Here is a 57,671-nt window from a genome sequence, read left to right as displayed (position 1 = left end):
CGCGTACGCTGGTGGCATCCCCCGAAGCTCACCCGGCAATCTCGCGCGCCGGCGATCTCGGCGCGCTCACACATGCAAGGACGCAGATGAACGATTCCGCTGCACGCGACGACGACTGGACGGCGAGAGAAGAGCTGGCCGAGCGGATGATCCCGCTCATCGGCTCACTCAAGCGCGAGCATGATGTGGTGACCTCCCTCCACGGTCACCGGCTGCTCGGCCTCTCCGCGACCGGACTGGTCGAAGTCCACGAGCGCGTCGCACAGCTCGGACACGAGCAGCTCGCCCTCGACGACACCCTCGCCGTGCTCGACGCGATCCACCAGCTCGCACCCGGAGCGTCCTCCCTCGACGTCGCACGACTCGTCGCCGGTCACGCCGAGAGCACGCAGCCCCTGGACGCCTACCTCGCCGAGGCACTCGCACCCGCGATCGGCGCGGTCGCCGCCGACCCGACCGACGTCGTCCTCTACGGATTCGGACGCATCGGCCGCCTGCTCGCTCGCATCCTCATCGCCCACACCGGCGGTGGCAGCGGACTCCGCCTGCGCGCGATCGTCGTCCGTCGCGGCTCGGCGAACGACCTCGTGAAGCGCGCCTCCCTCCTTCTGCGCGACTCGGTGCACGGCCGCTTCCCCGGCTCGGTCACCGTCGACGAAGAGGCCGAGCAGATCATCGCCAACGGCACCCGCATCCAGGTGATCTACTCGGGCGACCCGGCATCCGTCGATTACACGGCCTACGGCATCCACGACGCGATCGTCGTCGACAACACCGGCCGCTGGCGCGACGAAGAAGGTCTCAGCCGCCACCTCGAGGCGAAGGGCGTCGCGCGCGTGCTGCTCACCGCCCCCGGCAAGGGTGCGCTGAAGAACATCGTGCACGGCATCAACGACGACACCATCACGCCGGACGACCGCATCATCACCGCCGCATCCTGCACGACCAACGCGATCACTCCCGTGCTCAAGGCGATCGACGAGGCGTACGGCATCGTCCGTGGGCACGTCGAGACCGTGCACTCGTTCACGAACGATCAGAACCTCATCGACAACTTCCACAGCGGTGACCGCCGCGGGCGCTCCGCCGTGCTGAACATGGTCATCACCGAGACCGGCGCCGCGAAGGCCGTCGCCCGCGCCCTCCCCGAGCTCGAAGGCAAGCTCACCGGTTCCGCGATCCGCGTCCCCACCCCCGACGTCTCGCTCGCCGTGCTCCACCTGAGCCTCGAGCGCCCCGCCGAGAAGGACCAGCTCAACGACTACCTGCGCCGCGTCTCGCTGCACTCGAAGCTGCGCCAGCAGATCGACTACGTCGAGTCGCCCGAGGTCGTCTCGACGGACTTCGTCGGCTCCCACCGCGCCGGCATCGTCGACGGCCTCGCCACCATCGCGAACGACCGCGACGTCGTGCTCTACGTCTGGTACGACAACGAGTACGGCTACTCCTGCCAGGTCATCCGGGTGCTCGAGGTGATGGCCGGATCGCACCCCGTGGTCCTGCCCGCACGCCGTGAGGTCACGCTGCACGCCTGACCGCGTCGCAGATGCGCGACGTCGCCGGCCCCCGGCATGATGGGGTCATGAAGACCGCGACCCTGCTGGCCGAGCGTCTCCGATCGCACCGTCTCACCGCCCCGGCACTGACGGTGACGGATGCCGCGACGCACATGCTCGCGGTGCAGAGCCAGGACTTCACCGCCGGTCGATGGGCGCTCGCGCTGCGCACCCGCGGCGAGGTGCGACTGCGCGACGTCGACCGTGCCTTCGACCGCGGCGACCTGGTGCGCGCGTGGCCGATGCGCGGCACCCTGCACACGATCCCGGCGCGCGACCTCGGCTGGGTGCTGTCCGTCACATCGGCGCGGCAGCGGCAGCAGGCGGCTTCACGGCACCGCGATCTCGGCATCGACGACGACATGGTCGCGCTCACCGTGCGGGCGCTGACCCCGGCGCTGCGCGATGGCGGCCGCACGCGCGCCGAGATCTTCGAGATCCTCGAGGGCGTGGGCATCGACCCCACCGGCCAGCGGGGGCTGCACCTGCTCTTCGAACTCACCATCGACGGGCTGATCTGCCAGGGGCCCGTCGTCGCCCGCGATGGGGTGACGCGCGAGCAGCGCTTCGTCCTGGTGGAAGACCACATCCGCGAGCACGCCCACCCCGACGACCCGCTCGCCGAGCTCTTCGTGCGCTACATCGCGGGGCACGGACCCGCGGGCGTCGCGGACTTCGCCTGGTGGTCGGGCCTGACGCTCGGCCAGTCCCGTGAGGCCAGGGACAGGGCAGCAGGCCGCGTGACCGAGGTGGCCGAGGGGCTCTTCGCCGCGACGGAGCGTCCGCGGCGCGCGTCGGGCACGGCATCCGTCCTCGCACTCGGAGCCTTCGACGAGTACTACCTCTCCTACGCCGACCGCACGACCGTCTGCGCGCCCGAGCACCTCGCCGCCGTCGGCCCGGGGAAGAACGGCATGGTCCGCGCGACCCTCGTCGAGCACGGTCAGGTCATCGGATGCTGGATGCACGCGACCGCCAGCAAGGGAGTCCCGCCGGAGTTCTTCGTCGCTCCCACCGATCCCGACGGGGTGACCGCGGCGCTCGCCCGCTTCGAGCGATTCACCGCGGGCTGAGCCGCCTCACTCGTCGGCGTGCCGCCCGAGGAAGTTGTACACCTCGTTGTCGTCCACGCCGGGGAACGCGCCGCGGGGGAGCGGCGAGAACATGTGCGTGTGCACGCGTGCACTGGGCCAGGCCTTCCCGTTCCAGCGCTCCGCGAGGTCGCTCGAGGGCCGTCGGCAGCAGGCCTCATCCGGGCAGGTCGACACAGCGCGGTCGACGGTCTCGCGACCGCGCCACCAGCGCGCATCGTCGAACGGCACGCCGACCGTGATCGAGAACTCGCCGTCGCTCGATGAACCGGTCTGGGTCGAGCACCAGAACGTGCCCGACGGAGTGTCCGTGTACTGGTGGTGCTCCGTCGTGCGGTTCTGCTGCGTGAAGGCGGCACGCGCCTGGAACTTGCGGCAGACGCGCTGCCCCTCGACGGCACCGGTCACATCCATCGGCAGCGGCAGATCGTCGTTCTCGTAGACGCGGGTGATCGCCCCGGTCGCATCGACGCGGAGGAAGTGCAGCGGCATCCCGAGGTGATGCGTCACCAGGTTCGTCATCCGCATCCCCGCCGCCTCGTGCGTCACGCCGAACGCGTCGCGGAAATCCTCGACGGCGAGGTTGCGGTCCTTCTTCGCCTGCTGCAGGAAGGCGACGGATGCCGTCTCCGGCATCAGACACGACGCCGCGAAGTAGTTGATCTCCAGTCGCTGCTGCAGGAAGTCCGCGTAGTCGGTCGGCGGCGTGTGCCCGAGCAGCCGGTGCGCCATGGCCTGCAGCGCCATCGAACGCAGCCCGTGGCCGCCGGGGATGGATGCCGGCGGCAGGTAGATGCGCCCGTTCTCCAGGTCGGTGACCGACCGGGTCGAATGCGGGAGGTCGTTCACGTAGATCAGCTCGAAGCCGAGCTTCTCGGCCATGATGCTCACGGTGCGGTGCGTGACCGCGCCCTGCACGTGACCGGCGGACTTGAGGTGCTTCTCGGCGAGCTTGTCGATCTCGGGCAGGTAGTTGTTGTGCGCGCGCATCCGCAGCCGGAGCTCGGTGTTTCCGCGCCGGGCCTCCTCGGGAGTCGCGATCGCCTCGCGCTCGCGCCGCTGCAGCTCGCGATGCAGGCCGAGGATCGACTCGATGGTCTCGTCGCTCGTGCCCTTGGTGACGCGGACGGGCGCGACGCCGAGCTGCCGGAAGACCGGGCTCTCCTGCGCGCGTTCGAGCTCGATCTCGAGCGCCGCACGCCGGTTCGGCGGCTCGCCGGAGATGAGGTCGGTGACCTGCGTGCTGGTGGCCTGGGCGATCGCCTGGAGCAGCGAGAGCTTCGGCTCGCGCTTGCCGTTCTCGATCAGGCTGAGCTGGGACCCGGCCACGCCGACGAGCGCGCCGAGTTCGTCGAGGGTGAACCCGTTCTCCAGTCGGTGATGACGGATGCGGTGGCCGAGAGTCGTGAGATGGATGCCGGAGGACGCCATTCCTTGAGTCTAGCGAAAGAATTCAAATTCTTACCGCCTGTTTCGTCCGAAAATACCCCTCGAGTCGGAAGAAGATGGGTGCAACGCCCCACACTTCAAAGGAGCAGTCATGGCCATGGCCGAAGTCATCACCCCTCGCACGTCCCCCGTCACCACGGAGCGCACGTTCGGTGCGGCACCGACGTATGACACTCCTGCGATGGCCGAGCTGGCCGCCTGGGTCGAGGAGATCCGCGCGCTGACCCAGCCCGGCTCCGTGCACTGGGTCGACGGCTCGCGGGCCGAGAACGACTGGCTCCTGCGCGGCCTCGTCAGCGAGGGCAAGCTCATCAAGCTCAACCCCGAATGGCGCCCCGGCTCCTACCTCGCCCGCTCGCACCCGAGCGACGTCGCCCGCACCGAGGGCCGCACCTACATCGCGTCCGAGAAGGAAGAGGATGCCGGCCCGACGAACAACTGGGCCGCCCCCGCCGACATGCACGCGAAGATGGACGAGATCTTCGAGGGATCGATGCGCGGACGCACGATGTACGTCGTTCCGTTCTCGATGGGCCCCGTCGGCGGACCGCTCTCGCACATCGGCGTGCAGGTCACCGACAGCGCCTACGCCGTCGCTTCCATCGGCATCATGACCCGCGTCGGCGAGGCCGTCACGAGCCGGATCGCCGAGGGCGCACCGTGGGTGAAGACCGTGCACACGGTCGGCGCCCCGCTCGCCCCGGGGCAGCAGGACGTCGAGTGGCCCTGCAACGACGAGAAGTACATCGTGCACTTCCCCGAGACCCTCGAGGTCTACTCGTACGGCTCCGGATACGGCGGCAACGCGATCCTCGCGAAGAAGTGCTTCGCGCTGCGCATCGCCTCGGTGATCGCCCGCGACGAGGGCTGGCTCGCCGAGCACATGCTGCTCATCCGCGTGATCGACCCGCAGGGCAAGGCGTACCACGTCGCAGCCGCGTTCCCCTCGGCGTGCGGCAAGACGAATCTCGCCATGCTGCGTCCCACGATTCCCGGATGGCGGGTCGAGACCCTCGGCGACGACATCGCCTGGATCCGTCCCGGCGAAGACGGTCGCATGTGGGCGATCAACCCCGAGGCCGGCTTCTTCGGCGTCGCTCCCGGCACCGGCGAGTCGACCAACGTCACCGCGGTCGAGACGCTGTGGGGCAACACGATCTTCACGAACGTCGCGCTGCGCCCGGACGGCGACGTCTGGTGGGAGGGCCTGACCGATCACGCGCCCGCACACCTGATCGACTGGGAGGGCAACGACTGGACGCCGGACTCCGACCGTCCCGCCGCGCACCCGAACTCCCGTTTCACGGTCTCGGCCGCGCAGTGCCCGCAGATCTCCGAGGACTGGGAGCAGGCCGTGCCGCTCGACGTCATCCTCTTCGGCGGACGCCGCGCGAGCAACGTGCCGCTCGTGGTGGAGGCCACCGACTGGACGCACGGGGTCTTCCTCGGCTCGAACATCTCCTCCGAGCGCACGGCTGCGGCCGAGGGCAAGGTCGGGGAGCTCCGCCGCGACCCGTTCGCGATGCTGCCGTTCTGCGGCTACAACATGGCGGACTACTTCGGGCACTGGCTCAAGGTCGGTCGCAGCCTGCGCTTCGACCGTGCGCCGCGCATCTTCCAGGTGAACTGGTTCCGCCGCGGCGACGACGGCCGTTTCCTGTGGCCCGGCTTCGGCGACAACTCGCGCGTCGTCGACTGGATCATCCGCCGCATCGCCGGTGACGTGCCTGCGGTAGACAGCCCGATCGGTCGCCTGCCGCGCCCGGAGGACCTCAACCTCGACGGACTCGACATCCCCGCCGCCGACCTCGACGAGCTCTTCTCCGTCGACGCCGAGGCATGGAAGACCGAGGCCGACCTCACCGAGGCGTTCTACGACACCTTCGGCGACAAGGTTCCGGCGGCGCTGCGCGCCGAGCTCTCCTCGCTCCGCTACCGCCTGGCCAAGGCGTAGCCCCAGACCGGTGCCGACTCGGGGGAGTCGGCACCTCCCCTTCCGGCCTCCGCGGCCGGTGGAACCCGCGAAGGCGGGATGTCAGAGACGAACCCATGGCTGAGTGGTCTCCGGCGTCTCGCCTTCGCGTATGCCGCGGAACGCTCAGGCCAGGAGCTGATGCCGGGCGAGATCGCGGTACAGCGGCGTGGACTCCACGAGCTCGGAATGCGTTCCCTGCCCGACGACGACGCCGTTCTCCAGCACCACGATGAGGTCGCTGTCGACGACCGTCGACAGGCGGTGGGCGATCACGACGAGCGTGCGGTCGGTCGAGACGGCATCGATCGCCTCACGCATCTTCTGCTCGTTGACGCCGTCGAGCGATGACGTCGACTCGTCGAGCAACAGGATCGGCGCATTCGTCAGCAACGCCCGCGCGATGGCGAGACGCTGACGCTCGCCGCCGGAGAGCATGACCCCGTCTTCACCGACCGGCGCCTGCAGCCCGAGCGGGTTCCGTTCGAGGACGTCGCCGAGGTTCACCGCGCGCAGCACCCTCTCGCAGTCGGCGTCGGAAGCATCGGGGGCCGCAAGACGCAGGTTCTCCGCCAGTGTGCCGGCGAGCGTGGGAGCATCCTGCTCGACGTAACCGAACTGCGCGCGGAGCTCGTCGCGCGGGTAGGTGCGGGCGTCGTGGCCGTGCAGGCGGATCGAACCACCGGTGGGGTCGTAGAACCGCTCGACCAGCGACAGGATCGTGCTCTTGCCGGCACCGCTCGGACCGACGAGGGCGACCCGGGTGCCGCGCGGCACCGAGAAGGACACGCCCCGCAGCACCTCGTGGTCGGGGATCGCCGTGGTCTCGGCATCCGCCCGTTCGACGTGCGCGTCGGCGAGCAAGTTCCGCGCCTCTTTCGCTGCGGCCTGACGGGCGGCGACGACGTTGGCCGGGTAGTGGAACCGCACGTCGCGGAACTCGATCGCCGGCGCGGAGAGGGTGGGCTCCTCAACAGTGGATCCCTGAGCCTGCCGAAGGTCGGCCGCGATCCTCTCGTCGTCCTGCGTCTCGGTCGGCAGGTCGAGCACTTCCTGGATGCGTCCGAGAGCGCCGAGCGCCTGGTTCACCGAGGTGATCGCGCCGAAGGTCGTGGCGAGCGGCATGACCAGCAGGAACAGGAACATGATGAACGCGATCAGCGAGGCGATCGAGATCGCGCCGGCCGCGACGCGGAAGCCGCCGACACCCAGCACGACGAGGAGCGACAGCTGCAGCGCGATGCCGGAGACCGGCACGACGAGTGAGGAGATCTTCGCGATCCGCACGCCGATGCCGTACGCGTCGGACGCGAGCTCCGAGACGGCGGCGGTCTCGCGCTCGGTCGCACCCGACGCGCGGACCGTGCGGATCGAGCCGATCGCCCGCTCCACGCCCGAGGCCAGCGCCCCGACTTTCTCCTGCTGCTGGGTCGAGGCGGTGCGGATGCGACCGCTCAGCAGCACGACTGTGACGACGGAGATGCCGATGACGATGACGATGAGCAGCAGCAGGATGGGGTCGATCACCAGCATCGCGATGAGCGCTCCGAGGAACAGCACGGCGCTGCCCACGGCATCCGCCAGTCCCTGCGTGAGCACGGCGTAAAGGAGCGTCGTGTCGGTGCCGACCCGCGACACGAGGTCGCCGGTGCGGCGGGCGTCGAACTCGGAGACCGGCAGGTGCAGGATGCGGGCGATGAGCTTGCGCCGACTCGAATACACGACCGCGGTACCGGTGCGCTGCAGCAGGTAGTGCTGGAAGCCGGAGATGATCGACGACACGATCACGAAGCCGACCAGCAGCCAGACCAGGATGCCGAGGGCGCCGTCGGACTGCACCGCCTCGATGACCTGACCGACGAGCAGCGGCTGCACGAGTGATGTCGCGGCGCCGACGACGCTGAGCACGGCGACCACGATCAGCGTGCGCTTGTGCTCGAACAGGAAGGGGAGGAGCTGACGGAACGTGGCGCGGGGGCCCTCGGGCTGCGCGCCGCGTCCGCGGCGGCGTGGTGTCGCCGTGCTGGACATGCGGGACCTCGATCTAAGAAGGGTAATTAGACCGTACTTCGTGCGCGTCCGGATTCTGTGGATGGGCTGTGTGCCGAGGTCAGCGGCGACCGAATCTCCGGTGCGCGGCCTGCTTGCTCACGCCCAGGGCGCTGGCGATCGCCTGCCACGAGTAGCCGGCGTTGCGCGCGCGGCGCACCTGGGTCTCCTCGGCGCGGGCGACCTCCTGGCGGATGCCGGCGAGCCGGTGCAGTGCGGCCAGCGGCTCGCCTCCGTCGTCTTCCGCGATCGCGGTCGGTATCGTCATCATGACCTCCTGCGTCAATCTTCATTGACGCAGTGCCCTTTGTCAACATTCATTGACCCGCGCCCCCGGTTCCTGTCGCGATATGTCAGCGATTCGGTCCCGTAGGCGTGTGATTCTGCGACGGGAGCGGGGTGCGACGTCAGACTGGGCGGATGCTGTCCGCACCGAAGCTCCTCCCCGGCGACCGCGTCGCCGTGCTCTCACCCGCGTTCGCGGCTCCGGCGGTCGCGCCGGCGCTGCACGAGCAGGCCATGGAGCGGTTGCGCGAGCTGACCGGACTCGTGCCCGTGGAGTATCCGACCACGCGCGAACTCGATGCGACGCCGGAGGCGCGGGCGGCCGACGTGAACGCGGCCTTCGCCGACCCCGGCATCCGAGCGATCCTCGCCACGATCGGCGGCGACGACCAGGTGCTCGTCGTGCCGCACCTCGATCCTGCGCTCCCGGTGGCCGACCCGAAGCCCTTCGTCGGCTACAGCGACAACACCAACATCCTGAACTGGCTGTGGGGACTCGGCGTCCGCGGATACTACGGAGGGTCCACGGCCGTGCACATCGGTCCGGGCCCCTCGGTCGACGACATCCACCTCAGCTCTCTGCGGGCTCTGCTTCTCGACGGAGGGGTGCTCGACATCACCGATCCGGGGGAGTCGGAGGATGTCGGGCGCCGCTGGGCCGACCCGCTCGCGCTGAGCGAATTCGGTGACCGTGTCGCGACGGAGGAGTGGACGTGGGCAGGTCCTGCCGCGCGCGTCAGCGGCCGCACCTGGGGCGGCTGCCTCGAGGTCATCGACGGGCTCGCGCTCGCGGACCGTCTGCCGGATGTCGAAGCCCTCGTCGGCGGCATCCTCCTGCTCGAGACCAGTGAGGAGCGCCCGCCCGCGAGCTGGGTGGCCCGGTGGCTGCGAGGGCTCGGAGAGCGGGGGGTCCTCGGTGCGGTGGCGGGCGTGGTGGTCGCGCGGCCTCCCGTCAGCGACTTCGAGTTCCACCCGTCGCCTACCGAAGTCGCCGCGCTCCGTGCGGCGCAGCGGGATGCCGTGCTCGACCAGGTCGGGCGCTACAACCCGGATGCTGTGGTCTGCGTCGGTCCGCCGTTCGGGCATACCCGACCGCAGTGGATCCTGCCATACGGCGGCGTCATGGCACTCGATGGTGCCGCCCGCACGATCACGGCCGAGTACTGACTTCCAGACCGCTGTTCTAGGGTGTCCGGATGGCTGACGCGACCTGGGTCCTGTTCGACATCGGCGGTGTGCTGGAGGTCGTCGACGACGACACCTGGCAGGAGCAGTGGTGGCAGCGCTGGTCCGATCGCGCCGGCCTCGCTCGCGCCGAGGTCGATGCCCGGGTCGACGCGGCCGACCTGCCCCGGATCGATGTGACGTCCGGTCGCGCCGAGGAGTTCTGGTCGGGACTCGCGTCGGCGCTCGAACTCGATCCCGATCAGCTCGAAGCAATGCGCGCGGACTTCTGGGACGAATACTGCGGCACCGGCAACACCGAGCTGATCGAGTACGCCCGATCCCTCCGCGGACGTGCGCGCACCGCCATACTCTCGAACTCCGCCGACGGCGCCCGCGAGGAGGAGGAGCGACGATTCGGACTCTCCGAGATCTTCGATCCGATCTGCTACAGCCACGAGCAGGGCGTGAACAAGCCCGAGCCCCCGGCGTATCTCCGCGCGCTGGAGCGGCTCGGCGCCGCATCGGACGAGGTCTTCTTCATCGACGATCACGCCGAAGCGATCGCGGGTGCCGCCGCCGTCGGCATCCGCGGCGTCCGGCATCGTGACAATGCCGAGACGATCGCGGCGATCGAGGACTTCCTGTCCGGCGGCGTGCCGGCCACCGGACAGGATGCGGGGATCCGGGGCTAGAGCTCCGCGCCGGCCGCGAGTCCGAGGTCGTCCTCGTAGTCGTGGTCCTTCGTCTCCGGAGAGAGCACCAGCGCGATGAAGGTCAGCACGCCCATCGCCGAGAGGTACAGACCGACGAGCCACGGAGCACCATCGCCCAGCTCCCACAGCCACACCGCGATGAGGGGCGCGACCGCGGCGCCGAGGATCGACGACACGTTGTACGAGATCGCCGAGCCCGTGTAGCGCACGTTGGTCGGGAACAGTTCGGGGAGCAGCGCACCCATCGGCCCGAACGTCGCGCCCATGAGCAGGAACCCGAACACGAGGAACGCCTGCACGAGCGCTCCCGAGAACTTCGGGTCGACCGTCGGGAGCAGGAACGTGTTGAAGCTCAGGCCGAACACGATGATGAGCCCGGTCACCCAGAGCAGCAGCTTGCGGCGTCCGATCCGGTCGGCGATCGGGCCGGAGAGCAGCGTGAACAGACCGAAGAACACGACGCCGATGATCTGCATCAGCACGAAGTCGGTGTAGCCGAAGCCGAGCCCCGGATAGAACTGGGCCGCGAACGCCGAGGCGTCGAAGTCCTTGCCGGCCGCCTCTGCAGCCGCCTGGGCAGCCGCGGATGCCGTCTCGAGCGAGGCGGCCTTCGTGCCGTAGGCGAGGGTGAAGTTCGTCATCAGGTAGAACAGCACGTAGGTCGCCAGCATGATGAACGTGCCGAGGATCAGGTGCTTCCAGTGGTGACGGAACACCGTGGCGAGCGGCAGCTTGCGGATGGCGCCCTTGGTCTCGGCCCGCTTGAAGGTGTCGGACTCGACGAGCCGGAGCCGCACCCACAGACCGACGATCACCATGACCGCGGAGAACAGGAACGGGATGCGCCAGCCCCAGGCGAGGAACGCCTCGGACTTGAGGATCGGGTTGTCCTCGTGCGGCAGCAGCCAGTTGATGCCGAGGAAGAGGAAGTTGGCGATGATGAAGCCGAGCGGTGCGCCGAGCTGCGGGAACGTACCGTACCAGGCGCGCTTGCCCTTCGGCGCGTTCTCGGTCGCGACCAGTGCGGCGCCCGACCACTCGCCGCCGAGCGCGAAGCCCTGCGCGAGGCGGAGGATCAGCAGCAGCAGGGCGGCCCACCAGCCGATCTGCTGGAACGTGGGGAGCAGTCCGATCACGAACGTCGCGATGCCCATCGTGAGCAGCGATGCCACGAGCGTCGCCTTGCGGCCGAACTTGTCGCCGAAGTGACCGAACACGACAGCGCCGATCGGGCGGGCCACCATCGCCGCGCCGAACACGGCGAACGACGAGAGCAGCGACGTGGTGTCGTTCCCGGTGGGGAAGAACAGTGCAGGGAAGACGAGCACGGCCGCCGTCGCATACGCGTAGAAGTCGTAGAACTCGATCGTCGTGCCGACGAGACTCGCGGTGATGACGCGCGAGCGCGGGTTCGCGGGCGCGGTTGCAGTACTCAAGATGCTCCTCCGATCAGTCCTCGGTGTGCCGGGGACTCGGGCGAGTTTACGCCTCCCTGAGTGTTTGCTGTGTGCGGGCGCGCGTCGGATAGCGTGTCGAGCATGACCACGCGGATGCTGCTGCTCGCCGACACCCATGTGCCGAAGCGGGCGAGACACCTGCCCGATGCCGTGCTGCGCGCGGTCGCCGAGGCCGACATCGTCGTGCACGCGGGGGACTGGGTGGACCTGCCGACCCTCGAACTGCTCGAGTCGAGGTCACGCAGCTTCGCCGGTGTGTACGGCAACAACGACGGACCCGAGCTGCGCGCCCGCCTGCCCGAGATCGCGCGGCTCACGGTCGAGGATGTCGAGATCGCCGTCGTCCATGAGACCGGCGCGGCGTCGCGCCGCGAAGAGCGGATGGACGCGGCCTTTCCCGGCGTCGACCTGCTCGTCTTCGGCCACTCCCACATCCCATGGGACACGGTGTCTCCCGCCGGCATGCGGCTGCTGAACCCCGGGTCTCCGACGGATCGACGCCGGCAGCCGGTCTGCACCATGGTGCAGGTCACCGTCGACGGTTCGGAGATCGAGGCGACGCTGGTGCCGATCCGATGAGCGGCGTTCCCGTCTACCGCGCGCCGATGCGCTCGCGTGATGACGCGGTGCCGCGCGGCGTGGGGCCGGAGCGGGCGCTCGAGCTCGGCATCTGCGGCATCGGCGGCAGGCTGGAGCCTGCTCCCGGCTCACTGGCCGAGGCGTTGGTCACGGCAGACGCGCAGTTCGGCATCCGGTTGGCGTGGCGTATCGAACGGTTCGCGAAGGCGCCGATCGGTGCGTTCGTGTGGACGAGGGATGTCGACGGCCTGATCTATCTCGGATGCATCGTCGGCCCCTGGACGTACGACGCCGGAGAGGACGCCGCCGCGGCGGACCTCGTACACGTCCGCCGCTGCGAGTGGCTCGCGGAACCGATCGACCAGCCGGAGGTGCCGGCCGGTGTACGGGCGACCTTCGCCCGTAACGGTCGGAACTGGCAGCGCATCCACGACGACGATGCCGAGCGGCTGTCCGCCGTGCTCTGGCACACGCATCGCGACTGAGAGCCTGCTCACTCCTCCGTATCGCCGAGCGAGAGCGCGCCGACGAACGTCGCCCTCTCGGCGATGAGGTGCTCCAGCTCGAGCACGATCAGGCGGTTCGCGCCGGCCCGCGTCGCCGGCGCCGGCACGTACAGCGTGCGCTGCGGTCCGTTGCGCCAGTAGCGGCCGAGGAAGAATCCGTTCACGAAGGCGTAGCCCTTGCTCCATGACGCGGTGTCGAGGAAGAGGTCGGACGCCGACTCCAGCGTGAAATCGGCGCCCCAGGCGAGCGGTCCCGTCCCGACGCTGTCGGAGCCTCGTTCGCCGACCGCCTCCGCGATCGAGGCGACGTCGAGCGCGGTCGAACGCCAGCCGGTCAGAACGACGCCGTCGAGGGTCACGTCCCCGATCAGCCCTTTCTGCTCGCCGAGGCGCTGGTCGTAGTTCACGCGACCCTGGTCTTCGACGAGGATGCTGAGGGTGCGACCGGAGGGGATGCGGATCGCGCGATCGTGCCGCGTGCGAGACAGTGTTCCGACCGGCTGCCCGTCGACGCTGACCCACGCGAGGTCGCGGACGTCGTCGACGCCGAGGATGCCGCCGCCGTCGGGCAGCTCCACGTCGTAGCGCACCAGAGCGCTGAGGTGACCGAGTTCGTCGAACGTCAGGGGGTGTTCGGTGATGGGACCGGATGCCGCGGCATCCGTCCATGCGCCCCGGGGGGTCAGCGCGACGTCGAAGACCGGCGCAGACGCGCCCCGCGCGGGAAGCTCGTCGGGAACCGGCGCGTACCGCGCGATCACCTCGCGGAACGCGAAGAACTTCTCTCTCGCCTCGCCCGCTTCATCGAGCGGCGCGTCGTAGTCGTAGGAGGTGACGAGCGGCAGGTAGCGGCCCTTGTCGTTGGCGCCGTTGGTGAGGCCGAAGTTCGTGCCGCCGTGGAACATGTAGATGTTGACCGACGCTCCCGCGGCGAGAAGCGCATCGAGTTCGGATGCCGCCGCTGCGACATCCGTCGTGTGATGCACTCCGCCCCACCAGTCGAACCACCCGTCCCAGAACTCCGAGCACATCAGGGGTCCGGTGGGCTGGTGCGCGCGGAGCGTGGCGAGCCGCTCGACGCTGCGCGATCCGAAAGACCCGGTCCTGTGGAGCCCGGGAAGACTGCCGTCCTCCAGCATCCGATCGACGGGCTGGTCCACGGTGGTGAGCGGCACGGTGATGCCGGCGTCCCGGGTGACGGCGACGAGGTGCTCGAGATACGCCTTGTCGGCGCCGTATGCGCCGTACTCGTTCTCGATCTGGACGAGCACGACGGATCCGCCGCGATCGATCTGCCGGGGTTCGACGATCTCGTAGACGCGGCGGAGGTAGCCCGTCACCTCGGCGAGGTACGCGGGCTCCGAGGATCGCAGCCCGCCGTTCGCGCCCGTGAGCCAGACGGGGAGGCCGCCGTTGTGCCACTCGGCGCAGATGTACGGGCCGGGGCGCACGATGGCATCCAGGCCCTCCGCGTGCACGAGATCGAGGAAGCGTCCGAGGTCGTTCCATCCGCTCGCGTCCCACTCGCTGCGTCGGGGCTCGTGGGCGTTCCAGGCGACGTAGGTCTCGATGGTGTTCAGGCCCATGAGCCGCGCCTTGTGGATGCGGTCCTGCCACTGGTCGGGGTGCACCCGGAAGTAGTGGATGGAGCCTGCGATCACCTGGTGCGGCGCGCCGTCGCGGAGGAAGTCGGTGTCGCCGATGGAGAAGGATGTCACGATTTCGCGGTGCTTTCGATGGAGGGGGTCGGCTGCGCCGGGCCCCAGGGACCCGGCGCAGCCGGCGTACTACTTGTTGACGGTGAAGCCCTGCTCGTCGCCGTATTCGACCAGCGCGTCCTGCCAGGCGGTGAGGCCCGTGTTCAGGTCGCTGTTGTTCTGGTAGGACTGGCCGACGGTGTCGCCGAAGATGCTGTTCGCGTACACCTGGTAGGGGAGGTAGCTCCAGCCCTCGACGACGTCGCCGGCGGCACCGGCGAGGACCTCGTTGATCTTCTGACCACCGAAGTACTCCGGTGCGTCAGCGAGGAACTCGTCACTCGACAGCTCCGCGTTCGTCGACGGGAAGCCGCCCGACTCGAGGAAGATCGAGATGCTGTCCTCGGAGTTGTTCAGCCACCACAGGAAGCCCGCGGCGAGCTCCGGGTTCTTGCTCTGCTTCGTCACGGCCTGACCGCCGCCGCCGTTCTCGGCGCTGGCCGGCTTGCCGTCGTAGGTCGGCATCGGCGCGACGCGCCAGTCGCCGGCGCCGTCGGGTGCGCCCGAGATCAGGTTGCCCGGCATCCAGGCGCCGATCACGAGCGTGGCGATGCTGCCATCGCCGAGCCCGCGGAACCACTCGTCGCTCCAGCTGCTGGTCTGCGCGACGAGGTCTTCCTCGACGAGGCGGTTCCAGTTCTCGGTCCACTTCTTCGTGCCGGCGTCCTCGAGGTCGAGGGTGACGTCGGTTCCCGAGGTCGCGAACGGCTTGCCGCCGGCCTGCCAGATCATCGAGGTCGCGAAGCCCGCGTCGCCGGTGTCGTTGGTGATGTACGCGTCGGGGTTCGCCGCGTGGATCGCCTTGGCGGCCTCGTAGTACTCGTCCCAGGTGGTCGGCACGGCGATGCCGGCCGCATCGAACACGGCCTTGTTGTAGAAGAGCGCCATGGGGCCGGAGTCCTGGGGGAGGCCGTAGATCGCGTCGCCGTCGGTGACGGAGTTCCACGTCGAGGCGGTGTAGTCGTCTTCGAAGTCGGCGAAGCCGTACTGCGAGAGGTCGACGAAGGCATCGGTCAGCGCGAACTGCGGGAGCGCGTAGTACTCGACCTGCACGACGTCCGGAGCGCCGGAGCCCGCCTTGATGGCGTTCTGCAGCTTCGTGTACTCCTCGTTGTTGGTGCCCGCGTTGACGAGGTTGACCTTGACGTTCGGGTACTCCTTCTCGAACGCCGCGACCTGGTCCTCGGCGGAGGGGGTCCACGACCAGTACGTGATCTCGCCGCCCTTCTCGAGGGCCGCCTCCACGGAGTCGAACGAGCCGTCGCCGGAGCCGCCGCCGGTATCGCCGCTGCCACCGGTGCTGCAGCCGGCCAGCGCCAGCGCTGCCACGGTTCCTGCGGCGAGCACTGCGAGGGTGCGCCGCGTCGGTGAGGGAAGGTGCTTCATTGCTGTGTCCTTTCGGGGGGTGCGATCCGGCATCGGATCGCGGAGGTGGTGCACGGGGTACGGGGAGCTACTGCTTGACGCTTCCCGCGGTGAGACCTGACTGCCAGAAACGCTGCAGCAGCAGGAAGGCGATGACGATCGGGATGATCGTGAGCAGGGAGCCCATGATCACGAGGTTGTAGATGGGTTGGGATCCGGCGCCGATCGCCTGCGAGCTCCACTGGTTGAGGCCCACGGTGAGCGGGTACCAGGCGGGGTCGGACAGCATGATCAGCGGCAGGAAGTAGTTGTTCCAGGTGGCGACGACCGTGAACAGCGCGACCGTGACGATGCCCGGAGCGAGCAGCCGCATCGAGATCGTGAAGAACGTGCGGAACTCCCCGGCGCCGTCGATGCGCGCGGCCTCCAGCAGCTCGGTCGGCACGGACTCGGAGGCGAACACCCAGATCAGGTACAGGCCGAACGGGCTGATGAGGGACGGGATGATCACGGCCCATGGGGTGTTCGTCAGCCCGAGCTCGCTGAAGAGCAGGAACGTCGGGACAGCGAGCGCCGTTCCGGGCACCGCGACCGCGCCGAGCACGACGGCGAACACCGCGCGCCGGCCGGGGAAGCGGTACTTCGCCAGGCCGTAGCCCGCCATGGTGGCGAGCAGCGTCGCGCCGCCGGCGCCCACCACGACGTAGAGGAGTGTGTTGCCCAGCCAGCGCAGGAAGATGCCGTCACGGTACGCGAACGTCGCCGTGAGGTTGTCGAAGAACGCGAAGTCGTCGGCGAACCAGAGTCCGAACGAGCTGAACAGTCCCGACTGGGTCTTCGTCGAGCTGAAGAGCAGCCAGACGAGCGGCACGAGCGTGTACAGCGCGTACACGATCATGACGATCAGCAGGGTGTTGGACTTGCGCGGATTCATCAGGTCGTGGCGCTTGCGGGACGGGCGGGTGAGGGGGAGTGCCATGTCAGCGCACCTCCGACTTCGAGCCGCGCAGCTGCACGACGTAGGCGATGACCGCGGTGATGACGCCCATGATGATGGCGATCGTCGCGGCGTAGTTGAACTGCTGACCCGCGAACGAGAGGTTGTAGGCGTACATGTTCGGCGTGAAGAACGTCGTGATCACGTTGGGCGCCAGCGGGCGCAGGATGTTCGGCTCGTTGAAGAGCTGGAAGCTGCCGATGATCGAGAAGATCGTGGCGATGACCAGCGCTCCGCGCACGGAGGGGATCTTGATCGAGAAGATCGTGCGCCACGCTCCCGCGCCGTCGAGCGATGCGGCCTCGTACATGTCGGTGGGGATGGTCTTCAGCGAGGAGTAGAAGATCAGCATGTTGTAGCCGACGAACTCCCAGGTCACGATGTTGCCGATCGAGATCAGCATCCACTCCTTGGCGAACGGCGTGACCGCGTCGAAGCCGAGGAAGTCGTTGACGTTGCTCGCGAGGCCGAACTGGTCGCCGTAGATGTAGCCCCACATCAGCACCGCGACGACGGCGGGAACCGCGTACGGGAGGAAGATCAGGATGCGGAAGAACGAGGCTCCGCGCAGGCGCGCACTGTCGAGGGCGAGGGCCGCACCGAGCGCCAGGACCAGCATGATCGGCACCTGCACGACCAGGAAGATCACGACGCGGCCGAACGCCTCCCAGAACTGCGGGTCGGTCAGCGCGCGGACGTAGTTGTCCACGCCGACGAAGGCGGTTCCGCCGATGAGCCGCTCCTGGAAGAAGCTCAGGTACAGCGCGTAGGCGAGCGGTGTCAGGAACACCAGGGCGAACACGACCATGAACGGGCCGACGAAGGCCCATCCCTTCCAGTCGCGCTTGTCGCGGCGTCGGATGCCGGAGGCTCCGAGTGCAGCGGGGTAATCAGTCGTCATCGACGAGACCTTCTTCGAGTGAGAGCGCTCGATGCGCAATGTGTCAACGTCAACATATGCGATCGACTGCTAGTGTGTCAACGTCAACATATGAATGGATGGGTGATCGTGTCGTCCGAGCATTCCGTAGAGCCCGCGCAGCGTCGCCGCGAGCCGTCGATGGAGGATGTGGCACGCGAGGCCGGCGTCTCCGGACAGACCGTCTCGCGCGTGGTGAACGCCCGTGGCTACGTCGGCGCCGCGACCCGGGAGCGCGTCGAAGCGGCCATGCAGAGCCTCGGCTACCGCCCGAACAGCGCCGCCAGAGCCCTCCGATCAGGGCGCTTCCGCACCATCGGCGTGGTCATGTTCTCGTTCAGCTCCTACGGCAACCAGCGCACTCTCGACGCGATCGCCGTGCGCGCCGCGCAGCTCGGCTACGCCCTCACCCTCATCCCGGTGGAATCGAGTGCGGGCGAGACCGTCGCCGGAGCCTTCCGACGCCTCGAGGAGCATGCCGTCGACGGCATCATCATCGTGATCGAGGCGCACCAGCTCGACGAAGCCGACATCGAGATCCCGCAGGGTCTGCCCGTCGTCTTCGTCGACTCGAACCGCGGTGACCTGCATCCGTTCGTCGACACGGACCAGGCGCAGGGCGCGCGGCTCGCCACGGAGCATCTGCTCGACCTCGGGCACGACACGGTCTGGCATGTCGCCGGGCCCGCGAAGTCCTACTCCGCCGAGCGGCGGCGCGAAGCCTGGCGCGCGACCCTCGATGCGCGCGACCGGACGGTTCCCGACGTGCTGCAGGGGGACTGGTCCGCCGCTTCCGGCTACGAGGCGGGCGTACGGCTGCGCGAGATCGACGGCGTCACGGCGGTCTTCGCCGCGAACGACCAGATGGCCATCGGTGTGCTGCGCGCATTCCGCGAGGCCGGTCGCGAGGTGCCGGGCGATGTCAGCATCGTCGGATTCGACGGACTGCCGGATGCCGCCCAGCTGTGGCCTCCGCTGACGACGGTGCAGCAACATCCGGAGCGCGTCGGCGCGCTCGCCGTGGACGCTCTGCTCGCCGAGCTCGACGGAGAGGAACGCGTGCACACGCCCCTCGTCGGAACCGAGCTCGTCGTGCGCGCGAGCACCGCGCCGCCGCGGGCGCGCTGAGCGCCCGACGCGACAGATGGGCGGCGAAGGCCGGCCTCAGCCGCGCAGCTCCCGCACGACCAGGGCGGTGCGCAGCGCGGCATCCGCGGCCTCGGCGCCCTTGTCCTCCTTGGAGCCCTCGAGACCGGCACGGTCGAGACCCTGCTGCTCGTCGTCGAGGGTGAGCACGCCGAAACCGACCGGCTTGCCCGCATCGAGTGCCACGCGCGTGAGGCCGTCGGTCGTGGCCGCCGACACGTACTCGAAGTGCGGGGTGCCGCCGCGGATGATGACGCCGAGGGCGACCACGGCATCCGCTCCGCCCGCGAAGGCCGCCTGCGCCGCGATCGCCAGTTCGAAGGAACCCGGCACGCGCACCACGCGGTATGCGGCGTCGGCCTCGTTCAGGACGCGCTCCGCTCCGGCGATCAGGCCGTTCGAGATCGTGTCGTGCCAGGTGCCGGCGATCACGACGACCTTCAGGCCGCTTCCGTCGATCTTGTCCGTCTTCGGTGCTCCTGCGCCGCTCATTCGTGGTCCTCTCCGTGGGCGAGAGCTTCTGCGAGCTCGTCCGCGCCGATGATGTGACCCATGCGGTCACGCTTCGTCTCCAGGTACTGGTGGTTGTTCGGGCCGACGCCGACGATCAGCGGCACCTGCTCGATGATGTCGAGGCCGAGTTCGCGCAGCTGCTTCACCTTGTCGGTGTTGTTGGTCAGCAGGCGCACCTTCGATACTCCGAGGTCGTTCAGGATGCCGGCTGCCGCGGCGTACTCGCGTGCGTCGGCGGGCAGACCGAGGGCGAGGTTGGCGTCGACGGTGTCGAGGCCCTCCTCCTGCAGGCTGTAAGCCCGCAGCTTGTTGATGAGGCCGATCCCGCGACCCTCGTGCCCGCGCATGTAGACGACCACGCCGCCCTCCTGCTCGATCGCGTCGAGAGCGGCGTCCAGCTGCGGACCGCACTCGCACTTGAGCGAGCCGAACGCCTCACCCGTCAGGCACTCCGAGTGCACACGCACGAGTGCAGTGTCGGTGAGCTCGCCGGAGACGACCGCGAGGTGATCGGTACCGGTGACGCGGTCCTTGTAGGCGAGGAAGCGGAACGTGCCGTGGGTGGTGGGCACCGTGGCATCGGCACGCAGGCTGACCCGGCGACCACGGACCGCCTTGGGCGTCGAGCCCTGCGGGTCGATCTCGTTGAGATACGCGATCAGCTGCTCGATCGTGATCACGGGAACGCCGTCGCGAGCGCCGAGTTCGAGCAGGCCGGGCAGGCGCATCATGCTGCCGTCCTCGGCCACCACCTCGGCGATGCCGCCGACCGGCTGGAGACCGGCGAGCTTCATCAGCTCGACCGCAGCCTCGGTGTGACCGCTGCGTTCGCGCACGCCGCCATCGACGGCGCGGAGGGGGAGCACGTGTCCGGGGCGGATGATGCTCGTCGCGGTCGACGCCGGATTCGCCAGCACGTTGAGCGTGTGGGCGCGGTCGTGTGCGCTGATGCCCGTGGTCACGCCTTCTGCGGCATCCACACTCACGGTGTAGGCGGTCGAACGGGCATCCTCGCTCACCGCGACCATCGGCTGCAGGTTCAGGCTGTCGGCGAGGTCGGCGGGCATCGGGGCGCAGATGAAGCCCGACGACCAGCGCACGGTCCAGGCGACCCATTCGGGGGTGGCGAGTTCCGCGGAGATGATGACATCGCCCTCGTTCTCGCGGTTCTCGTCGTCCGCGACGAGGACGGGGCGTCCGGCGCGCAGTGCGTCGAGGGCCTCGGGGATGGTGGAAAGGCTCATCGCGAGCCTCCTTCCGGTGCGACGGTGGGTGCCGCTCTGAACGCGAGCAGGCGCTCGACGTGACGGGCGAGGATGTCGGTCTCCAGGTTGACGCGATCTCCGACGACACGAGTGCCGAGGGTGGTCGCGGCGAGGGTCTCAGGGATCAGCGAGATCTCGAACCAGTGCCCCTCTTCGGTCCCTGAGACTGACGAAGGGCTGACGGCGCTCACCGTGAGCGAGGTGCCGTCGACCGAGATCGAGCCCTTGTCGACGACGAGCGGTGCGAGGTCGGCGGGAAGGCTCACGCGCAGCACGCTCCACTGGGCTCCGGGGCGCACCTCGATGACTTCGCCCACCCCGTCGACGTGGCCTTGGACGATGTGTCCGCCGAGACGCGCGCCGACCGGCATCGCCTTCTCGATGTTCACGCGCGTGCCCACGGTCGCTCCGCCGATCGCGGCGACGTCGAGGGTCTGCTTCATCACGTCGGTGTCGAACGTGTCGGCAGTCGAGCCCACGACGGTGAGGCACACGCCCGAGACGGCGATCGACTCTCCGTGCACGGCGTCCGACGCGGCCTTGGGCGCGCGCACCGTCAGACGCCAGCCGTCGCCGGCAGGCGTGATGGCGGTGATCTCGCCGATCTCCTCGATGATTCCGGTGAACATCAGGCGGCTCCTTCATTCTGAGAGCGGGTATTCGGAGAGCGGGGGGCGTCCGCCGGGTGGGCGATCACGAGCAGGTCGGCGCCGAGGGGCACCCACTCGTCCACGGTGAGGCGCAGCGCCTCACCGATCGAGCCGACGCCGATGTCGGTCAGGGCCAGACGATCGCCGCCGAGCAGCACCGGGGCGATGTAGGCGAGCACCCGGTCGGCGAGGCCGGCCGCGATGAACGCGCTGGCCAGTGTCGGACCGCCCTCGATGAAGATGCTCTGGATGCCGCGCTGGTGCAGATCCGCGGTGACGGCGGCCGGATCGTGCGTGTCGTAGAAGAGGGGAGCGTGCGGATGCCGGTGCACCGCCGCATCCGCCGGGGTGGGTCGCGAGCCGATGACGACCGGGATGGGCTGGTGCGGCAGCAGCGCATCCCCGTCGCGCGCGGTGAGCGCCGGGTCGTCGGCCAGCACGGTGCCGGTGCCGACGACGATCGCGTCGGCCTCGGCGCGGCGGCGGTGCACGTCGGCGCGCGCGGCGGGTCCGGTGATCCACTGGCTCGAACCGTCGGCGGCGGCGGCACGACCGTCGAGGCTCTGCGCCCACTTCACGGTGATGTGCGGGCGTCCGAGACGCTGCGCGGTGAGCCATCCGTCGATCAGCGCGTGCGCGGCATCCGCCTGTTCGCCGGCTTCGACGCTCACGCCGGCGCCGCGCAGCCGCTCCGCTCCACCGCCCGAGGCGACGCCCGGGTCGTCCAGCGCGTAGACCACTCTCGAGACCCCGGCCTCGATGAGGGCGACGGCGCAGGGGCCGGTGCGTCCGGTGTGGTTGCAGGGCTCGAGGGTCACGACGGCGGTCGCGCCCTTCGCTGCTCCGGGTGCGAGCTTCGACAGCGCGTCGACCTCGGCGTGCGGCGTGCCGGCTCCGTGGTGCCAGCCTTCGGCGAGCACTTCTCCGTCGGGGGAGAGGATGACGGCGCCGACCTGCGGGTTCACTCCGCGCGGGCCGCGGGCGGCGAGCTCGAGCGCATGGGTCATCGCCTCACGCTCTGTCCCGTTGACTGCCATCCGTCGTCCTCCTGTGAGGCTCCGGAGCTTCTCCTGATCGGAGAGGGAGAGACAGAAGGCACGCACAGCGCCGCCTCGTGCTGCCTCCCTTCCGGACTAGCGAGGTTGCCCTCACATCACCGTCGGTCCCGGAATTCCACCGGATCGGCATCTCGGCTGGACCGAGACGCTCGCGGACTGTCACCGCCGGTTCGGATTCTCACCGACCCCGGAGCACGTTCAATGCTCTGAGTGTACTCAACGCGCCTGAGCACATTTCATTCCGCGTCAGATGGGGCGGGGCAGGGCGCTATTTGAGCAGCCTCGAGAGGCGACGGTCGGCGAGGATCTTGCCGCCCGTCTGGCACGTCGGGCAGTACTCCAGCGACCTGTCGGCGAAGAACACGCTGCGCACGGTGTCGCCGCACACCGGGCACGTCTCGCCACGCCGGGCGTGCACCTGCATGCCGCGGCGCTTGGCGTCTTTGAGGTCGGCGGGAGGCTTGCCCGACGCCTCGGCCACCGCATCGGTCAGAGTCGCCTGCATCGCGGCGAACAGCCGATCGATCTCGGCGTCGTCGAGCTTTCCGGCGATCGCATACGGCGACATGCGGGCAGCGTGCAGGATCTCGTCGGAGTAGGCGTTGCCGATCCCGGCGATCACCCCCTGATCACGCAGCAGGCCCTTGATCTGCATGCGTCGGTCGTCGAGGAGCGCTGCGAACGCCTCTCGGGTGAAATCGGCGTCGAGCGGGTCGGGCCCGAGGCGGGCGATGCCCGGCACCTCGTGCACGTCGCGGACGACGTACACGGCGAGCGACTTCTTCGTTCCGGCTTCCGTCAGGTCGAACCCGCTGCCGTCGTCGAGCGCGATGCGCAGGGCGATGGGCGACTTGCCCGGCCGGATGAGCGTGGCGGGAAGCGCCTCGTACCAGCGCAGCCAGCCGGCCTTGGCCAGGTGGAAGACGAGGTGCAGGTCGTCGCCGCAGGAGAGCACGACGAACTTCCCGAGCCGAGCGGATGCCGTGATCTCGGCGCCCTGGAGCGCGGAGATCGGCGGGTCGTAGGTCTTCAGCGCGGCGATCGCGGCGACGCTCGCACGCGTGATGGTGCGGCCGACCGCTCGCCCGCCGAGGAAGGCGGTGAGCCCTTGGACCTCCGGCATCTCGGGCATGGTGTCATCCTGCCATCGGCATCCGACACTGCCTAGGGACTGTCGTGCTCAGACGGCGCCGGTGAGCAGGCGGATGCTGGCGAGACGCACGCGATCCACGGCCTCGAGGTCGCCGCGGAGGTAGGCGATGAGCGAATTGAGGAAGACGCCGTCGAACAGGGCGTAGGCCGACAGCGGGTCGACCACCGGAGGGCGGTTCTCGAGCTCCGCGTAGCGTTCGACCACGGCCCACACCATGTCGCGCAGCAGCGCGTCGATCGCGATGATCGTGTCGCGGAACCCGGCGTCGAACAGGGCCTGGTTGCGCAGGTCGTACCAGAGCCGGTGCATGTCGGCCTCGTCGCGGAGGGTGGCCGCCATCTCGGTGCCGAACCGCTCGGCGAGCTCCGCGCCGGTCTGCGAGGTCTCGACGATGGGGTCGTATCGGCGGGCGCACTCCGATTTGTACTGCCAGATCGCCTGGCCGATGAGGTCGTCCTTGTCCTCGAAGTAGTAGTGCAGCAGCCCGTGCGAGAGCTCGCTGTGCGAGGCGACGTCGCGGAGACCGGTGTGGGCGAAACCACGGGCGGCGATGGCCGCAAGGGCGGCGTCGGCGAGCTCACGTCGGCGGAGCGCGAACTTGTCGGTTCCCGCCTTCTCCGCGCGCAGCGCTGCATCGCCCATCGCTCCTCCTCCGGTCTGGATGAAGCGATCATACGCCCCGGTGAACCCGGATGACGACTGATTTGGGCAGTTGTCCAGATTTTCCTTGTCAAGTGTCCAAGAATCTGATCTGCTGTCCCCATCGCTTTCAACGACGAAAGGAACAGATCGACATGACCACTGATCTCACGGGGACTCGCGTCCTGATCACAGGAGGCGCGAGAGGCCTGGGTCTTCGCACCGCACAGGTGCTGGCCGAACGAGGAGCGGCGGTCGTGCTGGCCGACGTCGATGAGGCCGCCGGAGCCGCGGCGGCCGACGCGCTGACCGCAGACGGGCGCACCGCCTCGTTCGTGGCGCTCGACGTGACCGACGACTCGTCCTGGACACGCGCGATGGAGCAGGCGACGGCGGCGCTCGGCGGTCTCGACGGGCTGGTGAACAACGCCGGCATCGAGATCTCCGATCTCTTCGTCGACCTCGACGCCGACAACGTGCGGCGGATCCTCGACGTCAACGTGGTCGGCACCGCACTCGGCGTCAAGCACGCCTTCCGCAGCATGCGCAAGGACGACGGCACCGGCACGGGCGGAGCGATCGTCAACATCGCCTCCGTGGCGGCCGCGATCGCCTTCCCCGGGATCGCGGCGTACTCCGCGTCGAAGTCCGCGGTCGAGCGCCTGAGCAAGGTGGCCGCGGCGGAGTCGGGCCGCCTCGGCTACGGCGTGCGCGTGAACACGGTCTGCCCAGGACTCGTCCCCAACGCGATGGGCGCACAGCTCGCGGGAGACATGGAGCGGCTCGGGCTGTTCCCGTCGGCACAGGAGGCGGTCGTGGCCGTCGTCGGACTCACGCCCTCCGGACGCCTCGCGACCGAGGACGACATCGCGCACGGCATCGCATTCCTGCTGTCGTCCGACTCCGAGTTCGTCAACGGCACGACGCTGTCCATCGACGGCGCGATGGGGATGTGAGGACATCATGAGCACAGACAAGCCCGTCGTCGTCTACGGCGTCAGCGGATACACCGGCCGACTCATCTGCGAGTACCTGCGCGAACTCGGCGTGCCGTTCGTGGCCGCGGGCCGCGACGCCGATCGCGTGCGCGAGGTCGTGGAGAAGATCCCCGGGATCGAGACCGCCGACTACGAGATCATCCAGGTCGAGCACACCGCCGACGCGCTCGCCGAGGCGTTCGACGGCGCCCAGGTGATCTGCAACACGGTCGGTCCGTTCATCAAGCACGGCCCGGAGGTGGTCGAGGCGGCACTGCGCATCGGTGCCGACTACACCGACACCACGGGCGAGCAGGACTGGGTCCTCGCCGCGCGCGACAACTGGGGTGCGCAGTTCGCCGCGAAGAACATCCTGCTGTCGCCGGGAATCGCCCACATGTACACGACGAGCGAGATCGCGGCGAACATCGCGCTCGAACCCGGCGGCTACGACACGCTCGACATCCTCGTGTTCTGGAAGGGTCTTCCGACCTTCGCGTCGACGCAGACGATCTTCACCATCCTCAAGGCGGACTGGTTCCACCTGGAGCAGAACAAGCTCGTCGAATGGGATCACCTGTCGGCGTTCGACGTGACCGTGCCCGGCTATCACGAGCAGGCCGTCGCCGTGCCGTGGGGCGGGATGTCGCATCCGATCTGGTTCCAGAACGATCCGCGCGTCTCGACCGTGCGAGCGATCGGAGGCGTGCTCAACCGCGCCATCATGGAGAACGTCGGCGCGACGGTCCAGATGTTCGAGGAGCAGATCCGCCCGCTCGAGCCCGAGGCGCAGGAGAAGGCGCTCGGCGACATCGCGGCCGGTCTGCAGGCGAGCATGCCGCCGCGCGAGAACCCGCGGGTCAACCGCTCGGTCGACTCGGTCCACGCGTCCGGACCTCTGGGGCGCTCGCACGTGGTGATCCACGGCAACAGCAACTACAAGCAGACCGGACTCCTGCAGGCGTTCGCCGCGTTCTCGCTGATCCAGCAGCGCCCCCATCGGGTGGGATTCGCGTCGGCGTGCCAGGCCTTCGGTCACCGCGAGCTGCTCGGACAGCTGCGCGCGTTCGGCCTCGTGGCCGAACCGGTGGTCAGCCGCATCTGACCGTCCCCAGGGGGTGCCGCGTTCCCCAGCGCGGCACCCCGCCCCTCGCGCTCGGAGACCGCCATGCATCTCGCCACCCTGCCCGCGTCGCGCGCGGCCGAATCGCCCGACGGAGCATCGCTGCGCGATGACGCCGTCGCGCTCAGCAACGCCGACATGCTCGCCCGTGTCGAGCAGGCCGCCGCCGCTCTTCACGCGCGCGGCATCCGCCCGGGGAGCGTGATCGCGCTGGCCCTGCCGAATCGGGCCGAGCTGATCATCGCCCTGTTCGCCGCGTGGCGCCTCGGGGCTGCCGTCACGCCGATCAATCCGGTCCTCGGGCCGGCCGAGGCGGCGTATCAGGTGGCGGATGCCGGTGCCGTGCTCGTCGTGGCCGAAGACGGCGAGCGCGACCTCGGCGTCCCGAACATGGTCATCGCCGAACTCGAGTCAGCGGATGCCGACGTGCCGCCGATGGGGGAGTACTCCACCGACGACCTCGCCCTCCTGATCTACACCAGCGGCACGACCGGCAGCCCCAAGGGCGTCATGCTCACCCACGCCAATCTCGATGCGATGACCGCGTCCTTCGTGGAGTGGTTCGAGCTCGACGCGAACGATCACAGCCTCCTCGTGCTGCCGCTGTTCCACGCCAACGGGATCGTGCTCGGCACCCTCTCGCCCCTCCGTGCCGGCGGCCGGGTGAGCATCACCGGCAGATTCTCGCGCGACCGGTTCTTCTCGGATGTGGAGCGGCTGCGGCCGACGTACTTCTCCGCGGTGCCGGCCATATACGCACTGCTCGCGTCGCTCCCCGATGACGTGCAGCCGGACACGTCGTCGCTGCGTTTCGCGGTCTGCGGAGCGGCTCCGATGCCGGCCGAATCGATCGAGCGCTTCGAGCGCCGGTTCGGGGTCACGATCGTGGAGGGCTACGGCCTCTCCGAGACGACCTGCGCCTCCACGATCAATCCTCTCCGCGGCGTGCGCAAGCCGGGCACCGTCGGACTACCACTGCCGGGGCAGCAGCTCGCCGTCGTCGGCGACGACGGCGAGACGCTTCCGCAGGGCGAGGTCGGCGAGGTCGTCATCGCCGGACCCGTCGTGATGGCCGGATACCTGGGGAAGCCGGAGGAGACCGCACGGACCATCGTCGACGGCTGGCTGCGCACGGGCGACCTCGGGAGGTTCGACGAGGACGGCTACCTCCAGATCGTCGACCGGATCAAGGACATGATCATCCGCGGCGGGGAGAACCTCTACCCGAAGGAGATCGAGAACGCCCTCTACGCGCACGACGAGGTGCAGGAGGCGGCCGTCGTCGGCGCCCCGGACCCGGTGCTGGGCGAGATCCCGGTCGCTTTCGTGTCGTTGCGGCCGGGGGCGACCGTGTCGATCGAGGAGCTGGGCGCGCACGCCCGCAGCATCCTCGCCGGGTTCAAGTGCCCCGCCACCATCACGATCCTCGACGAGCTGCCGAAGAATCCGGTGGGGAAGATCGACAAGCCGACTCTGCGGCGCGGCCTGGTCGCCGGCGCCTAGCCGTCACACCGCGAGCACCGGCCAGTCCACCGGCGCGCGGTCGTCGTCCACCAACAGCCCGGCGAACCAGCCGTCGTCGCGTCCTCGGGGACTCGTGAGCGCCTGACGCTGCATGCCCTCGTAGTGGAAGCCGAGGGCTCGGGCGGCGCTGGCGGACGGGACGTTCCCGGCGACCGCACGCCAGGCGATCCTCACCAGACCGAGCTCGGAGAAGCCCCAATCGACCACGGCCCGCGCCGCCTCCGCGAGGTACCCCTGGCCACGCGCGTCCGCGGTCATCCAGAAGCCGATCTCGGCGTGCCCACCCGTGTGATGCTGCTCGATGTCGTGCAGCCCGATCATTCCGGACAGTCGATCGTCGACGAAGATCGCCCACACCGTCTCCTTGTCCTCGGCCCACCAGCCGGCGACGAGCCGCACGAAGTCCACCGCGTTCTCGCGCGTGTATGGGCTCGGCACCGTCGTCCAGCGCGGGATCTCCGGATCCTGGCACGCGGCCTCGATCGCCTCGATGTCGGCCTCGCTCGGCGCGCGGAGCACGAGTCGTTCGGTGGTGAGGGTGACCGTTTCCATCCCGACAGCGTAGTGAACGCCACCGCGCGCCGCAGTGTCGGTGGGCGCGACTAGTCTTGTCCGGTGACTGTTCCGGGGATTCTGCGCGCCTTGGAAGAGGCGTCTCTGTACCGTGACGCCCTCGGCTGGGCGCACACCGACGCCGACCTCGGACTGGTCGACGGCCTCGATGCGCCGGTGCTCGCCGGCCTGCTCGAGAAGCGCACCGCCGCGGGCCATCCGTCGGCACTGCTCGCCGTCGCTCCGACCGGGCGCCGCGCGGAGAGCCTCGCGCTCGCGCTCGCGGCCTTCCTCCCGACCGCCGAGATCCTCACGTTCCCCGCGTGGGAGACGCTTCCGCATGAGCGGCTGAGCCCGAGCCCCGACACGGTCGGGCAGCGCCTGCAGACGCTGCGTCGCATCGCGGACTGGTCGGGCGACCATCCGCTCGTCGTCGTCGCCTCGGTGCGTGCGGCACTGCAGCCGATCGCCGGCAACCTCGGCGAGATCGCGCCCCTCGAGCTCGTCACGGGCAGCCGGGGCAACGAGCTCGACCACGTCGGCGAGCAGCTCGTCGAACGCGCCTACTCGCGCGTCGACATGGTGTCGCGTCGCGGCGAGTTCGCCGTGCGCGGCGGCATCCTCGACGTCTTCCCGCCGACATCCGAGCATCCGTACCGCGTCGAGTTCTTCGGTGACGAGATCGATCAGATCCGCGCCTTCTCCGTCGCCGATCAGCGCTCGCTGCCCGGCGACATCCCCGGTGTCGACCTGCCGCCGAGCCGCGAGCTGCTGCTCACCCCCGACGTGCGGGAGCGGGCACGCGCCCTCATCGGCGGCTTCCCGGCGATCGCGGGCATGCTCGAGAAGATGGCCGAGGGTATCCCGGTCGAGGGCATGGAGTCGCTGCTGCCCGCTGTGTCGGGCCCGCTCAAGTCGCTGGCCGAGTATCTGCCCGCCGGCAGTGCCACGGCCGTCGTCGACCCCGAGCGCTCCACCGCCCGCGCCATCACCCTCGGCGAGACGAACAGAGAGTTCCTCGACGCCGCCTGGAGCGCGGCCACATCGGGCGCCTCGGCGCCGATCGATCTGGGAGCCGGCGACTTCCGCACCATCGCGCAGCTGCGCGAGGTCGTGCGCGACCGCGGCGGCGTCTGGTGGCGGCTGAGCCCGTTCGGCGCCGGACTCGGCGAGGGCGATGCCGACGCGACGAACCTCGACGCCACCGTCATCCCCTCGTTCCACGGTAACGTCGACGGCGCGATCTCGTTCGTCGAGGCCAAGGTCGCCGACGGCTGGCGCGTCGTCGTCATCTCCGCCGGCAGCGGGCTCGTCGACCGGGCGCGCGACGTGCTCGCCGATCGCGGCATCGCCGCCCGCGTCGTCGAATCCCTGCCGGATGCTCCGGATGCCGGTATCGCGACCCTCGTCACCGGATCGGTGGAGGCCGGGTTCCAGATCGTCGAGGCGAAGCTCGCGGTCCTCACCGACAACGAGTTCTACGGCCGCACGATCGGCGGCGACCAGCGGGTGGTCAAGAAGCTCGCGTCGCGGCGGAAGAACGTCGTCGACCCGCTGCAGCTCAAGCCCGGCGATCACGTGGTGCATGCCACGCACGGAATCGGCCGCTTCGTCGAGATGACCAAGCGCGAGGTTTCGACCGGCGGACGCAACGCCACCAAGTCGATCCGCGACTACCTCGTGCTGGAGTACGCGCCGTCGAAGCGCGGGTATCCGGGCGACAAGCTGTACGTGCCGACGGATCAGCTCGATCTGCTGTCGAAGTACGTCGGCGGCGAGGCTCCCACGCTCTCCAAGATGGGCGGCAGCGACTGGTCGCAGGCGAAGGGCAAGGCCCGCAAGGCCGTGCGCGACATCGCCGTCGAGCTCGTCAAGCTGTACTCCGCGCGGATGAGTGCGAAGGGGCACGCCTTCGGTCCGGACACGCCCTGGCAGCGCGAGCTCGAAGAGGCGTTCCCGTTCGCCGAGACCCCCGACCAGCTGCAGACCATCGATGAGATCAAGGCCGACATGGAGCGGCCGATCCCGATGGACCGCCTGCTCTCCGGAGACGTGGGCTTCGGCAAGACCGAGGTCGCGGTGCGCGCCGCGTTCAAGGCGATCCAGGACGGCAAGCAGGTCGCCATGCTCGTGCCGACGACCCTGCTCGTGAAGCAGCACATGGAGACCTTCACCGAGCGCTTCGCCGGATTCCCGGTCAAGGTGCGGGCCCTGTCACGGTTCCAGAGCGACAAGGAGGTGCGTCTCACGCTGCAGGGCCTGCTCGAGGGCTCCGTCGACATGGTCATCGGCACGCACCGCATCCTCACCGAGGGCATCGTGTTCAAAGACCTCGGCCTGATGATCATCGACGAGGAGCAGCGGTTCGGCGTCGAGCACAAGGACACGCTCAAGAAGCTGAAGACGAACGTCGACATCCTCGCGATGAGCGCGACGCCGATCCCGCGCACGCTCGAGATGGCCGTCACCGGCATCCGCGAGATGTCGACGCTCGCGACGCCGCCGGAGGACCGGCATCCGATCCTCTCGTTCGTGGGGCCCCGCAGCGACAAGCAGATGGCCGCGGCGATCCGCCGCGAGATCCTGCGCGAAGGTCAGATCTTCTTCGTGCACAACCGGGTGCAGTCGATCCAGCGGGTGGCCGCCGAGCTCGCCGAACTCGTTCCCGAAGCCCGCATCGCCGTCGCGCACGGGCAGATGGGGGAGCACCAGCTCGAGCAGGTCGTCGACGATTTCTGGGAGCGCAAGTTCGACGTGCTCGTCTCGACGACCATCATCGAGACCGGGCTCGACATCTCCAACGCGAACACGATCATCATCGATCGCGCCGACAAGTACGGCCTCAGCCAGCTGCACCAGCTGCGCGGCCGCGTCGGTCGCGGGCGCGAGCGGGCCTACGCCTACTTCCTCTACGACGAGATGAAGCCGCTGTCCGAGACCGCCGCCGACCGCCTGCAGACCATCGCGGTGAACAACGACCTCGGCTCGGGCATGCAGGTCGCGCTGAAGGATCTCGAGCTGCGCGGCGCGGGCAACATGCTGGGCGCCGAGCAGGCCGGACACATCGCCGGCGTCGGCTTCGACCTGTATCTGCGCATGATCGGCGAGGCCGTCGCGACGTTCCGCGGCGACGAGGTCGAGAGCGGGCAGGAGCTGCGACTGGAGCTGCCGCTCGACGCGCGCATCCCCGAGTACTACATCGACAGCGAGCGGCTGCGCCTCGAGGCGTACCAGAAGCTCTCGGCGGCATCCGCGGCCACGGCGAAGGACGAGGCGATCGATCAGGTGATCGAGGAGCTCGTCGACCGGTACGGCACGCCGCCCGAAGAGGTCGAGGGGCTGCTCGCGATCTCTCGCCTGCGCCGCCGCGCCGCGCGCGCGGGCCTCACGGACGTCGTGGTGATGGGCTCGAATCTGCGCATCGCCCCGGCACGCCTCGAGGACTCGATCAAGGTGCGGCTGCAGCGGCTCTACCCGAAGGCGAAGCTCGTCGCCGGGGGAGAGGCGCTCGTGGTGCCGATGCCGATGCTTGCGGCCGACGTGGGCGTGGGCCTCGAGCCGCTGCCCGATGCCCAGCTGCTCGAGTGGGTCGGGCAGCTGTTCACCGCCATCTTCCCGGAGCCCGTCAAGACGGAGTAGCCGTCGCGAGGGGGAACACGGGTCCGCCGGTTTGACGGTGTCTGAGGTGCAGTGTTGACTTTGCTCGTGCAGCAGTGGACCGACGACCGCATCGCGGATGCCGCGCCGGACGACCGCTCCCTCGTCGCCGGGCGCAAGCTCGGCATCCCCGGGCCCTGGACCGAGACAGGTGTCAGCGACACGCTTCTCTGGGGGAAGTGCCAAGGAAGCGGCAAGACCCCCTATCAGGTGAGCATCGACCTCACCGCCCCCGCCTACCGGTGCACCTGCCCGAGCCGTAAATTCCCCTGCAAGCATGCGCTCGGGCTCCTGCTCCTCTGGTCTGCGGGCGGCATCGGATCCGGCGGCGAGACAGCCGACTTCGCGCACGAATGGGCGCAGAAGAGAGCAGAGCGCCAGGCTCCGGCTGCCGCCCCCGAAGCCGAGATCTCGGAGGCGCAGAAGCAGCAGGCGCAGCAGCGCATCGCCGCGCGCACGACCAAGATGGACAACGGCGTCGCGGACTTCTGCCTGTGGTTGAGCGATGTGGCCAGGGCAGGCCTCGCCGAGACCCGCCGCCGCGATCGATCCTGGTGGGATGGCGCGGCGGCACGGTTGGTGGATGCTCAGCTGCCCGGGCTCGCCGAGCGCGTGCGCGACATCGGGGGCGATCTGCACCGCGGGCTGAGCGACGAGGAGTTGCTGCACCGCGTGGGATCGTGGTGGATGCTCGCCCGAGCATGGCAACGGCGACAGGAACTGGCCGCGCCCGAGGTCGCCGAGCTGCGCATCGCGCTCGGCTGGCCGGTGCCGACGGCTGACGTGCGTCAGGGAGAGGCGATCGAGGGGGACTGGCTCATCTGCGGAGCGCACAGAGCACCGTTCGGTCGTCTCATGCAGCAGCGCACATGGATCCGGAACGTCGAGAGCGGCGAGCTCTCCTTCACGCTGGAGACGGCCGGCCCCGGCGAGTCCCTCGGTGTGCCGCAGCTGGCAGGCTCGCGGATGCGGGCGGAGCTCGCGCTCTATCCGGGCACCGCGCCGCGCCGGGTGCTGTTCCCCGACGCGGTCGAGTGGGGCGATCCCGGCGCCTCGTTCGGCGAGGGCAGCACGATCGCGCAGATGGTGGCGACGGCATCCGCTCGGATGGCCAGCGCTCCCTGGCGAGACCGCCATCCGGCGGTGCTGACGGCGGTCCGGCTCATGCCGGGAACCCCTCCCGGAATCGTCGACGCCGAGGGAACCGCCGTGCCGGTGACCGACGACACCGACACGCGTCGGATGCTCGCCCTCACCGGCGGCCGCCCCGCAGACGTCTTCGGCGAGTGGGAGGGAGGGCGCATGCGTCTCCTGTCCCTCGTCGTCGCGGAGGAGGTGGTGTCGCTGTGAGCGAGAGGGAGTTGAGGGTCTGGCGGGCGGATCTGCTGAGCGCGGCGATGGTCGGCACAGGCAGACGCCCTGCCCCGCAGCCGCCGACCGCGTTCGGGAGTTCACGGCCGGATGCTCCTGCGCCGGAGCTGCTGCTGGATCAGGCCGCACTCGACGGAGCGCTGTCTCGGGGAGGCCGCCGCGTCGGGCAGGGGCAGATCGACGACCTTCCCGACCCCGCCCCCGCGGAGGTCGATGAGGTCGCGCCGCCGCGCGCGGCACAGCTGCTCGAGCTGCTCCTGTGGCAGCCGCCCGTTCCGGCGATGCAACGGCCGCTGATCGCCCATTGGCTGCGGTGCGCGGCCCAGCACCGACGGATCGTCTCACCGTCGGCCCTTCCGGCACTGTTCGCACTCGTTGATGCGGAGCGCCCCGGCGAGCAGCATCCGCTGCGGGGGCCGCTCGCCGCGGCATGGGGCGAGCGCGGCGCCTGGCTGGCGCGAGTCGTCGGCTTCGAGGCGCCCGGCGGCGCTGCCGCGATGTCTGCCACCGAGCTGATCGACGGCTGGGCGACGCTGAGCATGACCGACCTGTCCCTTCACCTCCGGGCCCTGCGCGAGAGCGAGCCCGACCGTGCTCGAGAGGTCATCGTCGAGCGCTGGGACGGACTTCCCGCCCGAGCCAAAGAGCGCGTCGTGCAGGAACTCGAGCACGGTCTCTCGGACTCCGACGAGCCGTTCCTCGAGACGCTCCTCGATGATCGGGCCAAAGGGGTGCGGACGAATGCGCAGCGACTGCTGCGCATGCTGCCGAACAGCGCGTACTCGGCTCGGATGGCAGCGCGTCTCACGCCGCTGATCGCCGTGGAGCGCAGGCTGTTCGCCGTACGCGCGATCTCGGTCCGGCCGCCCGATCACCTCGATGCGCACGCGGAGCGCGACGGCTTCGTCATCCCCGCCGACGGAGTGGAGCCCGACCGCATGGCGTGGTTGCACCTGATCGTCAGCCGGTCGCCGCTGACGACCTGGGTGACCGCTGCCGGCGTCGATCCCGACCGCATCGCTCTGCTGCTGCGCGACGACACCTCGGTGATCGCCGCCCTCGTCGATGCGGTCAGCAATTCCCGCTGCGAATCCGTCGATGTCCGCTCCGCCTGGGCCGGCGCGCTCGCCGAGGCGACGGGCGAGCTCGCGGTGCTCACCGCGATGCCCGAATCCGAACGTCAGCGGTGGCTCGCCCCGAAGCTGAAAGCCCTGCCCGCACACGACCAGTACCGGGCGCGGCGCCTCGCCGGAGGTTCGGTGCAGGCGCCGTGGAACGATGCCTTCGCGAACGCCGTCCTCGACGTGGTCTTCCGCGATCGCGTCCAGCTCTCCGAGATCTGGGCGCTGCCGGCGAGCGTGCATGATCGCGTCAGAGCGTACGTCGACCGCGACGGACTGAATGAACACGACCGCCGAGCCTTTCTCCACGTGCTGCAGTACCACGCCCTCCTTCCCTCCATCCAGGAAGCTTTCTCATGACAGATTCCCCTTCGCCCGTTCTTCGCGAACACGCTGAGCATGCCTACAGTGCGGAGCTCGACGCGCTGCGTCGCGCCGACACCCACCCGCGACCGGAACGATGGATGCTGTCGCCCTGGGCGGTCGCGACGTATCTGCTCGGCGGCGTGCTGCCCGATGGGACGGAGATCACACCGAAGTACATCGGCAGCCGTCGCCTGATCGAGATCGCGATCTCCTCGCTCGCCACCGATCGTGCTCTGCTGCTGCTCGGTGTGCCGGGCACGGCGAAGTCGTGGGTGAGCGAGCACCTCGCCGCGGCGATCAGCGGCAACTCGACCCTCGTCGTGCAGGGTACGGCCGGTACCCCGGAAGAGGCGATCCGCTACGGGTGGAACTATGCGCGGCTGCTCGCCGAAGGACCGAGCGAACGGGCGCTGGTCCCCGGGCCCGTGATGCGCGCCATGGAGACGGGAGCACTGGTGCGCGTCGAAGAGCTCACGCGCATCCCCTCCGACGTGCAGGACTCGCTCATCACGATCCTCTCCGAGAAGTCCCTGCCGATCCCCGAACTCGATTCGGAGGTGCAGGCGCGGCGGGGCTTCAACCTGATCGCCACCGCGAACAATCGCGACAAGGGTGTGAACGAGCTCTCGTCCGCGCTGCGTCGCCGGTTCACCACCGTTGTGCTCCCGCTGCCCGACACGCTGGAGTCCGAGGTCGAGATCGTCCAGGCTCGCGTGCAGAGTCTGGGGCGGGGGCTGGAACTGCCGGTCGAATTGGCCGCGCTCAGCGAGATGCGTCGGGTGGTCACGGTGATGCGCGAGCTGCGCTCCGGGACGACCCACGACGGACGCATGGCCGTCAAATCGCCGAGCTCGACCCTCTCCACCGCTGAGGCGATCTCCGTGATGACCAGCGGCCTGAGCCTCGCCGCACACTTCGGCGACGGCGTGCTCCGTGCCGACGACATCGCGGCCGGGCTTCTCGGTGCGGTCGTCAAAGACCCCGTGCAGGACGCGGTCGTCTGGCAGGAGTACCTCGAGACGGTGGTGCGCAATCGTCCTGACTGGGATGACCTCTACCGCGCCTGCCGCGACGTGAGCTGATGACGCAGATCCACGTGCTCGGCGTGCGGCACCACGGACCGGGATCGGCGCGTGCGGTATCCGAAGCGCTCGACGCCCTCGACCCCGACGCCGTGCTCGTCGAGGGCGCGCCCGAGCTCGACCCGATCCTGCCCTTCCTCATCGACGCCGATATGCGGCCGCCGGTCGCCGGGATCGTGTATCCGAGAGACGATCCGCGCGGTGCCGTGTTCTATCCGCTGGCGATGTTCTCCCCGGAGTGGGTGGCGTCACGGTGGGCGTTGGAGCGGGGGAGAGTCCTCGCAGGCATGGACCTTCCCGCCGTGCACGCGCTGGCCATCCGACGGTCGGCACGGGATGCGGCCGTCGTCGCCGAGCAGGATGCCGAGCAGGATGCCGATGCCGAGATCGGCTCCGACCCGAGCGACGAACCCGACGGCGAGCTGTCCGCAGAAGCGGCAGCCGTCCTCGACCCGGTGACGGCGTTGGCGCATGCCGCCGGCTACGACGATCCCGAGCGCTGGTGGGAGGATGCCGTCGAGCAGCGGTCTGATTCGCCGCTCACGCGATTCGCGGCCCTCACCGAGGCGATCGCAGAGCTCCGCAGCGACACCGTGATGCCGTCGACTCTTCTCGATGAGAACGACGAACTCGATCTGTCCCTGCTGCACGCGCCCTTGGGTCCGGCGATGACCGCCGTCCGAGAGGCAGCGATGCGCAAGCGGCTGCGCGCCGAGGTCAAGGCCGGCCACGAGCGGATCGTCGTGGTCTGCGGCGCGTGGCACGCGCCGGCTCTCGACCTGAAGGACGCACCGACAGCGGCGTCCGACACCAGACTTCTGCGAGGGCTGCCGAAGATCGCCGTCGACACCGCGTGGGTGCCGTGGACGGCGGCCCGGCTCAGCCAGGCCTCGGGATACGGGGCCGGGGTGGCGTCGCCCGGCTGGTACGCGCATCTGTTCCGACTCTGGGCGGCGGGAAGCACGGATGATCCCGGGATGGCGTGGCTGGTGCGGGTCGCACGAGAGCTGCGCGCCCAGGGCGTCCCGGCCTCACCGGCATCCGTCGTCGACGCCTTCCGCCTCGCCGAGACGCTGGCCGCTGTCCGAGGCCGCCCTGCCGCAGGCCTCGACGAGCTGAACGACGCGGTGCTGTCGGCCCTGCTGGATGGCAACCCGCTGCCGCTCGACCTGGTGCGGAGTCGCCTGATCGTCGGCGACGACATCGGCGCCGTCCCGGAGGGCGCGCCACGGGTGCCTCTCGCCGCCGACCTCGAGCGGCAGCAGCGCACTCTCCGGCTGAAGCCGACCGCGACGGCGCAGCAGGCGACCTTCGATCTGCGCACCGAATCCGGTCTCGCGAAGTCGGTGCTGCTGCATCGTCTTCGCCTGCTCGGCGTTCCCTGGGGAAGGCCCGTCGACGCCGGGTCGACGACGGGGACCTTCAAAGAGGCCTGGGAGCTCCGCTGGGAACCGGAGCTCTCGGTGGCGCTGATCTCCGCGAGCACATACGGCGGCACGGTCGTCGATGCCGCCACGTCGATGGTGGCGGAGATCGCCGCATCTGCCGCCTCACTGGGACAGCTCTCCACCCTCATCGGCGACTGCCTGGATGCGCAGCTGCCGGTCGTCGAGGTCGTGCGCGCCCTCAGCGACCGCGCCGCCGAGCACAGCGATGTCTCGGAGCTGCTGTCCACCGTGGAGCCCCTCGCCACCGTGTGCCGATACGGGACGCTGCGCACCGCCGGAGACGAGAGCGGGATCGCCGAGGTCCGTCGGGTGCTCGACACCACCGTCGTGCGCGTGTGCATCGGTCTTCCCGCTGCCGCCGTCATGCTCGATGACGCTGCTGCGGCGCGGCTTCGTGCGGTGCTCGATTCCGCGCATCTCGGTGTGCTGCTCCTCGACGACGCGGAGCTGCGCGATCGCTGGTGCGCGACCCTCCGTCTTCTCGCCGAGCGGGATCGGGTATCGCCGTTGATCGCCGGACGAGCGGCACGTCTGCTTCACGACGTCAGACATGTCGACGACGACTGGCTGCGGCAGCGGATGCGGCTCGCGCTCTCCGCGGGTGCAGATCCGCGGGACGCGGCCGGATGGCTCGAGGGGGCATTCGCCGGCGATGCGGCGCTGATCATCCACGACCGTCAGGTCCTGGGGCTGATCGACACCTGGCTCACGGCCGTCGACGAACAGGTCTTCGACGATCTGCTTCCGCTCTTGCGCCGCACGTTCTCGGAGTTCCACAAGTCCGAGCGTGCGACGATCGGCCGATTGGTGGCGACACCCGAGGAATCGGCCGGCGTCGCTGTCGAGGTGGACGTCGAGGCCGCCGGCCCGGCTCTCGCCGCCGTCGCCCGGCTGCTGGGCTGGCACGTCACGGAGACCGAGATCGCACACGAGGAGGTGATGTCATGACCGATGAGAGGCTGCACCGCTGGCGGATGGTCCTCGGCGACACGGGCGCTCCGGAGTTGAGCGACATCCGTCTCGACGAAGACGACATCGATCGCGACCGGGTGCTCACCGCGCTCTATGACGGAAAGCGGAGGAGCGGCCTGGGAGGCTCGCGTCCGGGAGTGGCGCGGTGGCTGGGCGACATCCGCAACTACTTCCCTTCGTCGGTCGTGCAGGTGATGCAGCAGGATGCGATGGACCGGCTCGGGTTGCGCGAGCTGCTCGTGCAACCCGAGATGCTCGCTGCCGTGCAGCCGGATTTCGACCTCGTCACCACGCTCATCGAGCTCGGCTCGGTCATACCGGAAGAGTCACGCGAGACCGCGCGCATGGTCGTTCGGAAGGTGACCGACGAGCTGCAGGAGCGGTTGCAGCAGCAGACCGCCCAGGCGGTGACGGGAGCGCTGCACCGCGCACAGCGCACACGTCGACCGCGCGCCAACGAGATCGACTGGCAGCGCACCATCGCCGCGAACCTCAAGCACTATCAGCCCGAGTACCGGACGGTGATCCCCGAGAGGCTCGTGGGATCTGCCCGTAAACGCCCGCAGGTGCAACGCGAGATCATCCTCTGCATCGACCAGTCCGGGTCGATGGCCGATTCGGTGGTGTACTCCGCGGTGTTCGGGGCCGTGCTGGCATCGCTGCCCTCGCTCCACACCCGCCTCGTGGTCTTCGACACCGTCGTCGTCGATCTCACGGATCAGCTGGATGATCCGGTGGATGTCCTCTTCGGCGTTCAGCTCGGCGGCGGCACCGACATCAACGGTGCCCTCGCCTACTGCCGGTCGCGGCTGGAACGACCGGAGGAGACGATCGTGGTGCTCATCAGCGACCTCTACGAGGGGGGCATCGCCGAGGAGATGCTCCGCCAGGCGCAGGCGATCGTCGGCTCCGGTGCGACGATGATCGCGTTGCTGGCGCTGTCCGACCGGGGAACCCCCAGCTTCGACGCACAGCATGCAGCAGCCCTCTCCGAGATCGGCGTGCCCTCCTTCGCGTGCACTCCCGATCTCTTCCCCGATCTCATGGCGGCGGCGATCGAGAGGCGGGATGTCGCAACCTGGGCGGCGGAGAACGACATCGTCGTGGTCCGCGAGTGACGCGAGACGCGGATGCCGAGCGGCGGCAGCTTCCGCGGGACTAGTCTGGCCGCATGTTGTACGAGCACCTCGGGGCTCGGCCCCGGATCCATGACACCGCCGTCATCGCTCCCACCGCCGTCGTCTCCGGCGACGTCGAGATCGGTCCGGACTGCCAGGTGCTGCACGGCGCCGTGATCACCGCGGAGGGCGGACCCATCACGCTGGGCGAGCACGTGATCGTGATGGAGAACGCGCTGATCCGCGCGACCGCCGCGAATGCCGTGCACATCGGCGCGCACACCCTCATCGGCACGCTGGCCAGCATCGCCGGAGCGACCGTCGGCGAGGAGGTGTTCTTCGCCTCGGGTGCCCGTATCTTCAACGGCGCCCTGGTCGGCGACCGCTGCGAGGTGCGCGTGAACGCGATCGTGCATCGACGCGCGGTGCTCCCCGCGGGAACGGTGGTTCCCATCGGCTGGGTCGCGGTCGGCGACCCGGTGCAGCTGTTCTCCCCCGACCGCGAGGCCGAGATCACGGCCGCGCAGCCGGAGCTCGACTTCCCGGGTCACGTGTTCGGCGTCGACCGGGATACTCCTGACCTGATGGTGCAGCTCACTGAGCGCTACGGTCGCTCTCTCGCCCGGCACGCCGACGATCGGCAGGTCGGGTAGCCGCGGCATCCGCGCGGTCCGAATCTCGCAGAACAGCACGAAAGTCGCAGGATTCCAGAGATTCTCTGCGACCTTCGTGTCGTTCTGCGACGTTGCTGCAGTCCGCTCAGATCACGCCCTGTGCGAGCATCGCCGCCGCCACGCGCTCGAATCCGGCGATGTTCGCACCCGCGACGTAGTCGCCCGGCACGTCGTGACGCTCGGCGGCGTCGAAGGCGGCGCGGTGGATGTCGCCCATGATCTCGCGCAGCTTGTTCTCGCTGTCGGCGAAGGTCCAGCGCTGGCGGGAGGCGTTCTGGCTCATCTCCAACGCCGAGGTCGCGACACCGCCCGCGTTCGCGGCCTTGCCCGGCGCGAACAGCACTCCGGCGTGCTGGAACGCGTCGACCGCTGCCGGCTCGCAGGGCATGTTCGCACCCTCCGAGACCGCGCGCACGCCGTTCGCGATCAGCGCCTCGGCGTCGGCCAGGCTCACCTCGTTCTGCGTGGCAGAGGGCACCGCGATGTCGACGGGGACCTCCCAGACGCTCCCGCCCTCGACGAAGCGCGCGCTCGGACGACGGTTCGCGTACTCGACGATGCGGGCGCGCTCGACCTCCTTGAGCTGGCGCAGCAGGTCGACGTCGATGCCGGCGTCGTCGACGACGTAGCCGGAGGAGTCGGATGCCGTGACCGGCACAGCTCCGAGCTGCGTGGCCTTCTGGATCGCGTAGATCGCGACGTTGCCCGAGCCCGAGATGCCCACGCGCTTGCCGGCGAGTGAGTCGTCGTGCACGGCCAGCATCTCCTGCGCGAAGAACACGGCGCCGTAGCCGGTGGCCTCGGTGCGCACCTCGGCGCCGCCCCAGCCCGTGCCCTTGCCGGTGAACATGCCGGACTCGTGGCGGTTGGTGACCTTGCGGTACTGGCCGAAGAGGTAACCGATCTCGCGTCCGCCCACGCCGATGTCGCCGGCCGGCACGTCGGTGTGCTCGCCGAGGTGACGGTAGAGCTCGTTCATGAACGACTGGCAGAAGCGCATGACCTCGGCGTCGGACCTGCCGTGCGGGTCGAAGTCGGATCCGCCCTTGCCGCCGCCGATGCCCTGGCCGGTGAGCGCGTTCTTGAAGATCTGCTCGAAGCCGAGGAACTTGATGATCGACAGGTTGACCGACGGGTGGAACCGCAGGCCGCCCTTGTACGGGCCGAGCACGGAGGAGAATTGGATGCGGTAGCCGCGGTTGACCTGCAGCTTGCCCGAGTCGTCGACCCAGGGCACGCGGAACAGGATCTGCCGCTCCGGCTCGACCAGCCGCTCGAGGATGCCGCCGTCGACGTATTCCGGATGCCGCTCGAGCACCGGCGAGATGGAGTTCAGTACCTCGTGCACGGCCTGGTGGAATTCCGGCTCGTGCGGGCTGCGTGACAGCACCGTGTCGAAGACGGGCTGCACGGAATCGGCGAGCGGGTGGAAGACGGCGGCAGAGGATGCGGTCACGCGGAGAGTGCTTTCTGGTCGGGACGAGGGCGCAGGCGATCGTGTCGCGTGACGGGAGAGGTGGTCGGATCCGACCGATATTTCACTCTATCGGTGCCACGGGAGGGCGACTCCCGACCGGCGCCGAGACTCACCCGGTGTTCTGCAGGCCGGCCGCGACACCGCTGACGGAGAGCAGGAGCAGGCGCTGCTGCTCGGCGTCCGCGCCGGACCCCTCGGGCTGCTCGGCCGCCGAACGGAGCGCACGCAGAGCCCGCAGCTGCAGCAGCGACAGGGCATCGACGTACGGGCTCCGCAGCTGCACGGCACGCTGCAGCACCGGCTTGTTCTCGAGCAGTCCCTCGCCGCCGGTGAGGCGGATGACCCACGACCGGGTCAGGGCGAGCTCGTCGAGCACGAGGGCCGCGAGGTCGTCGCGGTCGCCGAGCGCGAGGTACTGCCGGGCGATCCGCTCATCGGTCTTCGCCAGGCTCATCGCCACGTTGTCGATCATGGTGCGCAGCAGCGGCCATTCGCGGTACGCCTCGGTGAGCAGCTCGGCGTCGCCGACGGCCTCCAGTGCCGTGCCGAGTCCGAACCAGCCGGCGAGGTTGATGCGGGCCTGCGTCCAGGCGAAGACCCAGGGGATCGCCCGCAGATCCTCGAGCGACTCGACCGACAGTCCGCGCCGTGCGGGGCGCGAGCCGAGCGCCAGCAGGCCGATCTCCTCGAGCGGCGTCACGGTCGCGAACCAGGGGGCGAAGCCCTCGGCCTTGACGAGCGAGAAGAACCGCTCGCGCGAGGTCGCGTCCATGATCGACGCCACCTCGGTGTAGCGGGCCGCCGCACTGCTCGTGCGCTCCTCCTCGGAGGGCGACGAGGCCAGCAGCGTCGCTGCGGCGACCTGGTCGATGTGCCGCATCGCGATGGCGGGCTCGCCGTAGCGGGCGAAGATGACCTCGCCCTGCTCGGTGAGCTTGAAGCGGCCGTCGACCGAGTGCGGCGGCTGCGCGAGGATCGCGGAGTTCGCGGGGCCGCCGCCACGACCGAGCGCACCGCCGCGACCATGGAACAGAGTGAGTTCGATGCCCGATTCCTGCGCCCAGCGGGCGATCTTCTCCTGCGCCTCGTACAGCGCGAGGTTCGCGGCGACGGGGCCGACGTCCTTCGACGAGTCGGAGTAGCCGAGCATGACCTCGAGCTTGTTGCCGGTCGCGGCCATGCGCTCCCGGAACTCGGGGAACGTCACGACCTCGGCGAGGATCTCGGGGGCGGCCTGCAGGTCGGCGAAGGTCTCGAACAGCGGCACGACGTCGAGCACGGGCACGCCGTCGCCGAGCGCATGCCGGGCGAGACGGTGCACGTTGGCCAGATCGGATGCCGCCTGCGTGAACGACACGACGTAGCGTCCGGCTGCGCGGGCGCCGCGGTCGCGCTGGATCTCCGCGATCACGCGGAACAGCTCCAGCACCTCCTCGGTCTGCGCGCTGATCGCCTCGCCGCCCTCGAGCTCGGCGAGAGCCTTGGCGTGCACCTGCGAGTGCTGCCGCACCTCGAGCTCGGTCAGGTGGAACCCATAGGTCTCGACCTGCCAGATCAGGTGCTGCACGCCACCGAAGGCGTGGCGCTTCGCCCCGGCATCCGCGAGTGACGACTGCACGGCACGCAGGTCGGAGAGCAGTTCCTCGGGACGCGTGAAACCGCGCTCGGCGTCGCCGCGGCGGGTCGCGGCCACGCGGCGGGCGAGCACGAGCAGCACGCGCCGGTGCGGCTCATCGGGGGAGCGCGCGGCGAGTTCCGCGGCGACGTCGGGCTCGACGGCGGCGAAGGCGTCCCAGATCGCCGTGACCTCGGCGCTCGGCGGGGTGTCGTCGGACGCGAGCGTCAGGGTGCGGCCGATGCGGTCGAGCGCGCGCTCGAGGCCGCGGAGCACGTGGTCCGCGGCGATCTGCGACGCCTCGCGGGTGACGGATGCCGTGACGAACGGGTTGCCGTCACGATCGCCGCCCACCCAGGAGCCGATGCGCACGAAAGCGGGAACGACGGGCGCGCTGGCGCCCGACTCCTCACCGCGCAGCGCGTCGTCGATGCGCCGGTAGACGTGCGGCACGGTGGTGAAGAGCGTCTCGTCGAAGACGCCCATGACCGTGCGCACCTCGTCGGTCGGCGACGGCTTCTGCGCCCGCAGCGGCGCCGTGCGCCAGAGCGTGTCGATCTCCTCCAGCATGCGACGACGGGCCCGATGCGCCTCGGCGCCGCCCTCGCTGGCCGCGTCGTGCTCACTGAGCAGCTCGGACAGGCGGCGGATGCTCGACGACACGGCACGACGCCGCGCCTCGGTCGGATGCGCCGTGAAGACGGGGTGGAAGCGCAGGCCGTCCAGGCGGCGGCGTGCCTCCTCATCGCCGACCTCGCTGCGCAGGCGCGCGTACGCGGTGGCGACGGTGTCGGCGGCATCCTCGCGGCCTGGTTGGCCGGCGCGCTCCCGCAGCACTCGCACCCGCTGGTGCTCTTCGGCGAGGTTCACGAGGTGGAAGTAGCAGGTGAAGGCCCGTGCGACCTCGTCGGCACGCGCGACCGTGAACGACTCGGCGATCGCGGCCGCCCGGTCGAAGGCGCCGGACGTCTCCTGGTCGTAGGCCTGGATCGTCGCGAGACGCAGGCGCTCGACATCCTCGAACAGGCCATCGCCGCCGGCTTCGCGCAGCACCTGGCCGAGCAGCGCGCCGAGCATGCGCACGTCCGAGCGCATCGCATCGGGTATGCCCTGGCCGGCTTCGAAGCGGCCGATCACGCGGATGGCCTCGGTGTTCGTGGGCTCGGAGAAGCTGTGTGCGGGGGTCACCCTTCGAGAGTATCCCCGTCGACGGTGGTGTCCTGAACGGATGACGCCCGGGGTCGCGCGAAGGGCACGATCTACCATGGAGGGGATGCGCATCTCAGCGAACCCCCTCCGCGGTCAGCAGTTCCCGGCCGTGCTCCTGCTCGTCGCCGCGGGCCTCGGCCTGTTGCTGGCGAACCTCCCGACGCACGATGCGCTGGCGGCCGTCCTCGACTTCCACATCGCGGTGCCCGGCACCGCCCTCGACCTGTCCGTCGCGCACTGGGTGTCGGACGGATTGCTCGCCGTCTTCTTCCTCGTCGTGGCCATCGAGCTGCGACACGAGTTGACGCACGGCGAGCTCGATTCTCCGCAGAAGGCCGTGCAGCCGGCGATCGCCGCGGCGGGCGGCGTGCTCGTCCCGATCGCGGTGTACCTGCTGATCGCGGGGAGCGGCGACACGGCGACCGGGTGGCCCATCCCGACGGCGACCGACATCGCGTTCGCCCTCGGCGTGCTGGCGATGTTCGGCCGCGGCCTGCCTCCGACCGTGCGGGTCTTCCTCCTGGCGCTGGCGATCCTCGACGACATCATCGGCATCATCTTCATCGCCGTGCTCTTCGCGCACGACGTGCAGTGGCTGCTGCTCGGTCTCGGGATCGTCGGGGTCGTGGTCTTCTGGCTGCTCAGCCGGCTGCTCCACGCCCAAGGGCATCCGCTGGTGGCGGTGGCCATGGTGGTCGTCGCCGTGGTGACCTGGGGCCTCGTGGCGTCGTCCGGAATCCATGCCACGATCGCCGGCGTCATGCTCGGACTCGTGATGTCTCCGGTTCCGGCCGGTCGCACGCGGCATGCGCTCGAACCGGCGGTGAACGGCGCGATCCTGCCGATCTTCGCCTTCGTCGCGGCGTTCGTCGTGATCCCGGCGGTGTCTCCGACGGAGCTGTCGCCGGCGTTCTGGGCGATCGTCGTCGCCCTCCCCGTCGGCAAGATCGTCGGCATCGGCCTGTTCGGCTGGATCGCCATGCGCATCCGCCCGAAGGGAGCTGCCCCTGGCCTGCCCTTCGCCGACATCCTGGCAGCCGGCGCGCTCGGCGGAATCGGCTTCACGGTCTCGCTGCTGCTCGCCAACCTCGCGTTCGGCGCGCACGACGACATCCGGGATCAGGCGATCCTCGGCGTGCTCGTCGGCTCGCTGATCGCCCTCGTGCTCTCCGGCATCATCGTGTCACTGCGGGCGCGCTGGTACCGTCGGGTCGCGGCCGCCGCGTCATGAGCGCCGCCCGGAGCGCACCTCGACAGGATCGCCACCCGGCAGCATCGAAGGAGGAACCGTGAGCACTCGGCCCGACCCCCGCGAGGCCTCGGAAGATTCGCTGCGCGCCGCGGTTGACACCATGCGCGCGGTGCGGGAGGACTGCGTCTGGTCGCAGCAGATCACTCATCGCGATCTGGTGCCGTACCTGATCGAGGAGTCGCACGAGGTCATCGACGCGGTCGAGAGCGGCACGCGCGACGATCTGCGCGAAGAGCTCGGCGATCTGCTCTGGCAGGTGCTGTTCCATGCGGCGATCGCGGCGCAGGACCCCGACGATCCGTTCGACATCGACGACGTGGCCGAGACGCTGACGGAGAAGATGGTCCGTCGGCATCCGCACGTCTTCGCGGGCGAGGTGGCGAACACGCCCGAAGAGGTCCTCATCCACTGGAACGCCGCCAAGGCCGCCGAGAAGCGCACCAGGACGAGCGTGCTCGACGGCGTGCCTCGGGGGATGCCGGCGCTCGCACTCGCACAGAAGGTCGTGGGCCGCGCCGCCGGGGCCGGTGTGCTCGCGCCGCAGAGCCCGGCTCCGGTTCCGGCATCCGAAGCCGAACTGGGTGACGCCCTCCTCGAGCTCGTGGCGACCGCCCGTGCCCAGGGGTGGGATGCGGAGCGTGCGCTGCGCGAGCGGCTGCGGATGCTGGAGGACGAGGTGCGCGCCGCCGAAGCGGCGTCCTGACACCCGCGGCTCGGCTGCGGCGCCGGACCTGGGAAGATGGGAAGCGTGGCTACTGTGAACCCGCCGCGCGGCATGCGCGACATCCTCCCCGCCGACAAGGCCCGCCGTGAGCGCGTGCTCTCCGTCATCCGCGACCGCTACCTCGCGCACGGATTCGACGAGATCGAGACACCCGTCGTCGAGGACTACGACCGCCTGCACGCCGGCATCGGCGGCGACAACGAGAAGCTCTCGTACAACGTGCTCCGACGCGGGCTCGACGCCGACGCCATCCGTGAGGCGGCAGACGATCCGGCCGCGCTCTCCGACCTGGGCCTCCGCTACGACCTGACGGTGCCGCTCGCGCGCTTCTACGCGAGCAATCGCGGGCAGCTCCCCGGGGTGTTCCGGGCGATCCAGATCGGGCCGGTCTGGCGTGCGGAGCGTCCGCAGAAGGGTCGCTACCGCCAGTTCGTGCAGTGCGACATCGACATCATCGGCGACGACTCGTCGCGTGCCGAGGCCGAGCTGATGGTCGCCTCTCTCGACGCCGTGGACGCACTCGGGCTCGATGGCGCGACCGTGCGGATCAACGACCGGCGCGTGCTGGACTGGATGCTCGACAGCTTCGGATTCACCGAGGATGAGCGCCCCGGCGTGCTCATCACGATCGACAAGCTCGACAAGATCGGCCCCGAGGGCGTCGGCGCCGAGCTCCGTGAGCGCGCGGAGCGGCAGGGGAGCAGCACCGCGCCCGTCGAGGCGTTCGAGGAGTTCCTGCGCCGCCCGCAGACGATGGAGTACAACCCCTACGGCGAACGGCAGATCCGCAAGGCGCTGCCCGACGGCGCACCCGACGACATCGTCGGGCACCTGGTCGACATCGGCGAAGCCGTGGCCGCCGGGCGTGCGTCGACAGAGGGAGCCGAGATCCCGCTCGTGTTCGATCCCTTCCTCGTGCGCGGCATGGGCTACTACACCGGCACGATCTTCGAGCTGGCGCACCCGTCCGTCGGCTACTCGCTCGGCGGCGGCGGACGCTACGACGGCATGATCGGACGCTTCCTCGGGCAGCAGGTGCCGGCGGTCGGATTCTCGCTCGGCTTCGAGCGTCTCGTCGACCTCGTCACCGCGGAACCGGATGCCGCGGCGCAGGCCGTCGTGCTGATCCACGACGCCGATGTGCCGGTCGCCGAGCTCGTCGCGCACAAGGCCGGCCTCATCGCGACAGGGGCCCGGGTGCGCCTGGAGCGTCGCACCAAGAACCTCAAGGCGCTGCTCGAGCGCTCCGCAGCCGACGGCTATACCGCGTTCGCGACGGTGTCGGCGGGCGGCGACCTGGAGCTCAAGCCCCTGTCCTGACCTGCGCTCGTTCACGCGGTGTTCACGACCGTCGTGTCGAATCGCCTGGTGCGCCGCCTCCGTGTTCTCGTCGTCGTGGGTCTGGTCGTGGCGACCGCGCTCGCCGGCATCCGCCTCGTCCTCACGCAGCAGGCGGCGCTCGCCCGGCGACGGATCGGGAAGCCGCTCGGGGAGGATTCGCTCGACGCGGATCGCGTCTGGCGGTCCGCTCTCGACGGCGAGCCGATCGACCTGCTGATCCTCGGTGACTCGATCGCGGCCGGCCTCGGCGCCGAACGCCGGAAGGAGACCCTCGGCGGACGCCTCGCGAAGGGCACGGCGCGGCGGTTGCGGCGACCCGTGCGCCTGCACACGGCGGCGATCGTCGGCTCCGAGTCGCCCGACCTGCCCGGTCAGCTCGACGGCCTGCCGGACGGATACCGCCCGCAGGTCGCGGTGATCGTCGTCGGCGGCAACGACGTCACCCACCGGCTGCCGGTGCCGCTGTCCGCGCAGCATCTGCACGAGACGATCCGGCGCCTGCGCGAGGCGGGCGCCGAGGTCGTCGTGGGAACCTGCCCCGATCTCGGCGCCCTGCGACCCGTCCCGCAGCCGCTCCGACGGCTGGCCTCGAGCATGTCGCGCCGCCTCGCCGACATCCAGGCCGAGACGGCGAGGCACGCCGGCGCCGAACCGGTCGATCTGCGCCGGGCCGTGGGGCCGATGTTCTTCGACGAGCCGGAGGCGATGTTCAGCCTCGACCGGTTCCACCCGAGCGCCCTCGGCTACCGCCGCACGGCGGAGGCGCTGCTGCCTGCCGTCTGCCGTGCGGCCGAGGTCGCGGTCAGCTCGCGCCGTCCTCCGGTGCCGAGCTGAACGACTCCGCCCACTCGGCGACGCGGCGGCTGCTCTCCTCATCGGAGATGTCCTCGACGCGGGTCATCACCGACCAGCGCACGCCGAACGGATCGCGGATGCTGGCGAACCGGTCGCCCGACACGAACGGCGCCGGTGCCTCGCGCACGGTCGCTCCGGCCGCGACGGCCTTCTCGACCACGGCGTCGACGTCGGACACGTAGAGGCCCATCGAGTAGCAGTCATCGTCGCCCTCGGGCGAGGGGACGAGGTGGTAGTCCGGACTCGGCTCGCCGAGCTGGAGGAATCCGAGCCCGAAGTCGAGGTCGGCGTGCGCGACGACGCCGCCGAACTCCGTGACGTCGACGACGCGCGCGCCGAACACGTCGCGGTAGAAGTCGATCGCCTGCTTCGCTCCGGGGATCGCCAGGAAGGGTGTGAGCGACGTCGCGCTGTTCGGTCGTCCGTCGGTCGTGTAGGTGCCGGTCGCGCCGGTGGTGGGGGTGTCATCCGTCATGCCCTCACGGTAGGACGGAGCGGATGCCGGGGGCTTGAAGATCCGCGCCAACCTGCGCCTCCCTCGGTGTCGGGGCCGGACCCTACGCTGAGCCCATGGTGAATCCGACCCGCGGCATCCTGTATCCGGCACGATTGCCGGAGTTCCATCGGCTGCCGGCGCCCGCCGACGTGGCGGACCTCGTCGCCTGGTTCTGGATCCCCGAGTGGGACATCGAGCCCGGGCGCTCTTCGCGGCAGGAGATCGTGTCGTACCCGGCCCTCAATCTGGTCGTCGAGCCGGAGGGCGTGTCGCTCGCCGGGGCGACGACCCGAGCCTCGCACCGCGATCTGCGCGGACGAGGCTGGGCGGTGGGGGCCCTGCTGCGTCCGGCCGCGGTGGCCGCGCTGGTCGACGAGCCGTCGGCGCTGATCGATGCTGAGACCCCGGTCGATGCGCCCGAGCTCCTCGCTGTCGTGACGGCGGACATGGCATTCGGCGACGGGCACCGGGAGCGCGCGGTCGCCTCGTTCTCGCGCTGGCTGCGCGCGAGGGTCGGCCGACCCGACGACGCGGCGCTGCAGGCCAATGCGCTGTTCGACGCGCTCATGGGGGAGGGGGCTGCTCTCACGCCCGAGGAGGCCGCGACCCGCCTGGCCGTGTCGGTGCGCACGCTGCAGCGGATGACGCACCGTCATATCGGCCTTTCACCTGCCGCGATGATCCGCCGACGCCGCCTGCAGGAGGCCGCCCAGATCGTGCGGGAGGAGCCCACCGCAGACCTCGCCACGATCGCTGCGGAGCTCGGCTACTCCGACCACGCGCATCTCACGCGCGACTTCCAGGCCGTGCTCGGCATCGCGCCGCGGACCTATCGCTCCGAGTCCTCGGCGGGATCCGCGGTGAGTGGATCAGCAGACGGGTCAGCGACGCGCGAGGCGGAGGCGCAGCATCCGGTATCCGACGCCGAGGGCGACGACGGCCGTCCCGACGAGTGACGCGACGACGGGGAGGCTGTTGACCAGCACCAGGCAGCCGAGCGCCCCGACCACCTGCAGTGCGCGCGGGTACCGACGCGCGGACCCCGTCTGCCGGAACGCCGCCGCGTTGGCGATCAGGTAGTAGAGCAGCACACCGAACGACGAGAAGCCGATCGCATCGCGGAGATCGGCGACGAGCACGATCGCGATGACGACGACCGCCACCGCGATCTCGGCGCGCTGCGGCACCTGGTGGCGCACGCCGACCTTCGCCAGGAACCGCGGCACGTCGCCTTCCCTGGCCATCGCGAGCGTCGTCCGTCCGATCCCCGTCAGGAGCGCGAGCAGAGCGCCGAGGGAGGCCGCGGCCGCCGCGACCCGGATGATCGGTGCGAGCGCCGGCCACCCCGCCGAGACGAGCAGGTCGGCGAGCGGAGCGGTCGAGTCGATGACGTTGGCTCCGAGCACCTGCACCACCGCAACGCCGACCAGTGCGTAGACGACGACGGCGCCGCCCAGCGCGAGGACGATGGCACGCGGGATGGTCTTCGCCGGGTCGACGACCTCTTCGCCCATGGTCGCGATCCGCGCATAGCCGGCGAAGGCGAAGAACAGCAGCCCGGCTCCCTGCAGCACCCCGTAGGCGGACGCATCGGGGAGCGGCGCGTGCGACGCGTCGGATGCCGAGCCGAGCCCGACCGCCACCACGACGGCCAGACCGAGCAGCGAGCACGTCACGAGGACGCGCGTCAGCAGGGCGGTGCGCGTCACGCCGAAGCAGTTCACTGCGGCGAGAGCGGCGACCGCGACCACGGCGACCGGCACCTGCCATCCCTCGGGAGCGGCGTAGGCCGCGAACGTCATCGCCATGGCCGCGCAACTCGCGATCTTGCCGATCACGAAGCTCCAGCCGGCGATGAACCCCCACCACGGCCCGATCTCGGCGCGGGCATAGGCGTAGGTTCCGCCGGCGACCGGATGCACCGCGGCGAGCTGCGCCGAGGCGGTGGCGTTGCAGTACGCGACGACGGCGGCGATCGCGAGGGCGACGAGGATGCCGCTGCCGGCGACCCCGACGGCCGGCGCCCACACGGCGAAGACGCCGGCGCCGATCATCGATCCCAGCCCGATCGCGACGGCGTCTCCGAGCGTCAGTCTGCGGGCGAGGGGCATGGCGTCATCGTCCCACGCGTCGGTGAACGACGAGCGACGGCTCAGCGCTGCGCGGCGGTGACGCGCTTCTTCTCGCGGATGTACACCTCGCGGCGCACCTTCGCGACCACGTCGCCGTCGCGGTCGGTGACGACGGTCTCGAACCACTCGAGCACCTTCGTGCCGCCCCGGGCGCGCTCCCGGATCTCGTCCGCCTTCTCCTTCGAGACCTCGAACTCGGCGGTCAGCACGCCGCGGCCGCGCTTGAGGAACTCGATCTCGCCCCGGGTGTCCCAGACGACATGGTCGCGTCCGAGCTGATGCATCACGAGCATGAAGAAGTACGGGTCGGTCATGGCCGACATCGATCCGCCGAACGCGGTCTTGACGTAGTTGCGCGTGAAGACGTTGACGTGGAGCTCGACGGTCGCGCGGGTCCAGTCGTCGCTGAATCGTCGGACGCGGATGCCGCTGAAGAGGTTCGGGATCCACAGGCTCATGCCGATCGCGAGGCGGCGGGGAGTGATGCGCATGGCGCCAGTGTCCCGGAAACGGCGCCGCCGTCAAAAGCCGCTGGAGAGTTGCCACAGTTGTTATAGTTCAAGTAGAATAACTAGAGATTCGCGAAACGGAGGTGCATGGTGCTGATCAGAGTCGACACCGACAGTCCGCGCCCGCTGTACGACCAGGTCGCGGGGTCGATCCGCTCCGACATCCTCGCCGGGGCTCTCGTGCCGGGTGACCGGCTCCCCGCCGCCCGTGATGTCGCCGAAGCGCTCGACATCAATCAGCACACCGTGCTGCACGCCTACCAGCGGTTGCGCGACGAGGGTCTCATCGACCTCCGGCGCGGTCGGGGAGCGGTGATCGCGGCGTCGGCCGCTCCGCTCGCCGAGCTCGCCCAGGAGATCGACGCGCTGGTACGTCGTGCCGGCGCCCTCGGGGTGTCCGCCGAGACGCTCGCCGGCATCGTCCACGCGCACCGCGATCCGCGATCCGAACCGCACACCACCGGGAATCCCGAGGAGGGACGCCATGACCACTCATGACCTGACCCGCACACCGCCGTCGCAGCTGCGGCGGGCACGTCTGATCTTCTTCCTCGTCGCGGTGGTCGTGCCGATCGCGAGCACCGTGATCGGCGTGATCGTGCTGCTCGCGTGGCTTCCCTCGCTGCCCGCCCAGGTCGCCACCCACTGGGGCGTCGACGGCGCTGACGCGTTCGGCCCGGCATCCGCGTATCTCTGGATCCTCCTCGCGGTCGGCCTCGGCCTTCCCGCGATCATGGCGATCATCACGCTCGCCGCGGTCGGTGCCCACTGGGGCGGGGCCGCGCGACTGATGGGCGCGCTCGCCGCCGGGCTGTCGGTGTTCGCGACCGCCCTGACCCTCGGATCGCTCGCCATCCAGCGCGAACTCCCCGACACCGCCGACGTGCCGGGAATCGGCGGCGTGATCGCCCTGTCCTTCGGTGCTCTCCTGGTGGTGGGCGGCATCGCCTGGGCCGTGCAGCCGCGGGTGCGCCCGGAGTCGGGCCGCGTGCTCCTCCCGAAGCATGTCGTGCACATCGCGGAGGGGGAGCGGGTGGTCTGGGTGGCCACGACCTCGATGCCCCGCGCGGCGCTCTCCGCCCTCCTGGTCCTCCTGCTCGGTCTCGTCGCGCTCGCCGCGTACATGCTCGCCGCCGGTGTCCAGGGCGGCTGGATCGTCGCCGTCGTGGTGGTGATCGTCGCCGTCGCGATGGCCGCGACGACGACGTTCCGCGTCCGGGTGACCCCCGAGGGATTCGGCGCCCGCGCCCTGCTCGGCTGGCCGCGCGTGACGATCCCGCTCGACGAGATCGAGTCGACGCGTGCCGTCGACATCTCGCCGTTCGGGGAGTTCGGCGGCTGGGGATGGCGCATCGCCGTGGACGGACGAACCGGGATCATCATGCGCCGCGGGTCGGCGATCGAGATCACCCGTCGTGACCGGCATCCGTTCATCGTCACGATCGACGGTGCGGAGGATGCGGCGGCCCTGCTGCAGGCCTTCGTCGACAACCGAGAGGCCACCTCATGACCGACACCGCTCTCCTCACCGCGCGACGGGTGCCGTGGGCGGCCGTGATCGTCTTCACGGTGCTCGCCTGCGCCCTCGCCTGGCTCGTCGCACTGCCGCTGTGGCTCGGCGCCGGTCTCGCCGAGCCCTTCGCCGGGGTGCTGATGCCGGTGATGATGCTGACCCCGGCCGTGGCCGCGCTCATCGTCACCTTCGCGATGCGCACACCGGCGCCTGGGGAACGCACGCGTTTCCTCGGCCTGTGGCCGCTGCGCCCGGCGAAGCGCATCGTCTGGCTCCTGGTCGCCGCGTGGCTGGTGCCGCCGTTCCTGGTCGCCGCGAGCATCCTCGTGTCCGCCGCCCTCGGCTTCGTGCAGCTCGACCTGACGTTCGGCGCCTTCGCCGTCGAGCTCGAGAAGGCGCTTCCTCCGGGGTCACCCGTTCCGCCCGTCGAGGTCGTCGTGTTCGCGCAGATCGCGATGATCCCGCTCGCCGCCCTCCTGAACGCGATCCCCGCATTCGGGGAGGAGCTCGGCTGGCGAGGATGGCTCGTGCCCGCCCTGCGCCCGCTCGGCACCTGGCCGGCGCTGCTCATCAGCGGTGCGATCTGGGGCGTCTGGCACAGCCCGGTGATCCTGCTCGGCTACAACTTCGGCCGGACCGACATCACCGGCGTGCTGCTGATGATCGGCGGATGCGTCGCGTGGGGCATCCTGCTCGGGTGGCTGCGGCTGCGTTCGGCATCCGTCTGGCCGGCCGTCATCGCCCACGGCGCGCTCAACGCCTCCGGTGGCCTGATCGTCATCTTCGCCGCAGCGCAGCCCGACCTCGGGCTCGCCGGTCCGCTCGGCGTCGCGGGCTGGATCGTCCTGGCCGTCGTGATCGCGGTGCTCGCGCTCACCGGCCAGTTCCGCCGCCAGCCCGAACTCGTCGGCGCACCCGGAAGGCTGCTGTCCGCTCCACGCCCTTGACGCGCTGCCGGGCCGGCGGTTGGCTGAGGGCATGGAATCCACCCCCGCAGCATGGTCGCAGGTCGACGCCTTCCTCGCCGACACCCTCGTCGGGCACGATCCGGCCCTCGAGGCGGCGCTCACAGCGCAGCGGGAGGCGGGACTGCCCGAGATCGAGGTGGCCCCGGTCGCGGGCAAGCTGCTCGACCTCCTCGTGCGCATCAGCGGCGCTCGTCGGGTGCTCGAGGTCGGCACGCTCGGCGGCTACTCGACGATCTGGATGGCGCGCGCCGTCGGTCCCGAGGGGCGCGTGGTGACGATCGAGGCCGAGGCCGGCAATGCCGCCGTGGCCCGGGCCAGCATCGATGCCGCAGGAGTGGGTGAGCGCGTCGACATCCGCATCGGCCGCGGCGCCGACGTGCTCCCGACTCTCGTCGGCGGATTCGACCTGGTGTTCATCGACGCCGACAAGGAGTCCAACACCGTCTACCTCGACTGGGCGGCGAAGCTCGGGCACCCCGGAACCGTGATCGTGCTCGACAACATCGGCCGCGACGGCGAGATCGTGCGCGACGATTCGACCGATTCGAAGGTCATCGGCACCCGCGACGGGCTGCGGATGCTGGGCGACGATCCCCGGTTCGACGCGACGGCCCTGCAGACCGTCGGCGCGAAGGGGTGGGACGGCGTCGCCCTCGCCATCGTCGTATGACGCTGTGCCCTCCCGCCGTGCTGAGCGCCCTCCGACCGGGTCCTGAGCGTGTCGAAGGGGCCGGGCTAGACTGGGCGCGGATCGAAGACGCTCCACACACCCTTTTCTCTGAACAAGGAGCACATCAGTGGCACTGATCGAGGCTGTAGGCGCACGCGAGATTCTCGACTCGCGCGGAAACCCGACCGTCGAGGTGGAGGTGCTCCTCGACGACGGCATCGTCCAGCGGGCCGCCGTCCCCTCCGGTGCATCCACGGGTGCGTTCGAGGCGTACGAGCTGCGTGACGGCGACAAGAGCCGCTACGGCGGCAAGGGCGTGCTCAAGGCCGTCGACGCCATCATCGATGAGCTCGGACCGGCTCTCGAGGGTGTCGAGGCGAGCGAGCAGCGCATCGTCGACGAGATCCTCAACGAGGTCGACGGCACCGAGAACAAGAAGCGCGTCGGCGCCAACGCGATCCTCGGCGTGAGCCTCGCCGTCGCGAAGGCCGCGGCCGACTCGGCCGACCTGCCCCTGTTCCGCTACCTCGGCGGCCCGAACGCGCACGTGCTGCCCGTTCCGCTGTTCAACGTCATCAACGGCGGCGAGCACGCCGACAACGGCATCGACATGCAGGAGTTCTTCCTCGCGCCGATCGGTGCCGAGACCTACTCCGAGGCGCTGCGCTGGGGCGTCGAGACGTACCACGTGCTGCGCGCCGAGCTGAAGGCCGCCGGCTACGCGACGGGTCTCGGCGACGAGGGCGGCTTCGCCCCCGACCTGCCCAGCAACCGCGAGGGCCTCGACTTCCTGGTCAAGGCGATCGAGAAGGCCGGCTTCACCCCGGGAACCGACATCGCGCTGGGTCTCGACGTCGCCGCGACCGAGTTCTTCAAGGACGGCGTCTACCGTCTCGACAACAAGGACTGGGATGCCGCCGCGCTGACCGAGTACTACGTCGGTCTGGTCAACGACTTCCCGATCGTCACGATCGAGGATGCCCTCGCCGAGGACGACTGGGACAACTGGAAGCACCTCACCGACGTTCTCGGCTCCAAGGTGCAGCTGGTCGGCGACGACCTCTTCGTCACGAACCCGGAGCGCCTGGCCGAGGGCATCAAGCGCGGCGTCGCGAACTCGCTTCTCGTGAAGGTCAACCAGATCGGCACGCTCACCGAGACGTTCGATGCGGTCAGCCTGGCGCAGCGTTCCGGCTACACGGCGATGCTCTCGCACCGCTCCGGCGAGACCGAGGACACCACGATCGCCGACCTGGCCGTCGCGACCAACGCGGGTCAGATCAAGGCGGGTGCGCCTGCCCGCAGCGAGCGCGTCGCGAAGTACAATCAGCTTCTGCGCATCGAGGAAGAGCTCGGCGACGCCGCGGTGTTCGCCGGTCGTTCGGCCTTCCCGCGCTCGCAGGCCTGACACAGCCGAGACAGATTCACACCGCCTGCTGAGCGGTGACCGGAGGAGGAGCCGTGGCACGACGACCGGCTCCTCCTTCGGCGTCTCCGAAGCCATCCGCCCCGCAGCCGACCGCGACGAAGAAGGGGCGCACGAAGGCGAAGGCCGCAGGCGCCTCCGCTCCGAAGGCGCCCCGCGGGGGATCGCGGGGGAGCGGACAGCGCGTCGATGTGCGCGAGTGGGCCTCCGGCATCCGCCTCTCGGCGTTCTCGGTGATCATGCTCTCGCTCGTCGTGCTGGGAGCCTGGGTGCTCGTTCCGACGCTCGGGACGTTCATCGATCAGCGCCAGAAGATCGCCGCGCTCGAGGCTTCTGTGCAGGTCAGCGAGGGCGAGATCGACGACCTCATCGCGGAGCGCGAGCGCTGGAGCGATCCCGCCTACATCACGACGCAGGCCCGCGAGCGGCTGTACTACGTGAAGCCGGGCGAGGTCGTGTATCTGATCGACAACGACCTCGATCCGTCGGCGTTGCCGCGCGAGCAGGATCCGGTCAGCGACACGCTCGAGGAGAAGCCGGCGGATTGGATGCCGCAGCTGCTGCGCACCGTCGTGTCGGCAGGTCTCAGCGACACCGCGGCCGTCGTTCCCTGAGCGTCCGCTCCGAGCATCCTCCCTGGCGGCTCCCCTACGCTGGTGGGGTGACCACGCCGCCGTTCCCCGCCCCCACGCCCGCCGAACTCGCCGTCGTGTCGGCACAGCTCGGACGCGCGGCGCGCGGAGTGGTCGGCATCGCGGCACGCTGCGCCTGCGGCAACCCCACGGTGGTCGCCACGACCCCGCGGCTTCCCGACGGCACGCCGTTCCCGACGTTCTACTATCTGACGCACCCCGCTGCGACGGCGGCGATGTCGACGCTCGAGGCCACCCAGGTGATGCCGGAGCTGGCCGCTCTCCTCACTGAGGACGAAGCGGTCGCCGCCGCCTACCACGCGGCTCACGAGGCGTACCTGGCCGACCGCGGGCAGTTCGGCGACGTCCCCGAGATCGACGGCATCTCGGCCGGAGGCATGCCCACCCGCGTCAAGTGCCTCCACGCCCTCGCCGGTCATGCGCTCGCGGCCGGACCCGGGGTGAACCCGATCGGCGACGCGGCGCTCGAACGGTCCTCCTGGTCCCCGGCCGTGTGCCGTTGCGAGGACCCCGGTGCCGCGACCCGCGAAGAGGCGGCGCGATCCGCATGACCTCTCGAC

At 69.8% G+C, this 57,671-nt stretch carries 51 protein-coding genes and 1 riboswitch (1 of these 52 running past the window's edge); of the genes, 31 read left to right on the top strand and 20 right to left on the bottom strand.

The genetic code is table 11. From position 1 onward, the window contains the following. Positions 1–86 precede the first annotated feature (86 nt). Positions 87–1,535, top strand: coding sequence for a glyceraldehyde-3-phosphate dehydrogenase (locus tag LC452_RS13815; RefSeq protein ID WP_223626279.1), 1,449 nt, complete (start codon positions 87–89; stop codon positions 1,533–1,535). Positions 1,536–1,582: 47 nt separating this feature from the next. After that, on the top strand, positions 1,583–2,629 hold the full coding sequence (locus LC452_RS13810; RefSeq protein WP_223626278.1) for a winged helix DNA-binding domain-containing protein: 1,047 nt from the start codon (positions 1,583–1,585) through the stop codon (positions 2,627–2,629). A 6-nt stretch (positions 2,630–2,635) separates the two neighbouring features. Here LC452_RS13810 and LC452_RS13805 read toward each other — a convergent pair whose 3' ends face one another. Beyond that, positions 2,636–4,078: an XRE family transcriptional regulator gene (locus tag LC452_RS13805; protein ID WP_223626276.1), complete on the bottom strand. Its 1,443-nt coding sequence runs from the start codon at positions 4,076–4,078 to the stop codon at positions 2,636–2,638. Positions 4,079–4,187: 109 nt separating this feature from the next. On the opposite strand from LC452_RS13805, the gene LC452_RS13800 reads away from it, so the two are divergent. Then, the gene (locus tag LC452_RS13800; protein WP_223626274.1) at positions 4,188–6,050 is read left to right on the top strand and encodes a phosphoenolpyruvate carboxykinase (GTP); all 1,863 of its coding nucleotides are present in this window, start codon (positions 4,188–4,190) and stop codon (positions 6,048–6,050) included. A gap of 144 nt (positions 6,051–6,194) precedes the next feature. On the opposite strand, the gene LC452_RS13795 is transcribed toward LC452_RS13800, so the two are convergent. Next, positions 6,195–8,099, bottom strand: coding sequence for an ABC transporter ATP-binding protein (locus tag LC452_RS13795; protein WP_223626272.1), 1,905 nt, complete (start codon positions 8,097–8,099; stop codon positions 6,195–6,197). A gap of 79 nt (positions 8,100–8,178) precedes the next feature. After that, complete coding sequence (locus tag LC452_RS13790; protein WP_223626270.1) at positions 8,179–8,385, bottom strand: AsnC family protein; 207 nt, start codon at positions 8,383–8,385, stop codon at positions 8,179–8,181. Positions 8,386–8,537: 152 nt separating this feature from the next. Between LC452_RS13790 and LC452_RS13785 the strand changes: the two genes are divergently transcribed. Next, on the top strand, positions 8,538–9,569 hold the full coding sequence (locus tag LC452_RS13785) for an LD-carboxypeptidase (protein WP_223626268.1): 1,032 nt from the start codon (positions 8,538–8,540) through the stop codon (positions 9,567–9,569). Positions 9,570–9,598: 29 nt separating this feature from the next. Continuing rightward, the gene (locus LC452_RS13780; protein ID WP_223626266.1) at positions 9,599–10,261 is read left to right on the top strand and encodes an HAD-IA family hydrolase; all 663 of its coding nucleotides are present in this window, start codon (positions 9,599–9,601) and stop codon (positions 10,259–10,261) included. On the opposite strand, the gene LC452_RS13775 is transcribed toward LC452_RS13780, so the two are convergent. Further along, positions 10,258–11,718 carry an MFS transporter gene (locus LC452_RS13775; RefSeq protein ID WP_223626264.1) on the bottom strand — a complete coding sequence of 487 codons (1,461 nt, stop codon included), beginning with the start codon at positions 11,716–11,718 and terminating at the stop codon, positions 10,258–10,260. The genes LC452_RS13780 and LC452_RS13775 overlap by 4 nt on opposite strands. Positions 11,719–11,820: 102 nt before the next feature. Between LC452_RS13775 and LC452_RS13770 the strand changes: the two genes are divergently transcribed. Both LC452_RS13770 and LC452_RS13765 read left to right on the top strand, forming a co-directional pair. Continuing rightward, positions 11,821–12,318 carry a metallophosphoesterase gene (locus LC452_RS13770; protein ID WP_223626262.1) on the top strand — a complete coding sequence of 166 codons (498 nt, stop codon included), beginning with the start codon at positions 11,821–11,823 and terminating at the stop codon, positions 12,316–12,318. Beyond that, on the top strand, positions 12,315–12,803 hold the full coding sequence (locus tag LC452_RS13765) for a GAF domain-containing protein (protein WP_223626260.1): 489 nt from the start codon (positions 12,315–12,317) through the stop codon (positions 12,801–12,803). The genes LC452_RS13770 and LC452_RS13765 overlap by 4 nt, the downstream gene beginning before the upstream one ends. Positions 12,804–12,811: 8 nt before the next feature. Here LC452_RS13765 and LC452_RS13760 read toward each other — a convergent pair whose 3' ends face one another. The 4 genes from LC452_RS13760 to LC452_RS13745 all read right to left on the bottom strand — a co-directional run bounded on the left by LC452_RS13760 (position 12,812) and on the right by LC452_RS13745 (position 17,844). Further along, the gene (locus tag LC452_RS13760) at positions 12,812–14,542 is read right to left on the bottom strand and encodes a beta-galactosidase family protein (RefSeq protein WP_223626258.1); all 1,731 of its coding nucleotides are present in this window, start codon (positions 14,540–14,542) and stop codon (positions 12,812–12,814) included. Between the two features lie 69 nt (positions 14,543–14,611). Next, the gene (locus LC452_RS13755; protein WP_223626256.1) at positions 14,612–15,967 is read right to left on the bottom strand and encodes a sugar ABC transporter substrate-binding protein; all 1,356 of its coding nucleotides are present in this window, start codon (positions 15,965–15,967) and stop codon (positions 14,612–14,614) included. Between the two features lie 67 nt (positions 15,968–16,034). Then, positions 16,035–16,880: a carbohydrate ABC transporter permease gene (locus LC452_RS13750; RefSeq protein WP_223627679.1), complete on the bottom strand. Its 846-nt coding sequence runs from the start codon at positions 16,878–16,880 to the stop codon at positions 16,035–16,037. Between the two features lie 46 nt (positions 16,881–16,926). Beyond that, a complete protein-coding gene (locus LC452_RS13745) occupies positions 16,927–17,844 on the bottom strand; it encodes a carbohydrate ABC transporter permease (RefSeq protein ID WP_223626253.1) in 918 nt (305 codons plus the stop codon). Between the two features lie 159 nt (positions 17,845–18,003). Between LC452_RS13745 and LC452_RS13740 the strand changes: the two genes are divergently transcribed. Next, entirely contained in the window at positions 18,004–18,990 is a 987-nt protein-coding gene (locus LC452_RS13740; protein WP_223627677.1) for a LacI family DNA-binding transcriptional regulator, read from the top strand. 36 nt (positions 18,991–19,026) lie between these two features. Here LC452_RS13740 and ribH read toward each other — a convergent pair whose 3' ends face one another. The 6 genes from ribH to LC452_RS13710 form a co-directional block, all read right to left on the bottom strand. Continuing rightward, positions 19,027–19,500, bottom strand: coding sequence for a 6,7-dimethyl-8-ribityllumazine synthase (ribH, locus tag LC452_RS13735; protein WP_223626252.1), 474 nt, complete (start codon positions 19,498–19,500; stop codon positions 19,027–19,029). Then, positions 19,497–20,765: a GTP cyclohydrolase II gene (ribA, locus tag LC452_RS13730; protein ID WP_223626250.1), complete on the bottom strand. Its 1,269-nt coding sequence runs from the start codon at positions 20,763–20,765 to the stop codon at positions 19,497–19,499. The genes ribH and ribA overlap by 4 nt, the downstream gene beginning before the upstream one ends. After that, complete coding sequence (locus tag LC452_RS13725) at positions 20,762–21,415, bottom strand: riboflavin synthase (protein WP_223626248.1); 654 nt, start codon at positions 21,413–21,415, stop codon at positions 20,762–20,764. Before LC452_RS13725 ends, ribA begins: the two co-directional genes overlap by 4 nt. Beyond that, positions 21,415–22,473 (bottom strand): bifunctional diaminohydroxyphosphoribosylaminopyrimidine deaminase/5-amino-6-(5-phosphoribosylamino)uracil reductase RibD, encoded by a 1,059-nt coding sequence (ribD, locus tag LC452_RS13720; RefSeq protein WP_223626246.1) that lies wholly within the window; start codon positions 22,471–22,473, stop codon positions 21,415–21,417. The genes LC452_RS13725 and ribD overlap by 1 nt, the downstream gene beginning before the upstream one ends. A gap of 74 nt (positions 22,474–22,547) precedes the next feature. Further along, positions 22,548–22,693: riboswitch (FMN riboswitch) on the bottom strand. A 69-nt stretch (positions 22,694–22,762) separates the two neighbouring features. Then, positions 22,763–23,626 carry an Fpg/Nei family DNA glycosylase gene (locus LC452_RS13715; RefSeq protein WP_223626244.1) on the bottom strand — a complete coding sequence of 288 codons (864 nt, stop codon included), beginning with the start codon at positions 23,624–23,626 and terminating at the stop codon, positions 22,763–22,765. Positions 23,627–23,674: 48 nt separating this feature from the next. Then, on the bottom strand, positions 23,675–24,289 hold the full coding sequence (locus LC452_RS13710; RefSeq protein ID WP_223626242.1) for a TetR/AcrR family transcriptional regulator: 615 nt from the start codon (positions 24,287–24,289) through the stop codon (positions 23,675–23,677). Between the two features lie 152 nt (positions 24,290–24,441). Here LC452_RS13710 and LC452_RS13705 point away from each other — a divergent pair, with 152 nt between their 5' ends. From LC452_RS13705 to LC452_RS13695, 3 genes are all read left to right on the top strand, one after another. After that, positions 24,442–25,242, top strand: a complete 801-nt coding sequence (locus LC452_RS13705) for an SDR family NAD(P)-dependent oxidoreductase (RefSeq protein WP_223626240.1) — start codon at positions 24,442–24,444, stop codon at positions 25,240–25,242. A gap of 7 nt (positions 25,243–25,249) precedes the next feature. Next, entirely contained in the window at positions 25,250–26,368 is a 1,119-nt protein-coding gene (locus LC452_RS13700) for a DUF5938 domain-containing protein (RefSeq protein WP_223626238.1), read from the top strand. Between the two features lie 63 nt (positions 26,369–26,431). After that, complete coding sequence (locus LC452_RS13695; protein WP_223626236.1) at positions 26,432–27,889, top strand: class I adenylate-forming enzyme family protein; 1,458 nt, start codon at positions 26,432–26,434, stop codon at positions 27,887–27,889. Between the two features lie 3 nt (positions 27,890–27,892). Here LC452_RS13695 and LC452_RS13690 read toward each other — a convergent pair whose 3' ends face one another. After that, positions 27,893–28,462: a GNAT family N-acetyltransferase gene (locus LC452_RS13690; RefSeq protein WP_223626234.1), complete on the bottom strand. Its 570-nt coding sequence runs from the start codon at positions 28,460–28,462 to the stop codon at positions 27,893–27,895. 63 nt (positions 28,463–28,525) lie between these two features. Here LC452_RS13690 and mfd point away from each other — a divergent pair, with 63 nt between their 5' ends. From mfd to LC452_RS13655, 7 genes are all read left to right on the top strand, one after another. Further along, positions 28,526–32,101, top strand: coding sequence for a transcription-repair coupling factor (gene mfd / locus LC452_RS13685; RefSeq protein ID WP_223626232.1), 3,576 nt, complete (start codon positions 28,526–28,528; stop codon positions 32,099–32,101). 66 nt (positions 32,102–32,167) lie between these two features. After that, positions 32,168–33,469, top strand: coding sequence for an SWIM zinc finger family protein (locus LC452_RS13680; protein WP_223626230.1), 1,302 nt, complete (start codon positions 32,168–32,170; stop codon positions 33,467–33,469). Then, positions 33,466–34,971: a DUF5691 domain-containing protein gene (locus LC452_RS13675; protein ID WP_223626228.1), complete on the top strand. Its 1,506-nt coding sequence runs from the start codon at positions 33,466–33,468 to the stop codon at positions 34,969–34,971. Before LC452_RS13680 ends, LC452_RS13675 begins: the two co-directional genes overlap by 4 nt. Further along, positions 34,968–36,059 (top strand): AAA family ATPase, encoded by a 1,092-nt coding sequence (locus LC452_RS13670; RefSeq protein WP_223626226.1) that lies wholly within the window; start codon positions 34,968–34,970, stop codon positions 36,057–36,059. The genes LC452_RS13675 and LC452_RS13670 overlap by 4 nt, the downstream gene beginning before the upstream one ends. Beyond that, positions 36,059–38,455, top strand: coding sequence for a DUF5682 family protein (locus tag LC452_RS13665; protein WP_223626224.1), 2,397 nt, complete (start codon positions 36,059–36,061; stop codon positions 38,453–38,455). The genes LC452_RS13670 and LC452_RS13665 overlap by 1 nt, the downstream gene beginning before the upstream one ends. Beyond that, positions 38,452–39,597 carry a VWA domain-containing protein gene (locus LC452_RS13660; protein WP_223626222.1) on the top strand — a complete coding sequence of 382 codons (1,146 nt, stop codon included), beginning with the start codon at positions 38,452–38,454 and terminating at the stop codon, positions 39,595–39,597. The genes LC452_RS13665 and LC452_RS13660 overlap by 4 nt, the downstream gene beginning before the upstream one ends. Positions 39,598–39,650: 53 nt before the next feature. After that, a complete protein-coding gene (locus tag LC452_RS13655; protein ID WP_223626220.1) occupies positions 39,651–40,250 on the top strand; it encodes a gamma carbonic anhydrase family protein in 600 nt (199 codons plus the stop codon). A 106-nt stretch (positions 40,251–40,356) separates the two neighbouring features. On the opposite strand, the gene gdhA is transcribed toward LC452_RS13655, so the two are convergent. Both gdhA and LC452_RS13645 read right to left on the bottom strand, forming a co-directional pair. Beyond that, on the bottom strand, positions 40,357–41,727 hold the full coding sequence (gene gdhA / locus LC452_RS13650; protein ID WP_223626218.1) for an NADP-specific glutamate dehydrogenase: 1,371 nt from the start codon (positions 41,725–41,727) through the stop codon (positions 40,357–40,359). Positions 41,728–41,857: 130 nt separating this feature from the next. After that, complete coding sequence (locus LC452_RS13645) at positions 41,858–44,551, bottom strand: phosphoenolpyruvate carboxylase (RefSeq protein WP_223626216.1); 2,694 nt, start codon at positions 44,549–44,551, stop codon at positions 41,858–41,860. 85 nt (positions 44,552–44,636) lie between these two features. Here LC452_RS13645 and nhaA point away from each other — a divergent pair, with 85 nt between their 5' ends. From nhaA to LC452_RS13625, 4 genes are all read left to right on the top strand, one after another. After that, positions 44,637–45,803: a Na+/H+ antiporter NhaA gene (nhaA, locus tag LC452_RS13640; RefSeq protein ID WP_223626214.1), complete on the top strand. Its 1,167-nt coding sequence runs from the start codon at positions 44,637–44,639 to the stop codon at positions 45,801–45,803. Between the two features lie 121 nt (positions 45,804–45,924). After that, positions 45,925–46,527, top strand: a complete 603-nt coding sequence (locus tag LC452_RS13635) for a MazG family protein (protein ID WP_223627675.1) — start codon at positions 45,925–45,927, stop codon at positions 46,525–46,527. A 72-nt stretch (positions 46,528–46,599) separates the two neighbouring features. Beyond that, entirely contained in the window at positions 46,600–47,868 is a 1,269-nt protein-coding gene (locus tag LC452_RS13630) for a HisS family protein (protein ID WP_223627674.1), read from the top strand. Between the two features lie 48 nt (positions 47,869–47,916). Continuing rightward, on the top strand, positions 47,917–48,723 hold the full coding sequence (locus LC452_RS13625) for an SGNH/GDSL hydrolase family protein (RefSeq protein ID WP_223626212.1): 807 nt from the start codon (positions 47,917–47,919) through the stop codon (positions 48,721–48,723). Here LC452_RS13625 and LC452_RS13620 read toward each other — a convergent pair. Continuing rightward, entirely contained in the window at positions 48,692–49,219 is a 528-nt protein-coding gene (locus LC452_RS13620; RefSeq protein WP_223626210.1) for a glyoxalase/bleomycin resistance/extradiol dioxygenase family protein, read from the bottom strand. The genes LC452_RS13625 and LC452_RS13620 overlap by 32 nt on opposite strands. A gap of 95 nt (positions 49,220–49,314) precedes the next feature. Here LC452_RS13620 and LC452_RS13615 point away from each other — a divergent pair, with 95 nt between their 5' ends. Next, a complete protein-coding gene (locus tag LC452_RS13615; RefSeq protein WP_223626209.1) occupies positions 49,315–50,196 on the top strand; it encodes a helix-turn-helix domain-containing protein in 882 nt (293 codons plus the stop codon). Here the strand turns inward: LC452_RS13615 and LC452_RS13610 are convergent. Together LC452_RS13610 and LC452_RS13605 are read right to left on the bottom strand one after the other, a co-directional pair. Continuing rightward, complete coding sequence (locus LC452_RS13610; RefSeq protein ID WP_223626207.1) at positions 50,122–51,351, bottom strand: APC family permease; 1,230 nt, start codon at positions 51,349–51,351, stop codon at positions 50,122–50,124. The two genes, LC452_RS13615 and LC452_RS13610, sit on opposite strands and share 75 nt — an antisense overlap. A gap of 41 nt (positions 51,352–51,392) precedes the next feature. Further along, positions 51,393–51,863, bottom strand: a complete 471-nt coding sequence (locus LC452_RS13605) for a PaaI family thioesterase (RefSeq protein WP_223626205.1) — start codon at positions 51,861–51,863, stop codon at positions 51,393–51,395. Between the two features lie 108 nt (positions 51,864–51,971). Between LC452_RS13605 and LC452_RS13600 the strand changes: the two genes are divergently transcribed. The 8 genes from LC452_RS13600 to LC452_RS13565 form a co-directional block, all read left to right on the top strand. After that, positions 51,972–52,379: a GntR family transcriptional regulator gene (locus tag LC452_RS13600; RefSeq protein WP_223627672.1), complete on the top strand. Its 408-nt coding sequence runs from the start codon at positions 51,972–51,974 to the stop codon at positions 52,377–52,379. Then, entirely contained in the window at positions 52,366–53,391 is a 1,026-nt protein-coding gene (locus LC452_RS13595) for a DUF1648 domain-containing protein (protein ID WP_223626204.1), read from the top strand. The genes LC452_RS13600 and LC452_RS13595 overlap by 14 nt, the downstream gene beginning before the upstream one ends. Then, positions 53,388–54,341, top strand: coding sequence for a CPBP family intramembrane glutamic endopeptidase (locus tag LC452_RS13590; protein ID WP_223626202.1), 954 nt, complete (start codon positions 53,388–53,390; stop codon positions 54,339–54,341). Before LC452_RS13595 ends, LC452_RS13590 begins: the two co-directional genes overlap by 4 nt. A 31-nt stretch (positions 54,342–54,372) precedes the next feature. Continuing rightward, positions 54,373–55,032: an O-methyltransferase gene (locus LC452_RS13585; RefSeq protein WP_223626200.1), complete on the top strand. Its 660-nt coding sequence runs from the start codon at positions 54,373–54,375 to the stop codon at positions 55,030–55,032. Positions 55,033–55,159: 127 nt separating this feature from the next. Next, on the top strand, positions 55,160–56,440 hold the full coding sequence (gene eno, locus LC452_RS13580) for a phosphopyruvate hydratase (protein ID WP_223626198.1): 1,281 nt from the start codon (positions 55,160–55,162) through the stop codon (positions 56,438–56,440). 53 nt (positions 56,441–56,493) lie between these two features. Then, on the top strand, positions 56,494–57,072 hold the full coding sequence (locus tag LC452_RS22100) for a septum formation initiator family protein (RefSeq protein ID WP_223626196.1): 579 nt from the start codon (positions 56,494–56,496) through the stop codon (positions 57,070–57,072). 47 nt (positions 57,073–57,119) lie between these two features. After that, positions 57,120–57,662: a DUF501 domain-containing protein gene (locus LC452_RS13570; protein ID WP_223626194.1), complete on the top strand. Its 543-nt coding sequence runs from the start codon at positions 57,120–57,122 to the stop codon at positions 57,660–57,662. After that, positions 57,659–57,671: the 5' portion of a S8 family serine peptidase gene (locus LC452_RS13565; protein WP_223626192.1), read on the top strand. It continues 1,283 nt past the right edge of the window; 13 of the gene's 1,296 nt are visible here — the first part of the coding sequence; the start codon lies at positions 57,659–57,661; its stop codon lies off the right edge, out of view. Before LC452_RS13570 ends, LC452_RS13565 begins: the two co-directional genes overlap by 4 nt.

Origin of the sequence: Microbacterium sp. EST19A, assembly GCF_019969685.1 — a bacterium.
Taxonomy (GTDB): domain Bacteria; phylum Actinomycetota; class Actinomycetes; order Actinomycetales; family Microbacteriaceae; genus Microbacterium.
This window is presented reverse-complemented; position numbering and strand designations above follow the sequence as displayed.

Coding starts and splice junctions, on each gene's coding strand:
- LC452_RS13815 (WP_223626279.1), top strand. CDS start 87: ATGAACGATTCCGCTGCACGCGACGACGACTGGACGGCGAGAGAAGAG.
- LC452_RS13810 (WP_223626278.1), top strand. CDS start 1,583: ATGAAGACCGCGACCCTGCTGGCCGAGCGTCTCCGATCGCACCGTCTC.
- LC452_RS13805 (WP_223626276.1), bottom strand. CDS start 4,078: ATGGCGTCCTCCGGCATCCATCTCACGACTCTCGGCCACCGCATCCGT.
- LC452_RS13800 (WP_223626274.1), top strand. CDS start 4,188: ATGGCCATGGCCGAAGTCATCACCCCTCGCACGTCCCCCGTCACCACG.
- LC452_RS13795 (WP_223626272.1), bottom strand. CDS start 8,099: ATGTCCAGCACGGCGACACCACGCCGCCGCGGACGCGGCGCGCAGCCC.
- LC452_RS13790 (WP_223626270.1), bottom strand. CDS start 8,385: ATGACGATACCGACCGCGATCGCGGAAGACGACGGAGGCGAGCCGCTG.
- LC452_RS13785 (WP_223626268.1), top strand. CDS start 8,538: ATGCTGTCCGCACCGAAGCTCCTCCCCGGCGACCGCGTCGCCGTGCTC.
- LC452_RS13780 (WP_223626266.1), top strand. CDS start 9,599: ATGGCTGACGCGACCTGGGTCCTGTTCGACATCGGCGGTGTGCTGGAG.
- LC452_RS13770 (WP_223626262.1), top strand. CDS start 11,821: ATGACCACGCGGATGCTGCTGCTCGCCGACACCCATGTGCCGAAGCGG.
- LC452_RS13765 (WP_223626260.1), top strand. CDS start 12,315: ATGAGCGGCGTTCCCGTCTACCGCGCGCCGATGCGCTCGCGTGATGAC.
- LC452_RS13755 (WP_223626256.1), bottom strand. CDS start 15,967: ATGAAGCACCTTCCCTCACCGACGCGGCGCACCCTCGCAGTGCTCGCC.
- LC452_RS13750 (WP_223627679.1), bottom strand. CDS start 16,880: ATGAATCCGCGCAAGTCCAACACCCTGCTGATCGTCATGATCGTGTAC.
- LC452_RS13745 (WP_223626253.1), bottom strand. CDS start 17,844: ATGACGACTGATTACCCCGCTGCACTCGGAGCCTCCGGCATCCGACGC.
- LC452_RS13740 (WP_223627677.1), top strand. CDS start 18,004: ATGGAGGATGTGGCACGCGAGGCCGGCGTCTCCGGACAGACCGTCTCG.
- ribH (WP_223626252.1), bottom strand. CDS start 19,500: ATGAGCGGCGCAGGAGCACCGAAGACGGACAAGATCGACGGAAGCGGC.
- ribA (WP_223626250.1), bottom strand. CDS start 20,765: ATGAGCCTTTCCACCATCCCCGAGGCCCTCGACGCACTGCGCGCCGGA.
- LC452_RS13725 (WP_223626248.1), bottom strand. CDS start 21,415: ATGTTCACCGGAATCATCGAGGAGATCGGCGAGATCACCGCCATCACG.
- ribD (WP_223626246.1), bottom strand. CDS start 22,473: ATGGCAGTCAACGGGACAGAGCGTGAGGCGATGACCCATGCGCTCGAG.
- LC452_RS13715 (WP_223626244.1), bottom strand. CDS start 23,626: ATGCCCGAGATGCCGGAGGTCCAAGGGCTCACCGCCTTCCTCGGCGGG.
- LC452_RS13710 (WP_223626242.1), bottom strand. CDS start 24,289: ATGGGCGATGCAGCGCTGCGCGCGGAGAAGGCGGGAACCGACAAGTTC.
- LC452_RS13705 (WP_223626240.1), top strand. CDS start 24,442: ATGACCACTGATCTCACGGGGACTCGCGTCCTGATCACAGGAGGCGCG.
- LC452_RS13700 (WP_223626238.1), top strand. CDS start 25,250: ATGAGCACAGACAAGCCCGTCGTCGTCTACGGCGTCAGCGGATACACC.
- LC452_RS13695 (WP_223626236.1), top strand. CDS start 26,432: ATGCATCTCGCCACCCTGCCCGCGTCGCGCGCGGCCGAATCGCCCGAC.
- LC452_RS13690 (WP_223626234.1), bottom strand. CDS start 28,462: ATGGAAACGGTCACCCTCACCACCGAACGACTCGTGCTCCGCGCGCCG.
- LC452_RS13670 (WP_223626226.1), top strand. CDS start 34,968: ATGACAGATTCCCCTTCGCCCGTTCTTCGCGAACACGCTGAGCATGCC.
- LC452_RS13665 (WP_223626224.1), top strand. CDS start 36,059: ATGACGCAGATCCACGTGCTCGGCGTGCGGCACCACGGACCGGGATCG.
- LC452_RS13660 (WP_223626222.1), top strand. CDS start 38,452: ATGACCGATGAGAGGCTGCACCGCTGGCGGATGGTCCTCGGCGACACG.
- LC452_RS13655 (WP_223626220.1), top strand. CDS start 39,651: ATGTTGTACGAGCACCTCGGGGCTCGGCCCCGGATCCATGACACCGCC.
- nhaA (WP_223626214.1), top strand. CDS start 44,637: ATGCGCATCTCAGCGAACCCCCTCCGCGGTCAGCAGTTCCCGGCCGTG.
- LC452_RS13635 (WP_223627675.1), top strand. CDS start 45,925: ATGCGCGCGGTGCGGGAGGACTGCGTCTGGTCGCAGCAGATCACTCAT.
- LC452_RS13630 (WP_223627674.1), top strand. CDS start 46,600: ATGCGCGACATCCTCCCCGCCGACAAGGCCCGCCGTGAGCGCGTGCTC.
- LC452_RS13620 (WP_223626210.1), bottom strand. CDS start 49,219: ATGACGGATGACACCCCCACCACCGGCGCGACCGGCACCTACACGACC.
- LC452_RS13615 (WP_223626209.1), top strand. CDS start 49,315: ATGGTGAATCCGACCCGCGGCATCCTGTATCCGGCACGATTGCCGGAG.
- LC452_RS13610 (WP_223626207.1), bottom strand. CDS start 51,351: ATGCCCCTCGCCCGCAGACTGACGCTCGGAGACGCCGTCGCGATCGGG.
- LC452_RS13605 (WP_223626205.1), bottom strand. CDS start 51,863: ATGCGCATCACTCCCCGCCGCCTCGCGATCGGCATGAGCCTGTGGATC.
- LC452_RS13595 (WP_223626204.1), top strand. CDS start 52,366: ATGACCACTCATGACCTGACCCGCACACCGCCGTCGCAGCTGCGGCGG.
- LC452_RS13590 (WP_223626202.1), top strand. CDS start 53,388: ATGACCGACACCGCTCTCCTCACCGCGCGACGGGTGCCGTGGGCGGCC.
- LC452_RS13585 (WP_223626200.1), top strand. CDS start 54,373: ATGGAATCCACCCCCGCAGCATGGTCGCAGGTCGACGCCTTCCTCGCC.